The following is a 55699-nucleotide window of genomic DNA, read 5'->3' as shown; positions in this document are numbered from 1 at the left end:
GCAGCACGGCCGCAAGGAGATGGGCTCCGAGCGGGCGGAGCGCCGCGAGGGCGACATCGGGAAGGCCATGGCCTCCGAAGCCCGGCAAGCCGTCCGCGCGGCTCCCGAGCAGCCGCTGATCGTGATGGACCCTCAGATCACAGAGGCTTTCATGCGCGCCATGGACGGGAGCAGCGTGAAAGGGGTCAAGCTCACGCAGATTCCCTCCGGCGTGCGGGTGACGGCCACCACCGAGACCGAGCAGCAGGTGTTCCTCGCGCTCGTGGCGTGCGCGCGCGGCCTCAAGGAGTCGCGCGCCGCGGGCAAACCGCTCGACAAGGCCGAGGTCGCGTTCACGACGTCCACCGGCGAGACAGCGGCCCGCTTCGACCTCAGCCCGAACGACGCGGACAACCTCCTGACCGGCCGCGTGACGCCCTCCCGCTTCTTCGTCTCGAACGTCATCTTCTAGGGCGGGCGCGTGGAAGCCGGGACGCTCGTCCTCGTCCATCTCGTCGCGCCCAAGGAGAAGTACTGGGGACTCCTCGAAGCGCTCTCGCCTGCGGGGCTGACGCTCCGCGGCCTCGAGCTCGACCTCTTCGAGGAATGGGCCCGCCAGCAGCGGCCGGGCGCCGACGCCGAGCTGGGCGTCACGACGCTCTTCGTGCCGCTCCACCGCGTCGAGAAGATCTTCGAGGACACGCGCGTCGGGAGCGTCGCGAGCTACACCGAGCGGTTCTTCGTGATCGTCGGCCGCGACGTACGCGACGTCCTCCGGCCGGCGCCGCCGGTCCCGGACACGTCGAGCCCGAACTAGCCCTTCTTCCCGCGCGCCGTGAACGAGGGCGAGGCGGGCCAGATCTCGAACCCGGCGTCTGCGAAATGACGGTCGAACGTGAAGGCCTTCTTCAGCCGGTGCCGGCGCATGAGGGCGAACGACACGCAGTCCGTGAAGCTCACCCGCTGATCCGCGAACTTGCGGAACAGCTCCACGGCGGTGGCCTCGTCCGCGGCATCCGGGCGGAGGATCGACAGGATGCGCGAACCGTAGAGCGCGTCAGCCCGCGCGGCCGCAAACGCGTACGTCGCCCGCCTCGCGAGGAGGGTGAGCGTCTCGTCCACGACGAAGCTCGATGTGAAGAGGACGCCCGAGGATCGCTCCAGCCGCTTCCAGGCGCGCACCGCAGCATCGTGGTACTGGTCGCCCGCGACGTAGCGTGCGAGGAACGCGCCCGTGTCGACGAAGATCACGGCTCGGCGTCGTAGAGAAAGGCGTCGTGGTCGCGCGCGAGGGTGGCCGGGCCGCGGCCTCGCCACACGTCGCCGTCCGCGAACAACGAATCGTGGCCCCCGACCCCCTCGGTGGCCGGAAGCGCGGCGTCCAACGACTCGCGGACGACCACCCCGAAGGACACACCCTGTTCCTTCGCACGGCGGAACGCGCGGCGCCGGAGGTCGGCGGGAAGCATGACGGTCGTGCGCCGCATGGACGCGCCCTCTTTCATGACCGACATAATAGCACCGCCATAATGGGCATTCGTCAACCCGTGCCCTTCTTCTTCTCCGACAGCTCGAGGAGGATGCCGCCCGTGGCGGACGGGTGCACGAACGCGACGAGGCACTCGTGCGCGCCGTCGAACGGCTCCTCGTTGACGAGGCGGACGCCCGCGGCCTTCAGCCGGGCGAGCACCGCGCGGACGTCCACGACCTCGAGGCACAGGTGGTGGATCCCCGGCCCGCGCGTCGCGAGCGCCTTCCCGATCGGGCTGTCGGGCGACGTCGGCTCGAGGAGCTCGATGTGCGACTCCCCCACCGCGCGGAACGAGGTCAGCACCTTCTGCGATGCGACCTCCTCGCGATGCTCCTCGACCAGCCCGAGAAGGTCCCAGAACTTCCCACCCTGCTCGAGGGAGGGGACGGAGATCCCGAGATGAGAAATACGGGAGACAAGAGAAGAGGAAGACGAAGACTTCTTAGAAGGTGAAGAGGGGATGGGCGGCGTAGCAGCGCCGCCGTCGCCGTTGTCGATGCGGCTCACGAGGCCCCTGGCTGCCGCGATCGGATCTTCTGTGCGCGCTTCCACACGATTCGCCGCCTCGTCGAGCGCCCCGTGGTCGCCCCCGAGACTCTTCACCCTTCTAAGAAAATCTTCTCTGATCAGCCCTTCGATGCGGATCCTCGTCCGCTCGCGCTTCCTCCGGACGCCCTCGGGACCATCCAGGAAGGCCCGATGCTCCCCGAGCTTCGCCTCCAGCTCGTCGAGACCCGCCCCCGTCGTCGCGACGGTCTTCACGACCGGCGGGATCCAGGCGCCGTGCTCGCCCAGCTCGAGCATCTGCAGGATCTCCTGCACGACGCGGTCCGCGCCGTCGCGGTCGGCCTTGTTCACGACGAAGAGGTCCGCGACTTCCATCAGGCCGGCCTTGATCGCCTGGATGTCGTCGCCCATCCCCGGAGTCAGGACGACGACGCAGGACTCCGCGAGCCGGAAGACGTCGACCTCGTCCTGACCGACGCCGACCGTCTCGACGAGCACGTCGTCGAAGCCCGCCGCGTCGAGGACGTCGACGGCGTCGGCCGATGCGCGCGCGAGGCCGCCGAGGTGGCCGCGCGTCGCCATCGAACGGATCAGGACGCCCGGGTCCGTGTAGAGGTCCTGCATCCGGATGCGGTCGCCGAGGATCGCGCCGCCCGAGAACGGCGACGACGGGTCGACCGCCACGATCCCGACTTTCCTCCCGCGCGCGCGGGCGCGCCGCGCGAGAGCCGCCGTGAGCGTGGACTTGCCCGCCCCGGGCGAGCCCGTGAGGCCCGTGACGCGGGCGCGGCCCGTCTTCGGGAAAAGCAGCGCTAGGAGCTCGGGAAACCGGGCGTCGGCGCTCTCGGCCCACGAGATCGCGCGCGCGACGGCGGGCACGCGGCCGAGGAGCACCCCTTCGGCGAGGGCGGCGGCGCTGGCGGGGACCGGCATTCCTCCCGAGTGTAGACGAGGCGCGGGGCCTAGAATGACGCCGCAAATGACCGTGCCCCCGGCCCTTCCGTCCCTCGTGGCGGTCCTGTCCGAGATCGCCCGGGTCGCGGGCGAGACGCTGGACCTCAACGAGGTCTTTCACCGGATCGCGACGGCGGCCGGCCGGGTCCTCGCATTCGACGCGATGACCGTCACGCTGACGGACGAAGTCGACGGCTTCGTCCTCTACTCGATCGGGGGCGCCGAGATCACGGACGAGACTCGCCGCTCGTACGCGCGCATGGTGCCGCGCACCGAGTACTCGCCCGGCCTCTGGAACGCCCTCACGAGCAAGGGGGTCATCGACGACGTCGTCGCCGCGTGCGACCGCGCGTTCCCCCGCGACCGCGAGCTGTCGGATTCCGGCGTCCGCGCGATGCTCCGGGCCCCGCTTCGCACCGGCTCGCGGGAGATGGGCTACCTCTCGGTCCTGCGCCTCGCGCCGGGCGCTTTCCGCGCCTCCGACCTGGACCTCCTCGCCCCGATCGCGGACGTCGTCGCGATGGCCGTCGCCCACGCGCGCCTCGCGGCCGGCGAGCTGGACCGGCGCCGGCGGTACGAGGCGCTGCAGGCGCTCTCCCCCGTCCTCGCGCGGGCGCTCGACGTGCGGGAGGTCTTCGACGCGATCTCGGAGATCGTCCGGCCCGTCGTCCCGCACGACCGCATGGCGATCGGCCTCCTGAACGAGGACCGCACGGCCGTCAACGTCTACGCGGTCTCGGGAACGGGGTTTCCCGAAGTCCGCGAGCCCATCCGGCTCTCGCAGGAAGACCGGGATCGAGCGAACGTCTGGTCGACCGAGATCGTCCGGGACGTCGAGAAGGAAGTTCCGCCGGATTCCGACAAGTGCCGGCACCTGAGGGCCGACGGCGTGCGCTCGCTCCTCAGGGTCCCGATCTTCTTCGAGGGCCAGTGGCAGTTCGCGGGCGGCCTCCTCTTCCTCTCCCGGGCGCCCGGCACGTACGGCGAGAGCGACGTCCCTCTCGCCCAGCACGTCGCGGACCAGGTTGCGCTCGCCCTCTCGCACGAGCGTCTCGCCGGCGAGGCGCGCCGCGCGGCCGAGGCCGTGAGCGAGGCGAAGAAGCTCGAGCAGCGCGTCGCGTCCCTCACGGAGGAGCTGGCCTCGCGCGAAGGTTTCGGCCGGATCGTCGGCGTCGCGAAGAGCTGGAAGGGCATCCTCGTGCAGGTCTCGAAAGTCGCGCCGACGGAAACGACCGTTCTCCTCACGGGCGAATCCGGCACCGGCAAGGAGATCCTCGCGCGGGCGATCCATCGCGCGTCGTCACGGGCCTCCGGGCCGTTCGTCGCGATCAACGCGGCGGCGCTCCCGGACCAGCTCCTCGAGTCCGAGCTGTTCGGCTACGAGCGGGGCGCCTTCACGGGCGCGACGGCGGCCAAGCCCGGCCGCATCGAGCAGGCCACGGGCGGCACCCTCTTCCTCGACGAGGCGGGCGAGATGAGCCCCGCCGTGCAGGCCAAGCTCCTGCGCGTTCTGCAGGAGCGGGAGTTCCAGCGGCTCGGCGGGACGAAGGTGCTCCGGACGGACGCGCGCATCGTCGCCGCGACGAACCGCGACCTGAAGAAGGCGATCGCGCGCGGCGAATTCCGCGAGGACCTCTTCTACCGCCTCTCGGTTTTCGAGATCGCCCTGCCGCCTCTCCGCGAGCGCGTCGAGGACATCCTCCCGCTGACGGAGGTCTTCCTGGCCGAGCTCGGGCCGGCAATCGGCCGCCCCGTCGCGGGCGTCTCGAAGGAGGCGAAGGACCTCCTCCTCGCCTACCCGTGGCCGGGCAACGTCCGCGAGCTCAAGAACGCGCTCGAGCGCGCCGCGATTCTCTGCGACGGCAACCTCATCACCGCCGCCCACCTCCCCATTTCCGTCTCCGGGCACGAAGCCGCCCGTCCGATGGGGCCGGCGCCAGCCGGCGAACGCCGCGCCTTTCCGCCCGGCGGCGTAGACCTCGAGTCGCTGGAGAAGGAATACGTGAAAGAAGCGCTCGCCAAGGCACGCTTCAACAAGAGCAAGGCCGCCAAGCTCCTCGGCCTCACGCGCGCCCAGCTCTACTCGAGGATCGAGAAATACGGTCTGGGAGGAGAGGAAGATAAAGAATTCTCCTAGGGAATTCTCCCTATTCCTTCTCCGGACTTTTTCCTCTCTCCTCGACCCCTTTTCCGGAGTGTTTCCTTCCCTCCGAAGCCCCATCTTCTTCATGTAAGACGAAGGGGGACAACATGAAAAACAACAACAACCTCAACGGCGGCACCAAGGTTCCGGCCGGCTTCTACTTCAACAAGGCGAACTGGGAGATCGCGACGGTCAGCGGCAAGAAGGGCGGCCTGCTGCCCGGCGACGCGAAGGCCGATTACCTCAAGATCCCCGCCGTCGCGATGCTCGCGGCCGCCCCCGTGCTCGGCGCCGCGTTCGTGGTCTTCCTTCCCGTCATCGGCTTTGCGCTCCTCGCAACGGCCGCCTTCAACAAGGCCTTCCGTCCGGCCGCGGCGCCCAAGCCCGCCCACCAGGACTGAACCCGCGTCCCCACGCGCTCCGGCCGCGTTGATTCGCCGGAAAAACGAAACGAGCCGCCGACGGGCGGCTCGTTTGCCGTGGGGGGCGACCCTGACTTACTTTCCGGAGCGGTACGCCGTGAACTGCGAGTCCATCCGGGCATCCTGGCCGGTGGAGAACCGATCCATGCAGGAGTCGTCCGTGTAGTCCATGAAGTTCGTGATGGGGTCGACGCCCGCCTTGTTCTTGCAGGAGTCGCGCCCGGCAGGGCAGCCGAACGCCGCGGACTTCTCCGCCGGCGTGTCGCTCACGTAGTCCCCGTTGCCGTTACAGCCGCCCTGGAACGTGTGGTAGAGGCCCATCCAGTGGCCGATCTCGTGCGTCGCCGTGTCGCCGAGGTTGTACGGCGCCGCCGTACCGCCAGGCAGGGATGAGTAAAGGACGACGACGCCGTCCATTTTCGGCTTGCCCGCGTAGTCCGACGGGAACGTCGCCCAGCCGAGGAGGCCTCCGCCCATGTTGTTCGTGTAGATGTTCAGGTCGTCCGCCGTGCCCCTTCGGAGCGCGTTTTTCATCTGGGTCTCGGCCGTCGTGCCCGGCTGCGCCGTGTACCACGACGCGTTCGTCGTGCGATCTGTCGAGACAAGGTTGAACGACCACCCCGTGGACGCGTACGCGGCGTTCAGGACGCTGATCTGCTGGGCGATCTGGGAATCCGGGATGTTGCCGCTCGCGAGCGAGGTTCCGTTGTTGATGACGTGGACGTAAACCGGAATGGTTCCGCCCGTGGCCATCGGCCAGCGGCCGGGCCGCTCGGCGAGGAGCCGCTCGGTCTCCTGCTCGATGAAGTCCGCTTCCTCCTCGTCCACGGGCCGCGTGCTGCACCGGGCCCCGCTCTCGACGAACGCCTTCTGGCTCACCCAGCTCTGCCCCTGGAAGACGAAGGGCTCGGCGTTGGGCCCGTCGCGTTCGACGTCCCGCGCTGAGGCCGCAAGAGGGAGGAAGAAGAGGAACGCGGCAACGACCCGCACGAGGACACGCTTCATCGAGTACCTCCTGAGATTTGTTCTCAGGATCTTATTCCGGGGGCTCTTCACCTTCTAGGGAATTCTCCCTATCCCTTCTCCGGACTCTTTCCCTTCTCTTCGGCCCCTTTTCCGGAGTGTTTTCGTCGCCCCCAGGCCCCATCTTCTTCACGTAAGGCAAAGGGGGACGACATGAAAAACAACAACAACCTCAGCGGCGGTTCCAAGGTCCAGTCCGGCTTCTACTTCAACAAGGCCAACTGGGAGATCGTGACGGTCAGCGGCAAGAAGGGCGGCGTGCTGCCCGGCGACGCGAAGGCCGACTACCTGAGGGTCCCCGCCGTCGCGATGCTCGCCGGAGCTCCCGTGCTCGGCGCGGCCTTCGTCGTCTTCCTCCCCGTCATCGGCTTCGCGCTCCTGGCCTCGGCCGCCTTCAAGAAGGCGTTCCGTCACGCCGCGACGCCCGCGCACAAGGAAGCCCACGTCCGCCACGGCGACTGAGGGTTGAAGACGACGTCAGGTCCGGCCGGAAGCCGCGTCGCGCATCACGACGCCGATCCGGTCGAACGCGGCGCGCCACGCCGCTGCGTGCGCCTCGGTGAAGCCCGCGCCGATCTGGTCGCGCAGGGTCCTCACGAGCGCCTCGCGGAACGTCGCGAAGTTCGCCTCCGTGACGCCGTAGGCCGCGTGCCGCTGCCCGAGGTCGCGCAGCGGCCGCTCGCCCGAGTGAGCGTCGTCGAGGCCCGCCACGGCGAGGCCGAGGGCGCTCACGAACATCGCCCCCTGCGCATCGAGGTCGCCCTTGAAGAGCGCTCTCAGCGACGGGTCGAGTTCGAACAGCCTCTCGTAAAACGAGCGCCCGACGCCCCTCGGAATGGGGCGGAGGCTTTCGAAGCTCTCTCGCACGAGGGCCATCTCTTCGCGGGTCATCCTCAGGATCATGCCACGGCGCGGCGCGCCCGCGCGGCGGCCCGCGCTAGACTGAGAAACGGCGCGGAGCTCGCGCACACATGACACTGCCGCGACTCATTCTCACGGGAGCGTCCGGCTTCGTGGGACGCCATCTCCTCGAGGCGATCTGCGACGACTGGACCGTCTACGGGATCGCCCGCCGCTCGCAGGCGCGCTGCGGCGCGCCGGTGCACCCCAACCTCACGTGGTTCCAGGTGGACATCGGCGACCGCGGGGCGCTCGCGGAGGTTTTCGAAAAGATCAGGGCCGACGGCGGAGCGGACGTCGTCATCCACCTCGCCGCGCATTACGATTTCACGGGCGAGGAACACCCCGAGTACTTCCGGACGAACGTCGACGGGCTGAGAAACACTCTGGACCTCTCGGCGGAAATCGGCGTCAGGCAGTTCTTCTTCTCGAGCTCCGTCGCGGCCTGCGAGCTGCCGCCGCCCGGGAAGACGCTCGACGAAACGAGCCCGCCGGACGGACGCCACATATACGCCCAGACGAAGCGCATCGGCGAGACGATGGTGGGCGGCTACAAGGACCGCTTCACGCCCGTGATCGTGCGCTTCGCGGCGATGTTCTCCGACCACTGCGAGTACCCGCCGCTCTACATGTTCTTCGAGACGTGGCTTTCGGCCGCGTGGAACCGGCACGTCCTCGGCGGGAGGGGCGAGAGCGCGATCCCGTACCTCCACGTATCGGACGCGGTCGCGTTCCTCGTGCGGCTCCTCGAGCGGCGGCACGACTGGAAGCCCAGGGAAGTCCTCATCGCGAGCCCCGACGGCGCGACGAGCCACAACGAGCTCTTCGCAGCGACGATGGCCCACGAGAGCCCGGCCCCGGCCCCGCCGATCCGGATGCCGAAGATCCTGTGCGGGCCCGGAATGTGGGCGCGCGACATCGCGGGACGCCTTCTGGGCGCCCGCCCGTTCGAGCGCCCGTGGATGGCCGACTACATCGACACCGTCATGGCGATCGATGCCAGCAAGACGCGGGCGCGCACGGGCTGGGCGCCGCGGGACCGCCTCGAGGTGATCCGCCGCCTCCCGTTCCTCCTCGAGAACCGCCGGACGTACCCGCTCGACTGGCACCGGCTGAACCGCGCCGCGATGAAGACGGTTCACGTGCCGCAGAACCTGCGCCTCTACCAGCTCCTCGAGCGGCACCAGGCCGAGCTCGTCGAGGCGTACTCGCGGGCGCTCGACGACGCGCGCCTCCCCTCCTACGAGCACGTGAGCCCCGAGGACCACGAGTGGCACCACAAGATGATCCTCCGCCAGATGATGAACGCCGTGAGGACGCAGGACCGCCACGTCCTCGTGGCGTACTGCGGCGACCTCGCCGAGCGCCGCTACCGGAAGGGCTTCCGGGAAGAGGACCTCTGCCGGGCGATCGCGGCGCTGAACGGCGTCTGCACGAATGTCCTCGCGCGCGACCCCGACGCGACGGCGCTTGCCGCCGAGATCCACGACGATATCTCGACGCCGCTCAAGTGGGGCGTCGACCGCATCCAGGAGACGTACGAGACCCTCGCGGCGGCCGACGCGCGGCGCGCGCGCGCCGCCGCGGCTGGCGACGCTTCCTCAGCTTCGGGCCGCTGACGCGGCCGCCCCGGCCCGTTCGGCGACCGCCCGGCGGTGAAGGGCCCACACGACGGCGCCCATGAGGGCGTCGCCGGCCGCCGAGACCGGAACCATCCACGGCCCGCCGTCGACCGCCGTCATCGTCAGGAGGAAGACGACCGCGATCGACTTCGTCGTGAGGAGGAACGTCACGCCGCCCGTCCGGTGGTACTCGAGGAGGTAGCCCGCGACGACGACGAAGTGGAAGATCCCGGCCTGCCGTGCGAAGAAGAGCGGTGTCACGTCCGGCCAGCCGCCGAACGCGGCGCCCCAGCGCGTCAGGAAGATCAGGCCCAGCCCGACGGCGACGCTGTGCAGCGCCACGAGATGGACGACGAGACGCTCGAGGCGCGTCGCGCTCACACGAGCGCGGGCTCGGGTGCCGGAGCGGGCGCGGGGGCGGGAAGGGGCGCGATCACGGGCGTCTCCCACCACGGCAGCGGCACGGCCACGGCGTCCGGATTGCGGCGGTGAACGTCGAACCCGCGCGCGAGGAGCTCGACGACGATCTCGTCGGCCGCGCGCACGACGGCGTGCTGGAGAGCGGGCGTCAGGCCCACGCCCGCCTTGACGGATTCGGGCACGACGCCCACGAGCCTCACGAAGGCCGGCGCCTCTCCCGCCATCTCGACGGCGAGGATCGCCTCCGTGACGCCGGGGTCGTGCGGCGAGAGGCGAGGCTTGGGCCCGAACTTCACGAGCGCGTCGCGGTCGAAGATCCGGATCGTCCCGGGCTCAGCGCCCTTCGAATGCACGGTGTCGACGAGGATGATCCCGCACGGGCCCGCGACGTACGGGACGAGGTCGAGCCCCGGCGTCCCCACGTCGACGACCTCGACTTCGGGCGGGAACACGTACGTCGCCTCGAGGCGGTGGATGACCCAGGGGCCGAGCGCGTCGTCGCCCATGAGGACGTTACCGAGGCCGAGGACCCGGACGAGCGGCGCGCCGGTTTCCAAGACGGTCTCCTAGAGGGCCTTCACGCGGGCGATCTCGTTGCCCTCGGGGTCGAGCGTGTGGATCGCGCACGCAATGCACGGGTCGAACGAGTGGATCGTGCGCAGGACCTCGAGCGGCTGCTCGGGGTTCGCGACGGGGTTGCCCATGAGCGCGGCCTCGTACGGGCCCATCTGGCCCTTCTCGTCGCGGGGCCCGGCGTTCCACGTCGAGGGGACGACGGCCTGGTAGTTGTCGATCTTGCCGTCCTTGATGACGATCCAGTGCGAGAGAACGCCGCGCGGCGCCTCGTGGAAGCCGAAGCCGCGCTGCTCGCCCTTCGGGAAGACGGGCTCGTTGAAGATCGTCGTGTCGCCCTTGCCGATGTTCTCGACGAGCATCTTCCAGTGCTTCTGTCCGAGCTCTGCGAGGACGTTCGCGCGGATCATGCGGGCCGCGTGGCGGCCGAGCGTGCCGTGCAGGATCGCCGGCGAGAGCTTCGTCTTCGCGATGGAGCCCGCCGTCTCGAGCGTCTTCGTCGCCCAGCGGACCGTCGGCTCGTGCTTCTGCGCGAACCCGACGAGGACCTGCGCGAGCGGCCCGACCTGCATGACCTTGCCGCCGAACCGCGGGGACTTGACCCAGGAGTACTTCCCGTTCTCGTCGAACTTCGTGTACTTCGGGTTCGTCTCGCCCTCGTACGGATGCCTCGAGGGAGCGCCTTCGTACCACGAGTGCGCGATCGACTCCGTCACGTTGTCGCGGAAGTACGTGTCGCCGAAGGTCTTGATCTCCTTCATGGTCCCGAGATCGCCGTCCATGATCGTGCCGCCCGGAAGGTCGAACTTCGTGCCCTTCGTGTCGAGCGGGAGGTCCGGCACGGCGAGGTAGTTCTTCACGCCGCCGCCGTAGGGCAGCCAGTCGGCGTAGAGGGCGCCGACCGCGCAGACGTCGGGGAAGTAGACCTGCTGGATGAAGGCCGTGATCTCGTCGAAGAGATCCTTGACCATGAACAGCTTGTTCATGTTCAGGGTGGCCTCGTTGTCGAGGTTGATCGCGTTCGCGACGCCGCCGACGGCGAGGTTCTGGATGTTCGGCGTCTTGCTGCCGAGGATCGCGACGACCTTGTTGATGCGCCGCTGGTAGTCGAGCGCCTGCAGGTAGTGCGAGACCGCGAGGAGGTTCACCTCGGGCGGCAGCTTCATCGCCGGATGGCCCCAGTAGCCGTTCTGGAAGATGCCGAGCTGCCCCGCCTCGACGAAGCCCTTGAGCTTCGCCTGGACGGCCGCGAGCTTCTTCGTGTTGTTGTTCGGCCACGAGGAGAGGCTCTCCGCGAGCGAGGAGGCCTTCGCGGGATCGGCCTTGAGCGCCGAGACGACGTCGACCCAGTCCAGCGCCGAGAGGTGGTAGAAGTGGACGATGTGGTCGTGCAGCGCGTGCGCGATCACGATCATGTTGCGGATGAGCTGGGCGTTCAGCGGGATCTCGAGGCCGAGCGCGTTCTCGACGGTGCGCACGGACGCGATCGCGTGGACCGTCGTGCAGACGCCGCAGAACCGCTGCGTGAAGAGCCAGGCCTCGCGCGGGTCGCGCCCCTTCAGGATCGTCTCGATCCCCCGGAACATCTGGCCCGAGGACCAGGCGTTCGTGACCTTGCCGCCGTTGACCTCCACGTCGATGCGGAGGTGGCCCTCGATGCGGGTGATCGGGTCGACGACGATTCGCGTCATGGGGTTACCTCACCTGGGACGCGGCGGCCGCGTGGGCCGGGACCGCTCCCGTCAGAATGGGAAATCGCTTGACGAAGTAGACGTAGACGAGGATCTCGATCGCGACGAGACCTGTCGTCGCGAGGATCTCGGCCAGGCTCGGGAAGTACGCGAACTGCGCTCCGGGACGGTACGCGACGATGAAGGTGTCGATCCGGTAGAGCGTCCCCGCGAGGATCATGAGGAGCGCGGCGCGGAAGAGGTTTCCCGCGTCCGCGCGCTTCTCCGGCGACGCGAGCATCACGGCGGGAACGACGATCAGCGCGATCTCGACGAGGAAGAGAAGGACGTACCCGTCCGGCTTCGCGAAGAATGCGAGCTTGCCGCGCAGCGCGACGTCGACCAGCCGGATGCCGGCCCACGCCCACAGGAACGGGACGACGACCTTGCCGAGGGCCGCGAGCATCTTCCCCTCGCGAGGACGCTTGAAGGCGACGCTCGAGAGCGTGGACTCGAAGATGACGACCGCGTAGCCCATCGCGAGACACGAGATCAGGAAGAGAAGCGGGAGGAGCGGCGTCGACCAGAGCCCGTGGAGCTTCTTGCCCGAGAGGAGCATGAGCGTCCCGAGGGACGACTGGTGCATCGTTGGGAGAAGCAGCCCGAGCGCGATCACGAACGGCAGCGCCTTCTCGACGATCGGAAGGAAGTTGTCTCCGAGGGATTTCTTCAGACCCGCCGGGCCCTTCTTCCACGCCTCGAGGAACGACGGCGAGACCTCGACCCAGAGGACCGCGACGTACGTCATGACGCAGAGCGCGACCTCGAAGAGGGCCGAGCTCGTGTTCCAGTGGCTCACGTAGAGCGGCACGCGGTGGAGAAGCCACGGCCGGCCGACGTCGAGGAGGATCGAGACGGCCGCGAGCGAGTAGCCGAGAGCGCCCGTGAGGAGCGCGGGCCGCACGGCCGGGTGGAACTCGCCCTTGTTCAGGACGTAGACGAGAAGCGCGACCGCGTAGCCGCCGCAGCCGAGCGCGGTGCCCGTCACGACGTCGAAGGCGATCCAGAGGCCCCACGGGTAGCCGTCGTTCAGGGCGGTCGCGCCGCCGAGGCCGGCCGCAAAGCGATAGATCATCGCGGCAACGCCGATTGCGGCGAGGACGACGAGGGCGCGCGTGCCCTTCGTCAGGACGGGGCCGCCGAGCGGAACGGGGCGGTGGAGGACGGCGCTCATTCGGCGCCTCCGTCCTTGTCCTGGGCGCGCTTGTTGCGGAAGACCACGGCGCCGAGAACCGCGTAGAGAGCGAGCGGCGCGATCATCCCCTGGTAGACGCCGTGCTGGATCGAGCGCGGCACGCTCGCCTGCGAAGTCTCTTCGAGGGCGGGGAGGCCGAGCTTCTCGTACGGCACGTGCGAGAGGACGAGGCACTGCGTGCCGCCTCCGTCCGTCTCGCCGAAGACGCGCGGCGGATCGCCGTCCCTGTAGCCGCGGTAGCGGTCCGGGTGGTCCGCGATCCGTTTCTTCGCCTCGGCGAGAAGCGCCTCGCGCGTGCCGTAGATCACGGCGTGGCGCGGGCAGACTTCGACGCAGCCGGGGAGCTTGCCCTCGGCGAGCCGGTGGTTGCAGAGCTCGCACTTGACCATGAGCGGGGCCTTGGACTCCCACTCGAACTTCGGGATCTCGAACGGGCACGCGACCTGGCAGTAGCGGCAGCCGGAGCAGTACTCCTGCTTGTAGGTCACGATCCCCTTCTCGCGCTTCTGAAGGGCGCCGATCATGCAGGCGCCCACGCACGCGGGGTCGACGCAGTGCATGCACTGCGCCTTGAAGTACGACCGCTGCGGCGAGTCGGGGTCCTTGTACAGCTTGATGATGTTCTTCGTCTGACCGTTCAGGTCGAGCGGCGCGTCCCAGAGGCCGTTCGAGTTGGACGTGTCGGGCTTCTTGTTGTTCGCCTCGCGGCACGCGACGACGCACGTCTTGCACCCGATGCAGAGCGTCGTGTCGTACAGGAGGCCCACGGCGTCGGCGGGTGCCGTCTTCACGGCCGCTTCGGCCCCGCCCGTCTTCACGGCGACGGCCGCCGCCGCGGTCGCGGCGGCGCCGGTCAGGAGGCTGCGTCGGTCGAGGGTCATCTCAGGCCTCCTTCCGGGGTTCCTTCGAGGCCTCTTCCGTCGTTCCGAGCTTCTTCGAGGCGGCCCAGCCCGCGCCGAGCAGCGCGCCGCCGATCAGGCCGGCGACGCCCGTCGCGACCGGGGCGACCTTGCCCATCGGCGCGTGGAGCGGGGCGTACGTGTCGGGCGGCGTCGGCCGCTCGACGTCGACGGTGTCGTGGAGCGGCTTGCGGAACGCAAGCGCCTGCTCCGTGCAGCCGAAGCACGGGTGTCCGATGCCGATCGGCCACGCGTCCGGAACCTCCGCGAACGGGAGGACCGAGCAGTTCGCGTGCGTCGCGGGGCCCTTGCAGCCCGTCTTGTAGAGGCACCAGCCCTGCCGGTGGCCCTCGTCACCGAACTTCTGGACGAAGCGGCCAGCGTCGAAGTGCGCACGGCGCGGGCAGTGCTCGTGGATCGTGCGGCCGTACGCGAACTTCGGGCGGCCCTTCTCGTCCAGCGCCGGGAGCGTCCCCAGCGTCGCGAACTGCAGGACCGTGCCGAGCAGGTTGTACGGGTTCGCCGGGCAGCCGGGGATCGTGACGACCGTCTTGCCTTTGAGGATCATCGGGGCGCCGGTCGCGCCGGTCGGGTTCGGCTCGGCGGACGGAATGCCGCCCCACGAGGCGCACGAGCCGATCGCGATGATCGCGCCGGCCTTGCCCGCGACCTCGTTCAGGATGTCGACGGCCGTGCGGCCGCCGATCTGGCAGTAGATGCCGTTCTCCTTCGTCGGGATCGCGCCCTCGACGACGAGGACGTACTTGCCCTCGTGGTCCTTCATCGTCTTCTTCAGCGCGGCCTCGGCCTGGTGGCCCGCGGCGGCGAAGAGGGTCTCGTGGTAGTCGAGGGAGATGAGGTCGAGGATCAGCTCCGCGACGTCCGGGTGCGAGGTGCGGAGCAGCGACTCCGTGCACCCCGTGCACTCCTGGAAGTGGAGCCAGATCACCGACGGCTTGACGCCCTTGACGGCGGCCTCGGCGATCTGCTCGGAGAGCGCCACCGGAAGGCCGACCGCCGCGCCCGCCATGAGCGCGACCTTCACGAAATCGCGCCGGTTCTGACCTTCATCGTCGACGTGGAGCGGCTCGAGTCCGCTTGTTCCGTCAAGGTACATGTGACCTCCGCGCTGTATCGCGTAATCAAGCCTCGATCCGCGGCCGGTTGGCATCGTGCAGATGAATCATTCGGAATTCCCTCGAAGGCATACAGTCGGCGGTATGCGTCGGGTGAGGCTCGAGGTGAAAGGCGCGGTCCAGGGCGTCGGATTTCGCCCGTGGGTCTTCCGGATCGCCGAATCGCTGCGCCTCTCCGGCTGGGTGCGCAACGACATTTCGGGGGTTTTCATCGAGTTGGAGGGCGAGGAGGACGCGCTCCGAGGCTTTCGTCGCGAGCTCGACGCGGCGCCGCCTCCGCTCGCGCGCATCCGCGAGATCCTCGAAACTTCGACACCCCCGACAAAAGAGACGGGCTTCCGCATCCTGCCGAGCGAAGGCGGCGGCGCGCGCACCACGCTCGTCCTCCCGGACGTTGCCACTTGCCCCGCGTGCCTCGCCGAGGTCCTCGACCCGAGGGACCGCCGCCACCTCTATCCCTTCGCGAACTGCACGGACTGCGGTCCGCGCTTCACGATCGTGACGGACCTTCCGTACGACCGGCCAAATACGACGATGGCCGCGTTCACGCTCTGCGGCGCGTGCCGGGAGGAATACGAGAACCCGCGCGACCGGCGCTTCCACGCGCAGCCCATCGCGTGCCCCGCGTGCGGGCCCTCGCTCGAGGCCTGGTCGCCGGACGGCGAGGTCCTGGCGCGCCGGCACGAGGCCCTCCTCGCCGCCGCCGACGTGCTTCGGCGCGGCGACGCCGTGGCCGTGAAGGGGCTCGGCGGGTTCCACCTGATGTGCGACGCGCGAAACGCGGACGCGGTGGCCGCCCTTCGGCGGCGGAAACAGAGAGAGGAAAAGCCGCTCGCGCTCATGGTGCGCGACGTGGTGATGGCCCGCGCGCTCGCGGAGGTGTCCGTCGAAGCCGCGGCGCTGCTCTCGGGGCCCGAGGCTCCGATCGTCCTCCTCCCGCGCCGCGCGGACGCGGCCGTCGCGCCGGGCGTCGCGCCGGGCCGCCCCGAGCTGGGGCTCATGCTCCCGGCGACGCCGCTCCACCACCTCCTCCTCCGCGAAACGGGCTTCCCCGTCGTCGCGACGAGCGGCAACCGCAGCGACGAGCCCATCGCGACCGACGAGCGCGAGGCCCTCGTCCGCCTCGCCGGGATGGCGGACCTCTTCCTCGTCCACGACCGGCCCATCGCGCGGCACGTCGACGACAGCGTCGCGCGCGTCTTCGCGGGCGCGCCGCGGCTCCTCCGCCGCGCGCGCGGCTGGGCCCCGCTGCCGGTGCCCGTCGCCGCGGACCTTCCCGCGATCCTCGGCGTCGGCGCGCACATGAAGACGGCCGTCGCGCTCTCCGTGGGGCGGCAGGTCTTCCTCTCGCAGCACGTCGGCGACCTCGAGACGCCCGAGGCGCTCGAGGCCTTCGAACGGGTGATCGCGGATTTCGAACGCCTCTGGGGCGTCTCCCCGATCGCCGTCGCGCACGACCTCCACCCCGGCTACGCGTCTACGACGTTCGCGAAACGCCTGGCCGAGGAACGCGGCATCCCCGCGTTCTCCGTCCAGCACCACCACGCGCACCTCGCCGCGTGCCTGGCCGAGAACGAGGTCGACGGGCCCGCCCTCGGCGTCACGTGGGACGGCACGGGCCTCGGCACGGACGGGACGATCTGGGGCGGAGAGTTCCTCCTCGGCGATGCGGCGGGCTTCACGCGCGTCGCGCACCTCAGGCCGTTCCGGCTGCCTGGCGGCGACGCGGCGGTCAAGGAGCCGCGCCGGACGGCCTTCGCGATTCTCTTCGAGATGCTCGGAGAGAGAGCGCTCGAGCGCGAGGACCTCGAATGTGTCCGTTCGTTCCCGCCGCGCGAGCGGGAGGTCCTCGCGAGGATGATCGAGAAAGGCGTGAATGCGCCCGTGACGACGAGCGCCGGCCGCCTCTTCGATGCGGTCGCATCTCTTCTGGGAATCGCTCAGAAGACTTCTTTTGAAGGTCAAGCAGCGATGGCCCTCGAAGCGGCGGCCCTCGAAGCGCGGGGCGAGGCCGAAAAAAGCGGGCAACCTCCGTGTTCCCTCCCGCTCGTCGTCGCCTCGGAGGGACCTGCCGTTCTCGACTGGGAGCCGCTCGTCTCTTACCTTCTAAGAAGTCTCTCTTCCGGCTCTTCTCCGTCTCTTCTGGCCGCGCATTTCCACGCGGCGCTCGCGGACGGGATCCTCGCCGTGGCCCTGCACGCCGGGGCCCGCCGCGTCGCGCTGACCGGCGGCTGCTTCCAGAACCGGCTCCTGACCGAGCTCGCCGTGGAGCGCCTCGAGACCGGCGGCTTCGAAGTGCTTCTCCACGGCGCCGTCCCGCCCAACGACGGCGGGATCGGCGTCGGCCAGGTCCTCGTCGCCGCGGAGCGCCTGAAGCATCTGCATCGGAAGGACTGAGACGCGGTCCGCACTAACCTCGCGCCCGTGGGGTGCACGATGTGCCTTGGCGTCCCCGGTAAGGTCGTGAGCATCGAGCCGAGCGCGGTCGACATGCCGATGGGCATCGTCTCGTTCGCCGGGATCACGAAAGAGGTCTGCTTCGCGTACACGCCGGACATCAAGGTCGGCGAGTACGTCCTCGTGCACGTCGGGTTCGCGATCTCGAAGCTCGACGAGGACCATGCCCTCGAAGTCTTCCGCACGCTCAAGGAGATGGGCGAGCTCGGCGACCTCGAGATTCCGCAGCCGTCCGGAGGCGGCACGCCTTGAAGTTCGTGGACGAGTACCGCCGCGAGGAGGACGCGCAGGCTTTCGTCCGCGCGATCCGCGCGAAGGTGACCCGTCCGTGGACCCTCATGGAGATCTGCGGGGGCCAGACGCACACGCTGATGCGTTCGGGTATCGACCGCATGCTCCCGGCCGAGGTCACGCTCGTGCACGGCCCGGGCTGCCCGGTGTGCGTCACGCCGCTCACGCAGATCGACCGCGCGCTCGCGATCGCCCAGCGCCCGAACGTCATCTTCACGTCTTTCGGCGACATGCTCCGCGTGCCCGGCTCGACGACGGACCTCCTGACGGTGAAGGCGAAGGGCGGCGACGTGCGGATGGTCTACTCGCCGCTCGACGCCGTGACGCTCGCCCGGCAGAACCCGGAGAAGGAAGTCGTCTTCTTCGCGGTGGGCTTCGAGACGACGGCGCCCGCGAACGCCATGGCCGTCAAGCACGCCAAGGCGCTCGGCCTCACGAACTTCTCCGTCCTCGCGTCGCACGTCCTCGTCCCGCCGGCGATGGAGGCGATCCTCTCGTCGCCGCAGAACCGTGTGCAGGGCTTTCTCCTCGCCGGTCACGTCTGCGCGGTCATGGGCTGGACGGAGTACGAGCCGCTGGGCGCGCGCTTCCGGATCCCGATGATCGTCACCGGCTTCGAGCCGCTCGACCTCCTGCAGGGCATCTTCATGGCCGTCGACGCGCTCGAGAACGGCCGCTGCGGCGTCGAGAACCAGTACGTGCGCACGGTTTCGCGCGAGGGCAACGCCGCAGCCCGCGCCGTCGTGAACGAGGTCTTCGAGACGTGCGACCGCGCGTGGCGCGGCATCGGCGTCATCCCGAAGAGCGGCTACCGCCTCCGGCCCGAGCTCGCGGCGTACGACGCGACGCTGAAGTTCGAGGTGGCCGCGATCACGACCGAGGAGCCGAAGGAGTGCATCGCGGGCGAGATCATGCAGGGCCTCAAGCGCCCGAGCGCGTGCTCCGCGTTCGGGACGCGCTGCACGCCCGAGCACCCGCTCGGCGCGCCGATGGTGTCGTCCGAGGGAGCCTGCGCGGCGTACTGGCTGTACGCGAGGGCGTGATGGCCGGAGCGAAGCCGCCTTCCCCCGCCCCCGCCCCCGACCTCGGCGCTGCGCTCACGGCGGCGTCGTGTCCCGTGCCCGCGCCGACCGCTGGCGAGACGATCCTCATGGCGCACGGCGGCGGCGGACGCCTCACACAGCGCCTCATCGAGACCCTGTTCCTCAAGAGCTTCGACAACCCGGCGCTCCGCGAGCTGCACGACGGCGCGATCCTCGAAGCGGGCGGCATGCGCCTCGCTTTTTCGACCGACTCGTTCGTGATCCACCCGTTGTTCTTCCCCGGCGGCGACATCGGCTCTCTCGCCGTCAACGGCACCGTGAACGACCTCGCGATGTGCGGGGCGCAGCCGCTCGCGCTCTCGGCGGGCCTCATCCTCGAGGAGGGCCTCCCGATCGCGGACCTCGAGCGGATCGTCGCCTCCATGCAGCGCGCGGCCTCTGGCGCGCGCGTCTCGATCGTCACGGGCGACACAAAGGTCGTGGACCGCGGCAAGGGCGACGGCGTCTTCGTGAACGTGACGGGCGTCGGAATCGTCCCACCCGGCGTCGTGATCTCGCCGCGGCGCGCGCGTGCGGGCGACGTCGTCCTCGTGAGCGGCGAGATCGCCGTCCACGGGATCGCGATCATGTCGCTCCGCGAGGGCCTGCGCTTCGAGACGACGCTCGAGAGCGACACGGCCGCGCTGAACGGCCTCGTCGCGGACCTCCTCGCGGCCGCCGGCGACGCCGTGCACGTCCTGCGCGACCCGACGCGCGGCGGCGTGGCCTCGACGCTGAACGAGATCGCGGGCCAGGCCGCCGTCGGCATCCGCCTCGAGGAGACGAAACTCCCGATCGCCGAGGAGGTGCGCGGGGCCTGCGAGATCCTCGGCCTCGACCCGCTCTACGTCGCGAACGAGGGCAAGCTCCTCGCGATCGTCGCGCCGGAGGCCGCCGACGCGGCGCTCGCGGCGCTGCGGGCCCACCCCCTCGGCGCGAAGGCCGCCGCGATCGGCACGGTCGTCTCCGAGGGCCCGGGCCGCGTGACGCTGAAGAGCCGCATCGGGGGAACGCGCATCGTCGACCTCCTGACGGGCGAGCAGCTCCCGAGGATCTGCTGACGTGCACGAGATGGGCGTCGCCGCCGAGGTGCGCCGGATCGCGCGCCAGTCCGTCGCGGATCGCGGCCCCGGGCGCATCACGTGCGTACGCCTCGCGGTCGGCGACCTCGCGGCCATCGAACCCGAGCTCCTGAAGTACGCGTGGGAGGCGCTCGTCGAGGGCACGCCCGAGGCAGGGGCGACCCTGGAAGTCGACTGGCGGCCCGCGACGCAGACGTGCCGCATCTGCGGCGACCTGCCCGGGCGCGCGCCCGGAACGTGGCTGCGGCTCTGCCCGCGCTGCGACGGCGTCCTCAGCGTGACGGGCGGAGACGACCTCGACGTCCTGCAGGTGGTCTTCGAGGAGGAAGATCCCGTGGAACGCGAAGCGCAGGGAGGGGAGCGATGACCGAAATCGACGTGAAACAGAAGGTGCTGGCGGCAAACGCCGCGGCGGCGGCCGGGCTGCGCGAGACCTTCGCACGCACGGGGACGCTCGTCGTGAACCTCATCTCCTCGCCGGGCTCCGGCAAGACGACGCTCCTCGAGAAGACGGTCGCCGCGCTGAAGGGCTCGCTCTCCCTCGGCGGCCTCGAAGGCGACATCGCGACCGAGCGCGACGCCGAGCGCCTCAGGAAGATGGGCATCCCGGCGCGGCAGATCCTCACGGGCGGCTCCTGCCACCTCGACGCCCGCCAGGTCGAGCGCGCGCTCGCCGACGAGGGTGGCCGCCTCTCGAACCTCGACATCCTCTTCATCGAGAACGTCGGGAACCTCATCTGCCCCACCGGCTACGACCTCGGCGAGGACTTCAAGATCGTCCTCCTGTCCGTGACGGAGGGCGAGGACAAGCCGTTCAAGTACCCCGCGATCTTCTCGAAGGCGGCCGTCACGGTCGTCACGAAGATCGACCTCCTCCCGTACGTCCCGTTCGACCTCGTGGCCGTTCGCGAGCAGGTCGCGACGCTCGCGCCCGACGGCCGTCTCGTCGAGGTGTCGGCCACGAGCGGCGCGGGGATGGACGCATGGCTGTCGCTCCTGACGGATGCGCTCGCGAAGAAGCGCGCGGAGATTCCTGCGGCCGGGGTCGCCTCGTGAGCGGCGGCGTCGACCGACGCGCCCTCCTCCTCTCGCTCGGCGGCGGCGCGCTGACGGCCGCTCTCGCCGGCTGCTCGAAAAAGCCGGCGCTCAAGCCGACGCAGGCGCTGATCCCGCTTTCCGAGATCCCGAAGACGGGCCGCCACAAGGTCCTCGTCGCCGGCAAGCCCGTCGAGCTCCAGCGCACCGCGCAGGGCGTCGTCGCACGCTCTCTCATGTGCTCGCACTTCGGCTGCATCGTCGCCTGGCACGAGGAGCAGCAGGCCTATCTGTGTCCCTGCCACGACGGCGTCTACGACGCGAACGGCGCCGTCGTCGCGGGCCCGCCGCCGACGGGTCTCGCGAACGTCCCCGTCGTCGTCCACGGAAACGACCTCATCGTGGGGGCGTGAGATGACCGATGGGCTCTTCCTGACTCTCGCGGGCGCTGCCGCCGGCGTCGGTGCGCTCCACACGCTCGCGCCCGACCACTGGGTCCCGTTCGCGGCGCTCGCGCGCGCGCAGAAGTGGTCCGCCGCGAAGACGGCGCGCATCACGATCCTCTGCGGCTTCGGCCACGTGACCGTCTCGGCGCTGCTCGGTCTCCTCGGCCTCGTCTTCGGGCGGGCGATTTTCGAACGGGCCGGCGAGCATCTCGAGGCCGTCGCGGGGATCCTCCTCGTGGGCTTCGGGCTTGCCTACGGCATCTGGGGAATGCGCCGCGCCGCGGGACGGCACGTCCACGGGCACGCGCACACCCACTACGACCACGTGCACGACGCCTCGAAGACGACGGCGTGGTCGCTCTTCCTTCTCTTTTCCGCGGACCCCTGCGTCGCCGTGATCCCGCTCCTCTTCGCGGCGGCGCCGCTCGGGACCGTGCCGACCGCGGGAATCGTCCTCCTCTACGAGGCGGCGACGATCGGAACGATGGTCGCCCTGGTTCTGCCCGCCCGGGCGGGGTTCCAGCGACTCCGTTTCCCGTGGCTCGACCACTGGGGCGATGCGGTCGCGGGCGGCGTGATCGCGGCGACGGGCCTCGTCGTGATGGCCCTCGGGATCTGACGCCTCTTCCGCCACGGGACGGACTCTCCGAATCGGAGAAGGAGGGGCGCCCCGCGCCCTTACCGTCCGGACCGGCACGGCGGCTTCGGCTTTGCGACACGGAGCTCACATGAGAGATTCGTGGCTCGGCCGCGCCGTCGTCGTCGTCCTCCTCCTCGCCTTCCTCCTCGTCCCGCTGCACATGATCGAGAGCCTCGTCGCCGAGCGCGAGGCGCGCCGCCGTGCCGCCGTCGCGGAGATCGGGTCGACGTGGGGAGGCCCCCAGACGCTCCTCGGCCCGGTTCTCGTGCTTCCCCATAGAGTGGTCCGCAAGGAGAGCGTCGCGACCGCCCATGCCGCGTTCCTGCCGGAGCGCCTGAAGATCGACGGGGCGCTCGTGCCCGAGCGTCGCCGCCGCGGGATCTTCGAGGCCGTCGTCTTCACCGGGACGCTTGAAGTCAGCGGCACGCTCCCGGTGTCCGACGTGCGCGCGCTCGGCCTCGACCCGGACAACGTGGCGTTCACCGAGGCGTTCCTGTCCGTCGCGGTCTCGGATACGCGCGGCATCCGCGAGGAGCCCGTCCTGCTGTTCGACGGCGCGCGTGTCGCGTTCCGGCCCGGCCCCGGCGCCGCCGGCCTCGGACCGGCCGGCCTCCACGCGCCGCTTCCGGCCTTCGACCCGGGCAAGCCGCACACGTTCTCGTTCACGCTCCGCCTGCAGGGCACGGAATCCCTTTCCGTCGCGCCCCTCGGCGCTTCGACCGAAGCGTCGCTCGCGTCGCCGTGGCCGTCGCCGAGCTTCACGGGCTCGTTCCTCCCCGAAACCCGCCGCACCGGCCCGGACGGATTCACCGCGACCTGGCGCGTCTCGTCGTTCGGCCGGGCCTACCCGCAGAGCTGGAAGGCCTGCCCGCCTTCCGACGCGATCGCGCGCTCCCTCTTCGGCGCGCGGCTCTTCCTCCCGGCCGACGCGTACCAGCAGACGACGCGCGCGCTGAAGTACGCCGTCCTCTTCGTCGGCCTCACGTTCCTCGCGTTCGCGCTGTTCGAGGTCCTCGGAGGCGTGCGCCTGCACCCGCTGCAGTACCTCCTCGCCGGATTCGCGCTCGCGCTCTTCTACCTGCTGCTCCTCTCGCTCGCCGAGCACGCGGGCTTCGGCCCTGCGTACCTCGCCGCGGCCGCGGCGACGACGCTCCTGATCGCGGGTTGGGGCGCGTTCGTCCTCGCGGCCGCGGCGCGCGCGGCTCTCCTCGGCGCGGGGCTCGCGACGCTCTACGGATACCTCTACGTCCTGCTCCGCCTGGAGGACTGGGCGCTCGTACTCGGCGCGGCCGCCCTCTTCGCAATCCTCGCGGGCGTCATGTTCGGCACGCGGCGGGTGGACTGGTGGACTCTGGGCTCGGCGCCGCCCCGCCGCTTCTCCCCGCCTCCGGCCCCTCCGGCGCGCGCGTGAGGCGCTTCTCCGAGCCCGCCGCCTTCTCCAAAACCGCTATTCTTGAGACGGTGTCTTCCGCCCTCCCCCACTTCGACGCGGTGCCCCTCCTCCAGTGCCTCAAGCCGGAGGAGCGGCGGCTGCTCGCGCCCGTCTGCCGCGCGGTCGCCTACGAGAAGGGCGAGGAGGTCTTCCGCGAGGGCGCGCCCGCCGAGGACCTCTGCTTCGTCGTCCTCGGCCGCGTGAAGGTCGTCAAGGCCGGGCCCGACCGCGACGTCATCCTCGGCCTCTTCGGCCCGGGCGAGCCGGTCGGCGCCGTCGCGGTCTTCGAGGGCAAGCGCTTCCCCGCATCGGCCGTCGCGCTCGAGCCGTCCACCGTCCTGCGCGTCCCCGAGCGGGCCTTCTTTGCGGCGATCGACGAGCATCCCGAGATGACGCGCAGCCTCCTGCAGGGGCTCATGGTGCGGCAGTTCGAGATCACGCGCCGCCTCGCGGACGCCTCGGCTCCGGTCGAGCGCCGCATCGCGCGCCTCCTCCTGACGCTCGGGGGACGCATGGGCCGCGCCGAAGGAGGGCAGATCTCGATTCCGCTCGCGCTCTCGCGCCTGGAGATCGCCGAGCTGACCGGGACGACCGTCGAGACGGCGATCCGCGTCATGAGCCGCTGGGGCAAGGAGAACCTCGTCGCGACGACGCCCGACGGCTTCGTCGTGCACGACGAGCCGGCGCTCCGGCAGATCGCGTACGCCGAGGCGGGCTGACGGGGCTCAGGCTCCGGCGGAGAGGCCGCCCTTCGGGCGCCGCTTCCACGCGACGTAAGGCTTCGCGAGCGTGCGCAGCGCCGCGAGCTTCGTCTCGTAGAGGCGCGAGCCGAGCGTCGGCGGGACGAGCTCGGCAGCCTCCTCGGGCTGGACGACGAGGGACACCTGGATGCCCGGCAAGATCCCGACCGGCAGGCCGACGCGCGTGACGGCCTGCCAGAGGTACGCGAAGACCTCCTTCATTTCGTCCGGCTTCGGCGGGTCGACGTGCTCCATCGCGCTGCCGAGCGTGGGCCGGAAGATGCACACGGTCGGGAACGCGCCCGCGTTCACGATGCGGTCGATCGCGCGCTTCGTCGCGCCGATCGGCTCGGGGCCCGCGATGATCTCGCCCGAGACCTTGCCGGGCCCCAGCTTCTTCGCCGTGTACTCCATCGCGTCGAAGAAAGCCTGCTGGCCGACCGTCTGCGCCTTGCCCGGGCACAGCCGCGCGAACGTCTCGGCGTCCTCGAACTCGTAGCAGAACGAGAAGTGATCGGTCCCGGCCGCGATGAGGTCGTCGTACTCCGCGAACTTCCGCTTCGGGACGGGCACGGCCTGCACGCCGATGAACCCGCCGACCTCGGCGCGGATCGCCTTCACGAACGGCTCGCACTGCCTCAGGCCGTGAAGCGACTCGTGCTTGTCGATGTCCTCGAAGTGATAGCCCGTGTTCAGGTGCGTGAAGATCGAGCCCGAGCGGTCGCGCGCGGCCTTCGCGACCTCCACCACGTCCGCGACCTTCTTGCGCGACTCCTCGGCCTCGCCCACGTTGCGACCCGTCGTGCAGAACGCGCACGCGGGCGAGGCGGGCAGGTTCCAGTAGAGGCACGAGTTCGAGACGTAGATCCCGAGGTACGTGCCCTGCAGGACGCCGATCCGGCTCATCTCCGCGCCCGTCTTCGTCTTCCACGAGTACCACTCGGGCTCCGGCGGCACCTCGACTGGGTAGCGATCGCCCGTCCGCGTGTCCGTGACCGCGTACGCGCCTCCGCTCTTGACGAGGAGGAGAGGCGACTTCGCGGCGAACGGCTCGACGACCGGAACGTTGATCCAGATCTTCTTGCGGGGTGACGGCAGCAACAGCTCGAGGCCCGAGCCGAGGCCGGCGCGCGTGCGCGAGATGCGGCGGCCGTCCTCGTCCACGTGGCAGGACTCGTCGATGCGCATTCCGAGGCAGAACAGCTCGATCTCGAGCTCGACGGGCTTCAGCATGGAGTTTCTATCCCTTCAGTCTCTTGCGGCGCGGGAGAAGGTCGTTCACCTCGCGCAGGGCGAGTTCGAGGCCCTTCTCGATGCCCGCGGGATCTTCGCCCCGCTGGGCCGACATCGCGTACTCGTCCCTCAGGCGCTGGAGCTTGTGGCCCAGGGCCCACAGGATCGTCTCGACGGCCTTCTGCTCGTCCTCGGATCGTCCCTTCGACATGGGCCGGATTCTGACCCAAGATCGCCCCCGATGCCCGTTCTCGCCGTTCTGGTCCGGACGCACAACCCCGGCAACCTCGGGGCCGCCGCGCGCGCGGCGAAGAATTTCGGGGCGGAGCTGCTGGTCGTCGACCGCGCGTGGAGGTGCTGCACCCCGACGCAGTGGCATTCGCCTCCGGAGCAGAAGATTTTCTTAGAAGGGTGAAGACCCTCGGCGCGGTGGGGATCTCGGCGCGCGAGCCGACTTCGTGGTCGCCCTTTCGTCGCTGCGCGGGCGGGTTTCGCGAGGGCTGCCGCCTCCCACCACCTTCAAAGAAATCTCCTCTTCTCTCCGCGCCCGCCGCCGCGTCGCGCTCGTGTTCGGGCCGGAGCGCGGGGGGCTGACGTCGGAAGAGCTGAAGATGTGCGACGCGCGGCTCCGCATCGAGACTGCCGACGAGTTCCCGACGCTGAACCTGGCGCAGTCCGTCGCAATCGCGCTGGCGCTTCTCTCGCCCTTCAAAGAATCTTCGCGGCGAAGCCGCGCTCTTTCGTCTCCCGAAGAGACGACAGCGCCGTCGAAGGACGTCCGCCGCCTCCTCTCTTCACTCAAAGAAACTCTTTCTCTCTCGGGCTACCCGGGCCGCGGCCATTCCCGCGAGGTCATCGCCGAGATCGAGTCGTTCGTGAAGCGCGGGAAGCCCACGAAGCGCGAGGTCACGCTGCTCCTCGGGGCGCTGGCCGCGCTCCGGCGCAAGCCGGGCGTCAGCCCTTCTTAGCTTCGAGCCCGAAGTGCAGCGCGCCCGAGGGGCAGCGCTTCACCTGCTCGACGACCTGCTCCGCGGGCGCCCCGTCGAGGTTCACCCACGGCCGCTTGCTCACGTCGAAGACGTCGTAGAGGCCCTGGACGCAGACCCCCGAGTGCGTGCAGACACGGGGGTCGAACGTGACCGTGAGGCCGCCTTTTTCGTAATGCTGAACCGGATCCTTCATGAGTCTGATTCTCCCTCATGACGCCTCCAGACCTCACTTCGTCGCGCCGGGGCCACGCGTTCTCCTTGCCCCCGCCGGCGCCCGAAAGCATCGTGTCCTGCGAAAGGAGCCCTCGCCATGCGCCCGAAAAAAGGACTCACCCTTCTCCTGCCCTTCGCCCTCGCGCTCGCGGCCCGGCCCGGCGCAGCAGTCACCGTGACCGCATACGACGTCACGGTGACGCCGAGGAGCAGCACGGACCTGCCGTGCCCCGTGACGTTCACCTTCCACGGCAAGGTTGGCCTGAGCAAGGAAGGGCGGTTCACCTACCGCTGGGAGCGCAGCGACGGCGCCCGGGACACCGAACCCCATGCGCCGGTGGTCTACGACGGTTCCCACGCCGCCCTCCTGTCGAAGGAATGGAAGCTCGGCGAGAGGTCGCCCGCGTTCCACCCGTACCGGGGATGGATGAAGCTCCACATCCTGACGCCCGAGGACAAACTCTCGCGCCCCGCCGAATTCACGCTCGACTGCGGGGCCCCCTCCGACCCTGCCCCCCCCTCGACGCGCGCCGCACCTGAAGTGAGGCCCGCCGGATAGACCTCAGACGCGGGCCGGAGCGCGGGGGGCTACGACGGCGGCTCTACCGAGGAGTGATCTCGCCCTTTATTTCGACCGAGTTGCCGGCCGCCGCGGCTCCCCGGCACGGCTGCGAGTCGGGGCTCACGACGCATCTCTGCCCGCCGAGCATGAGATGGCAAATGTACCCTCGCGCGTTCGCGGGGTCCTTGCCGGCGCTCACGTCGACGGCGACCGCGACCGTCCCCGCGTAGCCGCCCTTTGCCAGAGTGAAGGGCGTGCTCCCCGCGCCCATGGAGGCCGACCCGGCCGGGATGTTGCCCAGCCCCGGCGGCGGCACCGTGCTGTAGACCTGGCAATAGATGTAGCCCGCGACGTCAGGAGGCGAGATCGACTTCAGGCTCACGGGCACGTTGAACGTGAAGTCGGCGGCGCTCGCGGCGGACGCACTCGCGAAGAGAGCGGCCGCGACCGTGAGCCGGAATTTCGTCGGAAGAAGATTATTCACGTCAGCCTCCTCGGCATTGCGTCAGGGTCTGGATGCCGGTCCGCTCAGCCGGATCGGCAACGTCGTCAGTGTGACCGGCTTGAACGCCCCCGGCCCCGTCAACCGGATCGGGGCCGTCGCGACCGTGACGGGCGGGAACGCGCCAGGCCCCGTCAGCCGGATCGCGGCCGTTGTGAGCGCGACGGAGTGAAAGGCGCCCGGTCCCGTCAGCCGGATCGGGTCCGTCGCGACCGTGAGCGGCTTGAACGCCCCGGGCCCCTGCAACCGGATCGGGGCCGTGTTCACGGTGCGGCCGCCGGCAGGCGGAGGCGCGAGGCCCTTCGCGATCGGCGGCGGCGTCTGCGCGGCCGCCGCGGATCCTGCGAGCAGGACCGCGAGCCACGCGGCGGCGCGCGCGCTCTCGTAGTGCGGGACCCGGCGCTTCATGAGTCTGATTCTCTCTCAAAGCGCCCGCGGACCGCCAAAGCCGCAAGCGCCGACCCGGCGGGCGCCTGTCAGACGTCGAGGTCGTCGGCTTCCCGCGCGCGCTCCATGATGAACTTGTAGCGCAGCGAGGCGTCTTTGCCCATGAGCTCGCCGAGCGCCTTCTCGGCCTCGAGGACGCTCGGCACGGTGACCTTGAGCGCGCGCCGCCGCTGCGGGTCGAGCGTCGTCGCCTTGAGCTGCTCGGGCATCATCTCGCCGAGGCCCTTGAAGCGCATGATCTCGGGTTTCACGTTCTTCGGGAGCTTTGCGAGGATCGCGTCGCGCTCGCGCTCGTCGAGCGCCCAGTGCGTCTCCCGCGCCGCGTCGATGCGGTAGAGCGGCGGTTGCGCGAGGTAGACGTGCCCGCGCTCGACGAGCTTCGGCAGGTGCCGCCAGAAAAACGTCAGGAGCAGCGTCGAGATGTGGTGGCCGTCCGCGTCGGCGTCCATGAGCAGGAAGATCTTTCCGTAGCGCAGCTTCTCGATGTCGAAGTCCGCGCCGACGCCGCAGCCGAGCGCCGAGACGATGTCCGACAGCTCGCGGTTGCCCGTCACCTTCGCGGCGTTCGCCTGCTCGGCGTTCAGGACCTTGCCGCGCAGCGGCAGGATCGCCTGCGTGCGCCGGTCGCGGCCCTGCTTGGCCGAGCCGCCGGCCGAGTCGCCCTCGACGATGAAGAGCTCGGACGATCCGGGATCCGTCGAGGAGCAGTCCGCGAGCTTTCCCGGCAGGTTGAGCCGGTGCGAGACGGCCGTCTTGCGCGCGACCTGTTGAGCGGCCCGGCTCGCCTCGCGCGCCCGCGCCGCGAGGACGATGCGTCCGACGATCTGCTCGGCGATCGTCGGGTTTTCGTTCAGCCACTTCTCGAGCGCGGGGCGCACGGCGCCGTCCACGGCCGCGGCCATCTCGGGGTTGTTGAGGCGGTCCTTCGTCTGGCCCTGGAACTGGGGCTCGAGAACGTAGGCCGAGAGCAGCACGACGATGCCTTCGCGGATGTCCTCGGCCGTCACGGTGACGCCCTTCGGCAGGAGCTCGTGCGTCTCGACGTAGTTGCGGACGGCCTTCGTGATGCCGGATCTGAGCCCGTTCTCGTGCGTGCCCCCGGACGGCGTCGAGACGCCGTTCACGAACGACCGGACGTGCTCGTCCGTCGCCTCGGTCCAGACGAGCGCGAGCTCGAGGCGCGGGTCTTCCGGCCGCTCGAGGAGGAACGCGCCCGCGTGCGTGGCGGCCTTGCCGCGCTGCGCCACGACGTGCGTCAGCCAGTCCGCGAGCCCGCCCTCGTGCGCGAGCTCTTCGCGCACCGGAGGCCTCTGCGTCTCGTCCGTGAAGACGACGCGGAGGCCGCGATGCAGGTACGTCTTGGCCTCGAGGCGCTCGCGGATCTCCGCCGCGTCGAACGCGAGCTTTCCGAAGATTTCGGTGTCAGGCCGGAAGCGCACCGTCGTGCCCGAACCGCGCACCTTCTCGCCGCCCGAGATCTTCGCGACCTTCGAGGTCGCCTTGCCCTTCGCGTACGTTTGCTGCCACGTGTGTCCGTCGCGCTTCACCGTGACGGTCATCTCCGACGAGAGCGCGCAGACGACCGACGAGCCGACGCCGTGCAGGCCGCCCGAGTGCAGGTAGTTCCCGTGCTCGAACTTGCCGCCCGCGTGGAGCGTCGTGAGGATCAGCTCGAGGGCGCTCTTCTTGTACTTCGGGTGGATGTCCACCGGGATGCCCCGCCCGTTGTCCGTGACCTCGATCTCCTTGCCGTCGGAAAAGAGCGTCACGTCGAGCCGGGTCGCGTAGCCGTTGATGACCTCGTCGATCGCGTTGTCGACGATCTCGTTGACGAGGTGGTGGAGGCCCCGCGTGTCGACGCCCCCGATGTACATGCCAGGGCGCTTGCGAACCGGGTCGAGGCCTTCGAGGACGGTGATGTCGCGGGCGGTGTATGTGGTGGCCATGAGGGGGAGACTCAGCCCGCCTTCTTCAGGACGGAAACTTCTCGCTTCAATCGATTCCCCAGGTGGTCTCGCTCCACCTCGAGGTCGTAGCGCACCTGCAGGTTCAGCCAGAAGCGTTCCGACGTTCCAAAGAAGCGGGCAAGCCGGAGGGCCGTATCCGCAGTGATTCCTCTCTTTCCAAGGACGATTTCGTTGATCCGGCGGGGCGGCACCCGTGTCTCCTTCGCGAGCCGGTATTGAGACAAGCCGAAGGGCTCCAGGAACTCCGCCAGCAGGACTTCTCCGGGATGAACGGCGGACAATCTGGATGAAGGCATGAGCTCTCTCCTAGTGATAGTCGACGATCTCGACGTCGAAGCAATCTCCGGTACGCCAGAGAAAGCAGATCCGCCACTGATCATTGATGCGGATGCTGTGCTGCCCGGAGCGTTTGCCCTTCAAGGACTCGAGACGGTTCCCGGGCGGAATTCTGAGGTCTTCAAGGGATTCGGCGGCGTCCAGCACGATGAGCTTTCTAAGAGCGGTTCTCTGGAGTTCCGGAGGAAGCCGCCGGGACCGGGTCCTCTGAAAGAGGCGTTCCGTCTCCCGGTCACGGAAACTCCGGATCACCGGGCGATAATAACGGAGCCCGTTAAGGTCGTCAAGACGAGGCCGCGCCGAAGGTGTGCCTTCGGGCGAGTGACCCGAGTCGCTTCCCGGTATCGTCGGATTCCTTGACGACCCTCTTCGCCCGCGCGTTCGACTTCTTCCTCCTCGTCCTCGACCGGACGGGTGCGGGAGTGAAGCTCGCAACGCTTCCGTTCTTCCCGGCCGCCATGCCATTCGCGCCCCGCGTCGCGTGGGCGCTGGCGCTCCTCGGCGCCGCGGTGCTCCTCTTCTATTCGTCGCTCGCGGCCGGGTCCGACCGGCGCGTGGCCGCGTTCCGCGTCGTGACGCTCCTCGCGGCGTGCCTGCTCCCGCTCCTCGCTGCGCGGCTCGTCCCGGCCGGGCACGCGCGCCCGTTCGGCGGCGCGGTCCTCGCGGGGACGTTCGCCGCCGGGCTCGTCCACCGCGCCCTTGCGCGATGGAGACGGGAAAGCGCGGCCTCGCGCTTTCTCGAAGCGACGCGCTGGCTCCTCGAGGTCGCCGGCATCGCGCTCCTCGCCGCGGCAGCCGTCGCTTACGCCCGCGACGGCCGCGTCCTCGGGCCCGCGGCGCTGTGGGGCTTGCTGTGCCTGCGCCTCTCCATCGCCGACCTCCTCGACCCGTCGCGCCTCGCGCAGCAGACCGGCCTCACCGCGAGCGCCGCGAAGGATCTCAAGGCCGCCCGCCGCGGAAGAACGCCCGCCGTTCGCCGCGGGACGCGGCTGCTCTCGGGCCTCGCAAAGAGCATGCTCGCCGTCCTCTGGGTCTTCCTGCCTCTTCTCGCGGCCGTCGCGCCCGGCGAGGTCGCGCGCGGCGAATGGCCAAAGCCCGCGCTCATCCTCGCGCTCTACCCCGCCGGCGCCCTCTTTCTCACCGGCATCCTGCTCCTCGTGGGCGCTGCAACGCGCCTCGCGTCGAACCCGTTCGAGGCCGCGCGCGGCGCGATCGTCGGCGCCGGGACGCTGCTCTGGCTCTGGCTCGTGTTCAACCGGACCTCCGTGGGCGAAGCCGTGCAGGTCCTTCCGGGCCTCTATGCGGCCGAGACGCTCGCGGGCTTCCTCTTCGGCGCGGCTGCGCGCGGGCGCTGATCGTTCCGACGTAACATCTCCGGATGCCCGACATTCCCGGCCGCCCCGTCCAGGCTCTGGAGCGCCGCATCGGACTCTGGAGCGCCGTCGCCGTCGTGATCGGCTCGACGATCGGCTCCGGGATCTTCCGCTCGCCCGCGGGCATCGCGGACAAGCTGCCCGGCCCGCTCCCGATGCTCGCCGTGTGGGCCGCCGGCGGTGTCTTCGCGCTCTGCGGCGCGCTCACGCTGGCGGAAGTCGCGAGCGCGCTTCCCCAGACGGGCGGCATGTACGTCTTCTGCCGCGACGGCTGGGGCCGCCTCGCCGGCTTCCTGTTCGGGTGGGGCCAGTTCTCGATGATCCGCGCGGCGTCCCTCGGCGCCATCGCGATCACGTTCTCCGAGTACTTCTTCCGCGTCACGGGCCAGAACCCGCAGGCGCCGGACAAGGTCATGGCCGTGCGCTGGCTCGCCGCGTTCGCGATCGCGCTCACGGCGTGCTTCAACATCGTGGGCGTCCGCTTCGCGGCGAACGTGAGCAACGTGACGGTGATCGCGAAGTACGGCGGCCTCGTTTTCATCGTCCTCGTCGCGCTCTTCATCGGGCTCCCGAAGACGGGCGGCTACTTCACGCCCGCCGTGCCAGCCGGGAGCTTCCACGCCGCGGCGTTCGGCCTCGCGCTCGTCTCGACGCTCTGGGCGTTCGACGGCTGGGCCGACCTGGCCTACAACGCGGGCGAGGTGAAGGACCCGCAGCGGAACCTCCCGCGCGCGCTCATCGGCGGGACTCTCCTCGTCGTCGCGATCTACCTCGCGGCGAACGTCGCGTACCTCGCGGTCCTCCCGATCGAGAAGATCCGCGTCTCGAAGCTCGTCGCGGCCGACGTCGCGCAGATCGTCCTCGGGTCGGCGGGCGCCGCGTTCGTGTCCGTCACGGTCATGGTGTCCACGTTCGGGACGCTGAACACGGTCCTCTTCACGAGCCCGCGCGTCTTTTTCGCGATGGCGGCCGACCGCCTCTTCTTCGCACCGGTCGCGTCCATTCACCCGCGCTTCGGCACGCCGTGGATTTCGATCTCGATGACGGCGGGCCTCGGGATCGTCTTCGTTCTCCTCCGCAACTTCGAGCAGCTCGCGGACGCGTTCGTCACGGCGTTCCTGCCGTTCTACGCGCTCGCCGTCGCGTCGATCTTCCGGCTCCGAAAGAAGCCCGGCTACGCGCCCACCTTCCGCGTGCCGCTCTACCCCGTGCTGCCGCTCGTCTTCCTCGCGTCCGTCCTCTACCTCCTCGGCAACGCGATCGTCCAGCCCGAGAGCCGGTGGTCGACGCTCGCCGTCCTCGGCGTCGTCGCGGCGGGCATCCCGGTGTACTACCTGACAGTGGGGCGTAAGACCGCCTGAGTCGCTGATCCAATCGTTTGGACGCCGCGAAGTTTGACGCCGATCACGCGTTAGAATCGTGGTAAGAATCCATTTGCACGCTTACCTTTATTTGGAGGAGGTTCTTGAAATGCGGTTGATCTCGCGAATCTGTCTCGTGCTCCTCGTCACCGTCCTTGCGACGGCGGCGTGGGCCGGTGAGACCGGCTCCGTCTCTGGTTTCGTCAAGGACGGCAGCGGCCTTGCGGTCCCCGGCGCCACGGTGAAAATCACCGGCGCGCAGGCGCCCTACACGACCGTCTCGAATGCGAACGGCGCGTTCAAGTTCGGGGTCCTGCTGCCGGGCGACTACGTCGTTTCGGCCGACCTCAAGGGCCTCGGATCGGCGAAACAGTCGGTCAAGGTCTTCGTCGACAACGACGCGCAGGTCACGCTCACGCTCGTATCGGCCGCGAAGGCTGAGGTCGTCGTGACCGGCTCGATCGCCGAGATCGACAAGAAGTCGTCCGAGAGTCAACTTCAACTACACCGACAACACCCTCAAGGACCTCCCGCTCTCGCGGACCTACCAGGGCGTCATCAAGATCATCCCCGGCGCCGCCACCGACACGAGCGGAATCGGCTACGTCTCCATGTCCGGCGGCACGCGCCAGGACAACAAGTACCTCCTCGACGGCGTCAACGTGACGAACCCGGGCTACGGCGCCCTCGGCGTCGACACGAACCAGCTCGACATCGCGGACTTCAACGTCAAGAAGGCCGGCATCACGGCCGAGTTCGGCCGGACGTCGGGCGCGATGATCAACGTCGTCACGAAGTCGGGAACGAACCAGATCGCGGGCTCCGTCCAGGTGAACTACTCGCCGTCCGATTTCCAGGCGAGCCGGCAGTTCGACACCCAGTCCGACACGGACCTCATCAACGCCCAGGCGAACGTCGGGTTCCCGATCATCAAGGACACGCTGTTCGGCTACGTCTCCGGCGCCTACTACGACGCCAAGACCACCGGCCAGTCGGCCACGCTCGGCGGCGTCACGACGACGCAGCCCGACTCGAAGTCGCACAACGGCGACTACTTCGGGAAGCTGACCTACTTCGGCGGCCAGTCCCTTCTCGTCAACGCAGGCTTCCGCGCTCTCCCGGCGAAGTCCACCGACCAGTTCAACTCGATCTACGACCTGGCGACCGCCGCTCAGGGCGCCGACACGACGAACTACATCGGCAACCTCTCGGTCGACTGGTTCCTGTCGAAGAACACGATCGTCGAGGCGAAGGGCGTCTACCTCGAGGAGAACGACACCTCGGCGGCGCAGACGGTGCTCGCGCCGTTCCAGCCCGCCGTCATCAACCCCAAGAACCTCGGCGCGTACGGCGCGTACGGCGACCCGGCCCGCAACGGCGGCAACGTGGGCGTGCCCGAGTTCGCCGAGACCGGGGAGAAGTACAAGCGCACCGAACTCAAGGCCGCGCTCACGCAGTACTTCGACGCGGGCTCGAGCCAGCACGCGTTCAAGCTCGGCGGCGGTTACGAAGCGGCCGAGAACGACACCGTGCGCGCGACGAACGGATGGGGCATCTGGGCCACCGGCCAGACGTGCCCGGCGTCGGTGTGCGGCACGTCCGTGTCCGGCACGGTTCGCGCCCGGTACTACACGTCCCAGCCCGTCCAGTACTCGCGGGCGCGGACGTACTCGGCGTTCCTCCAGGACACGATCTCGATGAAGAACCTCACGATCTACCTCGGCGTTCTCGTCAACAAGGACGACTTCGCCCAGCTCTGCAAGGCCGGCAACGTGTGCGGACCGACCGGGACGCCCGCGCTCACGGAAGACACGCGGTTCAACTTCATGACGTTCGACTGGAGCCAGCAGATCCAGCCGCGCCTCGGCATCACCTGGAACCCGAACCTGCTTTCCAGCGACAAGTTCTACGCCACGTACGGCCAGTACGCGGGCCTCGATCTGAAGTCCACGGCTCGCTCGTTCGCTCCCTACCGCATCCGTCAGGACCAGGCCTACTTCAACGGGACGACGGGCGTCTTCCTCGGTTCGCAGTACCGCGGCTCGTCCGGCGGCAAGGTCATCCCGCCCGACCTCAAGCCCCCGTACAGCGAAGAGTTCTCGGTCGGCTACTCCGCGGCCGCGACGAAGGACCTCACCTTCGACGTCTACTACCAGTACCGCAACCTGAGGAACGCCTTCGAAGACGTGCCGATCGACGTGAACAACTACTTCGGCTCCTTCCAGGCGAAGAACTTCTTCAACGCGCGCCGTACGTACGACGCCCTCACCCTCGACATCCAGAAGCGGTACGCGAACTGCTGGTACGCGGACATGAACATCACGTTCAGCAGGCTCTACGGCAACTGGGACGAGGACTACACGACCGGCGTCTTCAACACGTCTTCGTTCATGGAGGACGAGCCGGGCTGGAACAGCGCCGACCCGAACCGGTACGGCCATCTCGGACAGGACCGCCCGATCATCTTCAAGCTGATGGGCTCGTACGACCTGCCGCTCGGCTTCGTCGTCGGCGGCTTCCTCCGCGTCCAGAGCGGAACCCCGTGGGAGGCCCGTGGAGGCACCCCGTCGACGACGTCCGGCCGCTACCTCGAGCAGGCCGGCACGAACCGCCTCCCGACGTGGACGACCGTCGACCTGCTCCTCGCCTACAACCTGAAGTTCGGGGGCAACATGGCCGCCCGCATCGAGGCGCGCGTCGCGAACGTCTTCGACACGCAGACGGTCATCAGCGTCAACTCGATCAAGTACAACGACGGGTACGTGGACGGCAACCCAGCCGGGAACCTCGGCTGGCAGCAGACCAACCAGCCGAACGCGAACTTCGGCAACGCGACCAGCTGGGCGTCGCCCCGCCGGTTCACGGTCACCGCGCGCCTCGACTTCTAGAACGCGCCTCTCAACCCGGTTTTCCCAGACGGCCCGGCGGAAACGCCGGGCCGTTTCATTTCATCCGGTCGAGCGCGGCGAGGAGAGCGCGGGCCTTCTCGTAGCCGGGGTCGAGGGCGAGCGCCTCCCGCACGAGAGAGCGGGCGCGGTCCATCTCCCCCGCCTGGGCGAGGACCACCGCGAGGTTCACCCGGGCGGCCGCGCTCGCCGCGTCCAGCCGGACGACCTCTTCGAGATCGGGGCGGGCGCCCGGCCCGTCTCCGGCCAGCGCGCGCGCGAGGCCGCGCTTCTCCAGCAGGGACGCTAGAATCCTGGCGGAGCCCGGGCCCGGGGCGATCTCGTGCGACTTCGAGACTGCCGCGATGGCCTCCTCTCTCTTCCCCGCGTCCTCGAACGACCGGCCCACACGAAGCCAGAAGCGCCCCGGTTCGGGGTGACTCGCCACGGCCGCCTCCGCGTGCCGCATGGCGCCCGCGTCGCCCCGTTCGATCTCCCAGAGGACGAGGTACATCTCCTCGTCCTGGGCGCCGTCCCAGAGGCCGGTCGGCCAGAGAGAGACGGCCGCAAGGGACGCGGCCACGGCTCCGGCGACCGCGAGGCGCGCGCCCTTCGCGTGCCACGCCGCGCCGAGCCGCGTCACGGCGGCGCCCGCGAGCGGGGCGATTGCAACGAGCAGAGGGAGACGGTACCGCGTCGCGACGAAGAACGCCGCGACGGCGAAGACGTACGCCGGAATGAACGCCGCCCACACGAGCAGAGCCGCTCGCCGCTCGCTCGCGGCGCCCGCGGCGCCGAGGAGGCCGAAGACGAGCCCCGCGCCCGCGAGCGGCACGAGGAGGCCGGGCCCGACGCACAGCAGCTTCAGCGCGAGGCTCTTCTCGCGGTACCACGGGAAGCTGAAGTTGAGCGGGGCTTCGTCGCCGGAGAGAAGAAGACGAATCTTTCTTAGAAAGAGAGAAGAAGCGGCCCCGGGGTTCTCCCGGATCCAGGTCCACGCCATCTTCGCGAAGTGCGCCGAGACCTCGCGCGTCGAGAGCGCCCGGCCCTCCTCTGCCTCCGCCACGCGCCTCGTGTCGGCCGCCTGCCCGCCGATGTCGGGCGTGATCCCGGGGATCTCGCGATAGACGCCCGTGGCTCCCGGCCCGTTCCCGACGAGGAAGTTCAGCCCGCCGTGCGACGAGATGAGGACGAATTCGTGCGAGACGAGAAGATTTCTGAGAGTGAAAGGCGCGATCGTCACGGCTGCGCCAGCGACGAATGCCGCAGCGATCCACACCCTTCGAAGAAGATTCTCTTTGAAGGTGAAGAGGAGAAGAGCCATGGCGATCGCAGCGACGCATACCAGGGCGTTCGGCCGGTTGAGCGCGAGGAGCCCGCCCGCTGCACCCGCAGCCGCGAACGCGAACGCTCCCCACCTTGCGGAGGCGCCTCCCCGCGCCTCTCCCCTCTTCACCTTCAAAGAAATCTTCTCTTCCTCTCCCTCTTCCGTGAGCGCACGAGCCAGCAGGTACAGGAACAGGGCCGTGAGGAACGGGTCGATCGCCGCCTGCAGGATCAGCACCTCGTGGAACGTCACGACGCCCGTGAGGGCGTAGAGGACCCCGGCGGCGAGCGCGGCGTTCTCGCCGAAGAGCCGGCGCGCCGTGAGGAAAACGAGGGCGACGGCCGCGGTGCCGAGGAGGATCTGGGCGACGCGGGCGAGCGGGAACGACGGCCCCGTCGCCGAGAGGACATACGCGTAAAGCGGGCTCACGAAGTAGGGCACGGCGCCCTCGCCGCGTAGGAGGACGTCGCCGCCCGCGATCCGCTTTGCGAGGCGCGCGTACACGCCGCTGTCGATGTCGCCGAGTGGCTGGAGGAGAGGGTGGCTCCCGATCTGCGCGAGCACGGCCGCCTTCGCGGCGAGCGTTGCGGCAAGCAGGAGAAACAGGCGCTTCATCAGGGAGGAGGTTACCTCCCCCGCCTTGCTAAGCTGGCGGCATGCCCGCGTTCTGGATCGGCGTCGACGGGGGCGGCACGCGTACCCGCGCGGTGGTGGCGGGCGAGGATCTCGTCCCGATGGGGCGAGGCGGATCGGGCCCCGCGAACGCGGCGACGCGGCCGCTTCCCCTCGTCGTCGAGACGATCCTCGAGGCCGCCGGCGACGCCGCGGTCTCGGCCGTCGTGTCGGTGGGACGCGCCGAGCGGGTCGGCGTCGGCCTCGCGGGCGTGGAGTCGGCGGGGCTCGTGAAACCGCTCACGTCCGCCCTCGAGGAGCACTTCGGGGCGGGCCGCGTCTTCGTGACGACGGACGCGCGCATCGCGCTCGCGGGCGCCGCCCCGGGCGACCCCGACGGGCCGGGCGTCGTCCTGATCGCGGGGACGGGCGCGATCGCTTTCGGCCGCGGCAAGGACGGCGCCGAGGCGCGCGCCGGCGGATGGGGGCCCCTCCTCGGCGACGAGGGCTCCGGCTACGCGATCGCGCGGCAGGGCCTCGCGGCGGTCGTCCGGGAGTTGGACGGCCGCGGCCCGAAGACGGAAATCCGAAGGCTGCTCTTCGAGTCCGAGCGCGGCATTCACACCCTCGAGGAGCTCCTCTCGAAGATCTACCGCTCCGAGGGCGGCGCCGGTGACGTCGCCGGGTACTTCCCGCTCGTCCTCTCGGCAGCGAAGGGAGGGGACGGCGAGGCGCGCCGCATCCTCGGCGAGGCCGGCAGGGAGCTCGCCCTCGCGGCGATCACCGTGATCCGAAAGCTCCACCTCGAGGCCGAGTCGTTCCCGGTGGCCACCGTCGGCGGCGTCTTCGCGGCGGGCGAGATTCTCGCCGGGCCGCTCGCGGCGGAGCTTCACGCCGTCGCGCCTGGCGCGCGCGTGGGCCCTCCGGCGTACCCGCCCGAGGTCGGCGCCATCCGCCTCGCCCGCGCCCGGGCGGGCGCCCGCGCATGAGCGAGACCGGCGCCCTCCTCGCCCGGATGCACGCGGCCGACGCGGGCGTGCAGGCGGCCGTCGGCGCGGCGCTCCCGGACCTCGCCCGTGCCGCCGACGCGATCGCGGCGCGGCTCGACGCGGGCGGCCGCTGGTTCTATACCGGCGCCGGCACCAGCGGAAGGCTCGGGGCCCTCGACGCCGCCGAGCTTCCGCCCACGTTCGGGACGGACCCCGCGCTCGTCGTCGCGCTGCTCGCCGGCGGAAGACGCGCGATGTTCGAGGCCGTCGAGGGCGCCGAGGACGACGCGGAGGCGGGCGCGCGCGACCTCATCGCCGCCGGGCTCGGCGCAGGGGACGCCGTCGTCGGGATCGCGGCGAGCGGAGGGACACCCTACGTGCGCGGTGCGCTGAAAGAGGCGAAGGCGCGTGGCGCGCTGACCATCTCCGTGGTCTGCCGGCCCGGAACGCCGCTCCTCGCAGAGGCGGAGATCGGCATCCTCCTCGACACGGGGAGAGAGGTCCTCGCCGAGTCGAGCCGTTTGAAGGCGGGAACGGCGCAGAAGATCGCGCTGAACATGCTCTCGACGGCCGTCATGGCGAAACGCGGCCTCGTGTACGAGGGCGAGATGGTTGCGATGCAGCCGACGAACGAGAAACTGAGAAAGAGGGCGATCCGGATCGTGGCGCAACTGGCCGCAACGTCCGAAGAGAACGCCGAGGGATTTCTTAGAAGGGTTAATTGGCATCTGCCTTCCGCACTCATTGTGGCGAAATGGGGCCTTTCGGCCGAGGCGGCCGCTGATTACCTTTCTAAGAAGAATTTGAACGTGGCCCTCGCGTTGAGCGAGCCTCCCGAGGAAGGCCGCGGATGAACTCGGGACCAAAGAGTTCTTCTTCGGCGCCCGTCTTCGTCGACCTCCACATCCACGGAGCGTTCGGCGTGGACGTGCTTACCGCGTCCGCCGCCGAAATGGATCGTCTCGCTGCGGGGCTCTGGGCCCGCGGCGTCTCCGGCTTCCTGCCGACGCTCGTCCCGCTGCCGCTGCCCGAGATGGCGGCCGCCGTCGCACGGCTGTCCGCCTGGATGAAGACGCGGTCTCTGGACGACGGGCGCGGGGCCCTTCCTCTGGGCCTCCACTTCGAGGGGCCGTTCGTCTCCGCCGCGCGCTGCGGCGCCCTTCACCGGAAAGACTTCCTCGACGGGACCGACGATCTCGCGCTCGGCGCCTTCTTCGAGATCGCGTCCTCGGCCCCGGGGCGCGGGATGACGACCCTCGCACCCGAGATCCCCGGCGGGATCGCGGTCGTGAAAGAGTTCGTCCGCCGCGGCTTCGTCGTCTCGATCGGCCACACGGAGGCCGACGTGGCGACGCTCGAGGCCGCGCGCGCCGCCGGCGCGCGCCACATGACGCACTTCGGCAACGCGATGAAGCCCCTCCACCACCGCGAGGCGGGCCCGATCGGCTGGGGCCTCGTCGCGGACGGCGTGAGCGTGGACGTCATCGCCGACGGCCACCACCTCTCCGCGGAGATGCTGAAGCTCGTCTTCCGCGCCAAGGGCGACGGGCGCGTCGCCCTGATCAGCGACGCGATGCCGGCCGCGGGCCTCGCGGACGGGAGCTACTCCGTCTGGGGCGAGACGCTGGCCGTGGTGGACGGCGCGGCGCGTAACGCCGCGGGCGCGCTCGCGGGCTCGACGGCGCTCCTCGACGACTGCGTGCGGCACCTCGCGGCGACGGGGCTTCCGGAAGAGGTCGCGGTCCGCGCGGCGTCGGACGTCCCGCGCCGCATCCTCGCGTCCGGCTAGCTTTAGCCCGGCGTTTCTGAGATCCTTTCTCCACAAACCCCCATGGATCTCGACATTCGCGACGATGGACGCGTGACGATTCTCACGTTGAAGGGCGACCTCGGCATCGGCGATTCCGAGACGCTCTTCAAGAGGACCGTGTCGCGCCTGCTCGAGGAAGGGAAAGTCCATCTCCTCATCGACTGCACGGGCCTGCGCTTCGTCGACTCGACGGGACTCGGCGCCCTCGTCCGGGCCCTGACGACGTCGCAGCACGAGGGCGGGCAGACGAAGCTGCTCGGGGTCGGGCCGCACATGCGCAAGCTCCTCGAAATGACGAAGCTGGATTCCGTCTTCGAAACGTTCACGGATCCCGAGAAAGCGGTCTCCAGCTTCTAGCGTTTCATGTCAAGCGGATGGGAGAGTCCAGGTCCGGGCGGAGCCGCCGACGCTTCGGCGCTGGCGGAGCTGGCGGTCTGCGAAGGATTCACCCAGATTGCCGCGTACGCGGCGCGGCGCGCGGCTGCCGCCGCGGGGGCCGACGCGGCGCTGCTCTTTTCTCCCGACGCCGCGCAGGCGGGATTCGTCTGCGCGGGAGCCTGGGGAGAGGGAACGCCGAAGGCCCTGCGGCGCGCGGCCCCCCGGGACCGGGGGCTCCTGCACGAGCTCCTGCGCGACCGTTCGGCCGTGCTTCTCGGAAAGGAACGATTCGCCCGCTCCGACGACGCTCTCCTGATGACGGCGCCGTCGGGGGCCGAGGCCTGCCTCCTTCTCCCCGTCGTGCAGGACCGCGCCGTGGCCGCCGTCGTCGCCCTCTTCTTCCGCCGGGCTCCAGACCCGGCGCCCGTGCTCGCGAAGACGCTCCCGTTCCTCGAAGCCGTCGTCCCGGCGCTCGCGAAGGCCCGCGCCGCCGAGCGCAAGGCGTCGGGGATGCTGCAGGCCATCGAGCGCCTCACGAGCCTCTTCGACCTGTCCAAGGCGTTCGGTTCGACGATCGACCTCGCCGAGCTGGACCGCCTGATCGTCCAGAAGGCGGCGGACTTCTGCGCCTGCGAGGCGGCTTCCCTCTGGTTCCTCGAGGGCGACGGCGGCGAGGTCGTCCTCGCCGCGACCGCCGTCAACCCGAACTACGACATCGCCGCCCCGCCGGCGTCGGTGGGCGCCTCCGTCGTCGCGGACGTCCTCGTGAACGCCGAAGTCCTGCGCCGGAATTCCCTTCCGGAGGACGACCCCGTTCGTACCGCGGATTCCGCGTATCCCGTCAGCTCCCTCCTTGCCGTGCCCCTCGTCGAGGACGACGCGCCCGTCGGCGTCCTCGTCCTCGCGAACAAGCGCGGCCGAAACCCGGAATTCAGCGACGGCGACGAGGAGCTGCTCGTCGACCTCGCCCGTCAGGCCGTCCGCGCGCTCCACAACGCCCGCCAGTACGAGGCCGAGAAGAAGGTCGAGGAGCTCGACGCCCTCCTGACCGTGAGCCGCGAGATCACGTCCACGCTGGACCTCGACAAGGTCATGCACGCGATCGTGAACTCCACCGCGGCGCTCATCCGCTACGACCGGTGCGCGATCGGCATCCAGGACCGGGGCCGCCTGCGGCTCGGCGCGGTCTCGGGGATCCTCGAGCTGGACCGCGGCCGGCCCGATCTGAAACGGACCACCGAGATCCTCGAGTGGGTCTACGGCGGCGGCGCCGACGTCTCGGTCGTCGAGAGCGAGGACGGGACGCTCGAGACCCCCCGGCCCGAGACGACCGAGAAGTTCCGCGCGTTCTTCGCGGAGAGCGGGCTGAAGTCGTTCTATGGAATCCTCCTCAAGGACGAGGAGGGGCCGCTCGGCGTCCTCGGGTTCGAGAGCTCCGAGAGGCTCGAGTTCGACGCGGAGACGCGCAGCCTCCTCCAGATCCTCATCAATCAGGCCACCGTGGCCGTGCGCAACGCCCAGCTCTACCGGCAGGTGCCCCTCGTCGGCTTCCTGCAGCCCTTCCTCGAAAGAAAGAAGAGGCTTCTCGGCGTCTCGCGCTCCCGCCGTGTCACGTGGGGCCTCGGAGCGATCGGTCTTCTGGTCGTGCTCTTTCTCGTGCCGTGGCGGTTCCGCCTCTCGGGGAACGCGCGCGTGCTTCCCGCGCGGCGCGCCTCGGTCACGGCGGGCGTGGACGGCACCGTGGCCCGGGTCCTGAAGCTCGAGGGCGACTCCGTGAAGGCGGGCGAGGTCGTCGCCGTGCTCGAGAACGAGTCGTACGCCGCCGCCGCCGCCGCCGCGCGCGCCGCGTACGACATCGCGGAGGCGGACGTGTCGCGCTTCCGCGCGGCCGGCGACGCGGCGGCCGCGTTCGAGGCCGAGTCGCACCGCAAGGAGCTCGCGGCCCGCATCGCCATGGAGGACGAGCGCTTCGCACGGACGCGCCTCGTGGCGCCCGTTGCGGGCGTCATCGTGACGCCACGGGTCCAGGAGCGCGTCGGCCAGAGCCTCGCGCGCGGCGCGGAACTCTGCGTCGTGGCCGACACGACGACGATGGTCGCCGAGGTCGCGATCACCGAGGAGGACGCCGCGCGGCTCCACCCCGGCCAGCCGGCAGAGGTCAAGCTCAACACGTATCCCGGCCGCACGTTCGCCGGCGCCGTGACGCGCGTGGGCGCGCTCGTGCGCGAGGAAGGCAAGGAGCGGTTCGTCGTGGCCGAGGTTGCGGTCGAGAACCCCGACGGTCTCCTCAAGACGGGCATGCAGGGCCGGGGCAAGGTCCGCGTCGGGCGGAGCACCATCGCGACGCTCGTCCTGAGGCGCCCCGCCCGCTGGTTCTACGGCAAGCTCTGGCCGGTCCTGCCGTGAGCGCCACGCCCGCTTCGCGGCCCGCGCTGGCCGCAGAGAGGGGCGCCGCGCTCCTCGCCGAGAGGCTCGGCACGCGCGGGGACCGGCCCGCGCTCAAGAAGAACCTCATCGCAAGGCCCCAGGTCCAGATGGGCGAGACCCGGATCATGGTCAAGGATCCGGACCGGTCGAAGTACTACGTCTTCGCCGACAACGAATGGCGGCTCATCGAGCTGTTCGACGGCACGCGCACGCGGCCCGAAATCGCCGGGGACTACAACGCTCTTTACCCGTTCGACCCGATCGACGTCGCGCTCGTCCTCGAGTACGAGGAAATGCTGCGCAAGATCGAGCTCGTCGAGCAGTCCGTGGCCGAGAGAAACCTCCAGCTCCTCGCTCACTCCAAGGAGGCGCGGCAGCGGGCGGCCGAGGAGAAGGCCGAGGGCTTCAACCCGTTCTTCCTGCTCTTCCACGTACTGGACCCCGAGGAATTCCTCAAGCGGACCGTGAAATACGTCCGGTGGATCTGGACGCCGCCCGTCGTGGTCGCCTGGTCGATCGCCGTCCTCTGGACGATCGGCATCTTCGTCCTTCACTGGGAGCCCATCTTCGCGGGGACGTACGAGCTCTACGCGTTCCTGCACAAACCGTTCCTCGACGCGGTCCACTTCTTCTTCATCCTCTCGTTCCTCGGCTTTTTCCACGAGTACGGGCACGCCTACGCCGTGAAGATCTACGGCGGCGAGGTCCACGACATCGGGATCGCGCTCCTGTACTTCACGCCCGCGTTCTACTGCGACACGACGGACGCCCTCCTGTTCCCGAACAAGTGGCACCGGCTCTGGGTCAATACCGCCGGGATCTACGTCGAGGGCTTCGTGTGCGCGGGGGCGACGGCTCTCTGGGTCGTGTCCTACCCCGACACGCTCCTGCACGAGATTGCGTACAAGACGATGCTCTTCACGGGCATCTCGACGATCTTCTTCAACGTGAACCCGCTCGTGAAGATCGACGGCTATCACGCGCTCACGAGCGTGCTCGAGATGCCCGACCTGCGCGAAGAGTCCTTCCGTTACATCGGCCTCGCCTTCCAGAAGCACGTCCTCAGGCTCGACGTCCAGCTCCCCGTCACGACGAAGCGGAGGCGCCGCATCTACTGGATCTACGGCCCGCTCGCCCTTGCGTACGTGGGCACGGTCATGTCCCTGATCGCGGGCATTCTGAACAACCTGTACCGCAAGGTCCTGCCCGACTTCGCGGTCGTGCTCCTCGTCGCCACCCTCGCGTTCATCTTCAAGAAGCGCGTCCGGCTCGTCTTCAAGACGGCGCGCCTCGTCTACCTCGACAAGAAGGAGTTCCTGATGTCCCGCGCCGCCCGGCCCCGGCTCGCCGCCCTCGCGGCCGCTCTCGCTCTCCTTCTCCTCGTGCCCTTCAGCCGGGAGACCCTCACGTCCGACGGCGTCCTCGCTCCCGCGGCACGGCTGCGCGTCGAGGCGCCCGAGGACGGGCGGGTCGAGGCGGTGCTCGCGAAGGAGAGCGACGCGGTACGCGAGGGCGACGTCCTCGTCCGGATGTCGAGCCGGGCCGCGGACGCGACGGCGGCCGAGTCCGCCGGGGACCACGAGCGTTCCGCGGGCGCGGCGCGCGCCGCGCGGGCCGAAGGCGAGGCCGGAGACGTCTTCCGGGACGAGCGCAAGGCGGTCTCGGCGGCGGTCGCGATGGACGGCGCGCGCGTCCGGCTCCAGAGGCTCTCCCTCCGCAGCCCGCTGTCCGGGCGCGTCCTCACGCCCCGCGTCGAGGACCTCGAGCACCGCTTCGTGTCGAAAGGGACGATGCTTCTCGAGGTCGGCGACTGCCGCGAGCTGGTGGCGGCTCTCCCGGTCTCCGAGCGGCTCCACGACGACCTCCGGGTCGGAGCCGACGTGACCGCCTACGTCCGGCAGCGGCCGCTCGAGGCGATCCACGGCACGGTGCGGCGCATCGCGCCGGCGACCGCCGGCCAGCCCGGAACGACGATCCCGGGCGTGGAGCCGCCGCTGCCCGCCGAAATGCCGGACCGCTTCGTGGCGCTCGCGTTCTTCCCGAACCCCGGAGAGACGCTGCGGCCGGGCTCTCCCGTGCGCGCCAAGATCGCCGGTCCACGCCGCTCCTGGGCCGCGCGCGGGCTTCGGGTCGTCGGCCGTTGGATGAGGACCGTCTTCTGGTAGCGGTCTGAGAATGAAACGAGGGGCGTCCCCTCGCGGGAGCGCCCCTCGCAGATCCGAAGGCGTGTCGTTCTACTGGTCGTTGTCCGAGGAGCGGGTCGCGCGGGCGTTCTCGACCGCGCGAGCCGACCGGGCGCTCTCGACGTTGCGGGCCGAGCGGGCGTTCTCGACCGCGCGGGCCGACCGGGCGTTCTCGACGTTGCGGGCCGAGCGGGCGTTCTCGACCGCGCGGGCCGAGCGGGCGTTCTCGACCGCGCGAGCCGAGCGGGCGTTCTCGACCGCGCGAGCCGAGCGGGCGTTCTCGACCGCGCGGGCCGAGCGGGCCGCGATGGCGCTCGGCGAGGACACGGCCGGGTTGCTGCCCAGGCTGCCCACGCGGATCTCGTTCATGACCTTGCCGGTCGCGGACTTGATCTTCGCCTTCTGTTCCGCCGTCAGCTTGATTCGTACTTCGTTTGCCATGATTTCCTCCCTTTCCGAATTTCCCGATTGGGTCGCTCCTGCCATCGCAAGAGCGCTGCCAGGCTCCTGCGAGCGCGGCGACGGCTGGAACGCGGGCTTTTGGCCGCGAACCGGTCTCAATCGCCCGGGAGGGGCGCGTCACGCGGATGACTTTTTCAACCCGGAGTTGACGGATTCAACCTAGAGCCCGTACTTCCGGCAGAGGTACTTCATCTGGTTCGGGTCGAGGCCGAGGGCGCCCGCCGCGCGCGCCTTGACTCCTCCGCCCCGGGCGATTGCCCGCACGAGCAGCTCCTTCTCGAAACCGGCGACCGCGGCGGCAAGTGGAAGCTCGATGCCTGGGGCGCCGCCGTCCGCCGGACCCGACGCCGGCAGGTGCCCCGGCAGTATCACGTCCTCCTCCGCCATGAGAGTCAGCATCTCGACGAGGTGCTCGAGCTCGCGGACATTCCCGGAGAACGGCCGGGCCTTCATCGCCTCGAGCGCCTCGGAGGTGAACGTCTTCGGCGGCCTGCCGTGGCGCCGCGCGGCGCGGACGGCGAAGAACTCCACGAGGAGCGGGATGTCGTCCCGCCGCTCGCGGAGCGGGGGCAGCTCGAGGACGACCGTGTTGATCCGGTAGAACAGGTCCTCGCGGAAGGCGCCTTTCGCGACGAGGCCCGAGAGGCTCTCGTTGGCTGCCGCGATGAGCCGGATGTCGACCGAGATCGTCTTCGTGCCGCCAACTCGCTCGAAGGCGCGGCCTTCGAGGACCCGGAGAAGCTTCGACTGGATCGAGGGCGGGAGAGTCGCGACCTCGTCGAGGAAGAGCGTTCCGCCGTGCGCCAGCTCGAACTTCCCGGGCCGCGCCGCGACGGCTCCCGTGAAAGCCCCCTTCTCGTGCCCGAAGAGTTCCGACTCGGCGAGCGATTCCGGAAGGGCCGACCCGTTCACGGCGATGAACGGACCGTCCTTCCGCGGGCTGCCCCTGTGGATCGCCTCCGCGACCAGCTCCTTGCCGGTCCCGCTCTCGCCCTGCAGGAGCACCGTCGCGTCGGAAGGGGCGACGCGCCCGATCTTCGCGAAGAGCGCCTGCATCGGCGCGCTGGCGCCGACCAGGCCGTCGAACGTGCGGCCGCGCAGCATTCCGTCCTTCAGGGCGCGGTTCTCGGCGAGCAGCCGGCTGCGCTCGAGCGCCCGGCCGAGGACGAAAAGGAGGTCGGCCTTCTCGACGGGCTTGCGGAAGAAGTCGAACGCGCCGAGCTCGACGGCCCGGAGAGCGTATCGCCGGTCCGTCTCGCCCGTCATGACGACGACCGCGGCCTCGGGGCGCTTCGACCGGATTGCCGCGAGAAGGCCGAGTCCCTCCTCCGCCTCGCGGGACGGCGGCAGGCGCAAGTCGATCAGGAAGAGGTCCGGATCGCGCGCGACGAGGGCGAGGCCCGCCACCGCGTCCGGCGCCGTCACGACCTCGAACGTCCCCTTGAGGGCGAAGACGAGCTGTTCGAGAAGGCCGCGGTCGTCCTCGACGATCGCGAGGCGGCCCTCCTTCCCGCTCACGAGGAGGCCTCGACCGGCAGGATTGCGCGGACGCGAGTCCCTTCCCCCGGGCGGCTGTCCACGACGAGGTCTCCCCGGTGGAAGAGCAGGATCTGGCTGCTCGTGTAGAGGCCGAGACCGACCCCTTCCGGCTTCGTCGTCTGGAAGGGCCGGAAAAGCCGGTCGCGCACGAACTCCTCGCTCATCCCCGGGCCGTCGTCCTCGATCTCGACGACAACCGAGCGCTTTCGACCCCGGCGCTCCTCGCGCGTGCGCACGGTCACGCGCCCTCCCGCGGGCGCGACGGCCTCGAGGGCGTTCTGGACCACAGAGAGCAGAGCGTCCCTGAGGTAATGAGGGTCGCCCCACACACGCGGAAGCGGCGCGAGCTCGGCCGCCACGTTCCGCGGGCCGGCTCCGCCGGCGCCCCGCACGTGGGCCACCCGCAGGACTTCGCGGACGAGGTCGTTCACGTCGACCTCGACCTTGATGAGGATCGAGTCCGCGTGCGCCGTCCAGCGGTCCACCATCGTGTCGAGCCTGTCGCGCGTTCCCTGCAGGAGCTCCACGACGCTGCGCTTGAAGTCGGGGTCCCCGAAGTGCTCCTCGAGATTCTCGAGGACGAGACCCAGGCGAAAGCCCATGTTCCGCATGTCGTGCAGGAGGACCGAGTCCATCGTGGAGCGCAGGCGCCGCTTCGAGGGGCGGGGATGCGCCGGCATCGCGGGACCCTCAGCGCGACGAGGGCGCGAAGACCAGCTTCACGCCGAGACCGGGCCGCATCACCTTCTTCGCGTCGCGGGGGACCCGGACGAGGACCTGGATCGTGCCGCTCGCCGGGTCGACGACGGGGCTCACGAACGACACCCGCCCCGTCGTGCGGACGTCCGGGAATTCCGCGGACGAGACGGCCACCTCGTCGTTCACGCGGACCGACCCCAGCGCGGCGGTCGGAAGGTAGGCGCGCGCGAGGAGCGGCTCGAGCGCCATGACCTTGAAGAGCGGCTTGTGCTCGTCGAGGAGGACCTTCTCGCCGGCGCGGACCCACCGATCCGCGACGACGCCGTCGAAGGGGGCCCGGATCACGGAGCGATCGATCACGAGCTTCGCCCGCTCGAGCTCCACCGCGGCCAGCTCGAATCGCGATTTCTTCTGCTCGAGCTCGGCCTTGCTCGCGAGGCCCAGACGGGAGAGCTCCTCGAAACGGTCCAGATCCGCCCGGGACACGCGGAGCGTCTCCTCGGCCGCCTGCCGGTCCAGCACGAACTCCCGCTGGTCGAGGACCGCGAGAGCCTGGCCCTTCTTGACGGGCTCGCCACGGTCGGCACTGATGCTGTCGACGACGCCGCTCACACGCGTCGTCACCGAGACCTCCTGCTCGACCATGAGGTTGGACGTCGCGGTGAGGGGACCTTTCGGCGCGGGGGCAGAGCCCGGCGTCTCTGCGGACAGAGGCGCGGCCAGAAGGAGCGCGATCACGAGCCCGTTCGCGTTCGTCCAGAACCCCCTGAGTGAATCTCGGCGCATCATATCCGGATCGCCCTTCAGATCTTCCAGAACCAGCCCCGCTTCTCGAAGACGCGGAGTACGGCCCACCAGAAGAGGATCGTGACGAGCGCGAACGCGTGCGAGCGGAGCGTGGGGTCCGCGATCCACGAGAAGCCGGCGCGGTAGAGCCACGTGTGGAGGCTGATCGCCTTTCCCGCCGCGTCCGACACCTTGATCAGGCCCATCGTCTTGGCGAGGAGGCCCGAGAGGACGAAGACGAGAAGGGGGTTCGTGCCGAAGGTGAAAAACGGCGCGAACGGCTTCTTCCAGCCGAGGACGTCGATCACGGCGACACAGAGGCCGATGGCGAGAAGTGCCGCGCCCGACGTGAAGACGACGTACGACGCCGTCCAGAGGTTCTTGTTGATCGGGAGGACCCGGCTCCAGAGGAGGCCCGCGGCCGTCGCGACGGCCCCCCAGGCGAGGAGGCGCGCGACCTTCGTCTTCACGCTCGCCTCGCTCCGGAGGAGGAACCCGGTCAGCGTCCCCGTGAGCATCGTCGCGACGGCGGTCAGCGTCGAGACGAGCCCTTCGGGATCCCAGCCCTGCGCGTTCTTCCAGAGGTGGCCCTTCAGGACGGCGAGGTCGACGGCGCGCTGGACGTTGCCTGCGGGCGTCAGGTCGTAGCCCGTCCCGAGGAGGATCCAGGTGTGAAGCGCGAGGAGGACGCTCACGGCGGCCGCGACGCCGAACGCCCGCCGCTTCCAGACGGCGAGCAGGATCCACGTGCCGAGGACGTACGTGAGCCCGATGCGCGGGAGGACGCCCGGGATGCGCAGCCGCGCGAGGCGCTCGAAGAACGGCACGAACGGGTAGAACGCCATGAGCCAGCCGACGAGGACGATCGTCATCCCGCGCCGGAACGCGTGCCGCGCGAGATCGCCGCGGTCGGCGCCCTGCGCCATGCGCTTTTCGAGCGAGAACACGCCCGCGACGCCGACGATGAACAGAAACCACGGAAAGATGAGGTCCGTCGGCGTCCACCCGTGCCACTCGGCGTGGCCGAACGGCGCATACAGGTGGCCCCAGTCGCCCGGGTTGTTCACGAACACCATCCCGACGACCGTCAGGCCGCGGAACATGTCGAGGGCGGCGAGGCGCTGCTCCTTCTCGATGCGGTGCATGTTAGAACGGGGGACAGGGAGAAGAGGGGAATGAGGATTTTCTTAGAAGGTGAATGCGCCAGCGCAGCGCAACCGCACGGCCATGGCGGCATGCACCGCCGCCCCTCCCCTCTTCCCTTTCTAAGAGAATCTTCTTCTTCTTTTCCTCTTCTCTTCCTCTTCCTAAGCAGCATTCTCTTTTCTCTTTCTTCCTGCACGACCATCCCCGCGTCGTTGCACGTGACGCCCGAGGACCAGGGGCTCGCCCGCCGCGTCGCGAAGCTCGCGGCGGGCAGCGGCGCGCACATGGGGTTCGTCGCCCTGCACGTCGAGAGCGGGCGCCGCTTCGAGCTGAACGCGGCCGAGCAATTCGAGGCCGCGAGCGTCATCAAGATCGCCCTTCTCGCCGAGGCCGCCGCGCGCGACGCCGAGGGCACGCTGGACCTGACGGACCGCTGGAGGCTCACGGCGAAGAGCCTCGCCGCGGGGTCCGGGATGCTCGACGAGTTCGACCCCGGCCTCACGCCCACGAACCGCGACCTCCTTTCGCTCATGATCGCGATCTCGGACAACACGTCCGCGAACCATTTCATCGACCTTTTCGGCGCGGACGCCGTGAACGCGCGCATGGCAAGGCTCGGCCTCCCGGACATCCGCCTCGTCGGCCGCATCCCGGACATCGGGAAGGGCGAAGGCAAGTGGGCGCCCCTCGGCGTCATGACGCCGAACGCGACCGCCGAGTACTACCGCCGTGTCGCGACGCGCACGCTCCTCGACCCGGCTTCCGACCGCGTCGTCGCGAAGCTCCTCGCCGTCCAGCACACGAAGGACCGGCTGCCCCGCCTGCTCCTCGAGGAGAAGGGCTCGGCCTGGGCCGGCAAGACCGGGAGCTACGGCGGCGTGCGAAACGACTCGGGCATCCTGACGACGAAGAAGGGCCGATTCGTCCTCGTCGCGTTCGCGGACCGAATCCCGGACCAGAAGGGCGCGACGGTCCAGGCCACGCGCGCGATGGGAGAGATCGCGGCCGCGATCGTGAACGCGTGGGCGGAGACGCTCCCGGACGTCGCGCCCCCGCCGGAGCCTCCCGCCGCTCCCGCGCTGCGTCCGGCGGTCCCGCGCATGGAGACGACGCTCGCCGAAGCCCGTGCGGCGACGCAGCCGTCGAACCTCGTCCGCGTCTACCGCGACACGGACCGGCGCTTCTGGGACGCGTGGGCGCTCGCGGGTGGCGAGACGCGCGACGCGTGCCTGATCCCGATGCCGAACACGTGGTGGGAGGGGTTCCGGCCGTCGAAGATCGAGCCGGTCTCGGCGCTCATCCTCCACCACACGTCGCAGGCCACGGACGAGGAGTGCATCGCGCTCTTCCAGAAGCCCGAGAGCCGCGTGTCGTCCCATTTTCTCGTCGGGCGCGACGGCCGCCTCTACCAGTTCGTGTCGCTCGAGCACCGCGCCTGGCACGCGGGGCCCTCGACTCTCCACGGCCGCCTCGCGCTCAACCGGACCTCCGTCGGCGTCGAGGTCACGGGCGACGGAAACCTGTATCCGTTCACGCCAGCGCAGATCGAGACGGTCGTCCGCCTCGTCGGCGTCCTGACCGCGATGTTCGACATCCCGGCGCCGTGGATCGCGGGCCACCAGCACATCGCCCCCGACCGCAAGGACGACCCGGGCGCCCTGTTCCCGTGGAACGACGTCGTCCGCCGCGGACTCGAAATGTCCGAGTCCCTCAGGAAAATGGGCCTTTCGAAGGGGGATTGATTTCCCCGGGGCGGTTTCTTATAGGATGCGCCCGCTCATCATGCCCAGCAGGCTCTCCCGGCTCGACGACGCCGAGACTCTGCGCGGCCTCGTCCGGGATCTCCGCGAGGGGATCTACGTCACGGACCGCGACGGCCGGGTTCTCGACGCGAACCGCGCGTTTCTCGCGATGTTCGGCGTGTCCTCGCTCGACGAGCTCCGGGCCTCGAGGGCGGCGGACCTCGTCGTCGACGTCGCGCGGCGCGAGGCCGAGCTCGCGCTCCTCCACCGCGACGGCGCGGTCCGGGACTTCGAGATGGAGATCCGCCGCGCCGGGGGCGAGGTCCGCACGGTCATCGACTCGGCCACGTGCGTGAAGGACCCGGAGTCCGGCGAGGTCTTCTACCACGGCATCCTGATCGACATCACCGACCGCAAGCTGCTCGAGCAGCGCCTCCTCGACCAGAGCCTGCGCGACCCGCTCACGGGCTGCTTCAACCGGCGGTACCTGAACGAGTTCGAGCGCCGCCACGCGAGCGAGTCCCATCCGTCCTTCTCGGGCGCGTGGGGCTGCATCATGGTCGACCTCGACTACTTCAAGCAGTACAACGACGAGTTCGGCCACGAGGCCGGCGACGCCGTCCTGAACCGCGTCGCGCGGTTCCTCATGCGCCAGACGCGCGCCGAAGAGGCGGCTGTCCGCATGGGCGGCGACGAGTTCCTTCTCCTCCTCGACGGCGGGGACGCGGCCGCGACCGAGTTCGCGGCCCGGCGGCTGCAGTCCACCGCGGACCGGGAGCTGCTCATCCCGTTCTCCATGGGCTGGGCGGCGCGGGAGGACGGCGAGACGCTCGAGAAGACGATCGCGCGCGCGGACCAGGCCCTCCTCAAATCGCGCGGCCGCACGCGCTCGGGCGAACGGCCGCGCCTCGTTCTCCCCGCCTAAACCTGGACCGGCGTCACGCCGAGGCCCGGGCCTTCCGGCATCGCCCAGACGCCCTTGTCGATCCGGAGCCCCGTGAACGGGTCCTTCGCAAGCAGGAGGTTCCCGTCGAGGTCCAGCCAGTCGAAGAGCGGCCCCAGCGCGAGGCCCGCGGCGATCCCGACGGAGGACTCGATCATGCAGCCGCACATCGTCTTCAGGCCCACGGCGCGCGCGACGACGACCTGTTCCCACGAACGCGTGATGCCGCCCGCCTTCGCGAGCTTCACGACGACGCCGTCGAAGAGCCCCGCCTTCTTCGCGACGTCCGCCGCCGTGAGGACTCCCTCGTCCGCGAGGACAGGGTACGTCGCGAGTCCCTTGAGCTTCACCATCTCGGCGTCCAGCGCGGCCGGCATCGGCTGTTCGAGATAGAGCGGCTTGATCCCGTTCAGCCAGAGGATCTTCTTCCGCGCCTCGTCTACCGTCGCCCAGCCCTCGTTCGCGTCCACCGTGAGCGCCTGGCTCGACACGGAACGGATCGCCGCGATGTTCTCCTCGTCGTTCGCGAGGCCGATCTTGATCTTCAGCTTCGGGTAGGCGGCCGCTTCCTTCGTTTTCTGCTTCATGACCTCGGCCGTGTCGATGCCGATCGAGAAGGTCGTGACCGGCATCCCGTGCGCCGGCACGCCGAGGAGCTGGTGCACCGGGCGCCCGAGCCGCTTGCCCTTCCAGTCCCACAGGGCGATGTCCAGCGCTGCGACGACCTCGTGGTCGTTCCCGGCGGCGGCCTCGGCCTTCTCGAGCCACGTCAGGTGATCCCACGGCGACAGGCCCGCCACGGCCTTCTCGACCTTTGCGTACGCGGCCTCGGACGTCTCCCAGCTCTGGCCCCAACGCTTGTTCGCGGCGGCCTCCCCGTAGCCCGTCACGCCCTCGGCCGTGATCGTGAGAAGGCCGTTTTTCTTCTCGTCGGACGAACCGCGCGCGATCGTCCACGTGTGCGCGAGCTTGAGGACGAGGGGGCGGTAGGACAGGGAGACCGGGGCCGCAGACGGACGGGAGGGGGATTCCGCGAAGAGGGCCTCCGGGAGGGCGGAAGAGGCGGCGGCGGCGGCGGAAGAGAGAATGAGTCCGCGGCGGGAAATGGGCTGCGTCATGGGTCGATTATGGTGGAATCCACGGATGCGCGTCGCACTCGCCCTTCTCGTTCTCGAGGCAAATCTCCTCTTCGCGGCGGGCCCCGCTGCCTCGCCCCCGAAGCAGACGACGGCCGTGGTCGTGTCCGCGGTCCAGGACCTCTACGTGCGGCCGGACGAGACGTCGAGCGTGGACGACCAGGCGATCCTCGGCGACCGCTTGACGATCCTCGAGGACGCCGCGGGATTCGCGAAGGTGCGGACGGCCGCGGGCGAGATCGCCTGGATCCCCGAGCGGGCGCTGCGCCGCGGCGCCGGCGCGGAGGCGCCGGCACAAGGGACGAGGCTCGCGCGCGTGACGTCGAACTTCGCGCACGTTTACAACTCCCCGTCCTTCACCTCCGCTCGTCCTCTCCTCACCGCTCCGGTCGGGGCAACGATGGCTTTTTCGGATTTCTTAGAAGGTAAGACGAAAGAGGGCGGCGGGTTCGAATGGGTGCGGGTCGCGCTGCCGGACGGGCGCATCGGCTTCGTCGCGCGCCCGGGCGCGGCCCTCTTCACCTTCAAAGAAGATCTTCCTCTTCGTTCTCCCTCCGACTGGATCGCGTTCGGCAAGCGCTTCCTCGGCGCACCGTACACGTGGGGCGGAACGACGCCTCTCGGATTCGACTGCTCGGGGCTGATGACGCGGATCTTCTCGGAGCACGGAGCCATTCTGAAGAGGAACAGCTACGAGCAGGCGTTCCAGGATCCGCAGCTCGTGCCCGTCGCGTTCGAGAAACTCCGGCCGGGCGACCTCCTCTTCTTCGGGACGCCCGACAAGATCGACCACGAAGCCATGTGGATCGGCGACGGCACCGTCCTGCAGTCCACGCGGCACAACGTGCCGGGCGTGCAGATCACGCCTTACGACAGCCCGTTCCTGAAGCCCCTCTTCCGGTATGCGAGGAGATTGAAGACGGAAAAAGAGAAGAATTTCTTAGAAGGTGAAGAGGGCGTCGGGGCGCGCCTCAGCGCCGCGAAGGTGCACCGACTCGAATCCACACTCGAAGAAATCTCTCGCGCCAGCGGAGCGCGCTTCGGCATCTGGTTCAAGGATCTTTCCAGCGGTCTTTCCCTTTCAAAGAATCCCTCTTTGGTCATGCACGCTGCGTCCACGATGAAGACTCCCGTTCTCCTCGAGCTCCTCCGCCGCGTGGACGAGGGGTCTCTTCGGCTCTCGGACGAGCTGCCCGTGAAGAACGAGTTCAGGAGCCTCGTCGACGGCTCGCCGTTCTCGATCGGCCTCGAGGACAACGACGGCCCCACGGTCGCATACGCAGGGAAGACGGCCACGATCGAGTTTCTCGCGCGCGAAATGATCGTCCGCTCGTCGAATCTCGCGACGAACATTCTCCTGACGCTTCTCGGCCCCGCCGAGGTCCAGAAGTTCACGGATGCGCTCGGAGCTCC

The 55699-nt window shown here is 69.6% G+C and carries 57 protein-coding genes (2 of these 57 only partly in view); 31 read left to right on the top strand and 26 right to left on the bottom strand.

Features of this window, described 5'->3' with window-relative positions:
• Together IPL89_05385 and IPL89_05380 are read left to right on the top strand one after the other, a co-directional pair.
• A protein-coding gene (locus IPL89_05385; protein ID MBK9062613.1) for a hypothetical protein crosses the window boundary here: on the top strand, positions 1–451 show its 3' portion. 335 nt of this gene lie to the left of the window's left edge; only the last 451 of its 786 coding nucleotides appear in the window; the start codon falls outside the window, past its left edge; its stop codon occupies positions 449–451.
• A 9-nt stretch (positions 452–460) separates the two neighbouring features.
• The gene (locus IPL89_05380) at positions 461–796 is read left to right on the top strand and encodes a hypothetical protein (protein ID MBK9062612.1); all 336 of its coding nucleotides are present in this window, start codon (positions 461–463) and stop codon (positions 794–796) included.
• Here IPL89_05380 and IPL89_05375 read toward each other — a convergent pair.
• From IPL89_05375 to meaB, 3 genes are read right to left on the bottom strand one after another with little or no spacing between them, the layout of a single operon-like run.
• Positions 793–1230 (bottom strand): type II toxin-antitoxin system VapC family toxin, encoded by a 438-nt coding sequence (locus IPL89_05375; protein MBK9062611.1) that lies wholly within the window; start codon positions 1228–1230, stop codon positions 793–795. The genes IPL89_05380 and IPL89_05375 overlap by 4 nt on opposite strands.
• Positions 1227–1493: a hypothetical protein gene (locus IPL89_05370; GenBank protein MBK9062610.1), complete on the bottom strand. Its 267-nt coding sequence runs from the start codon at positions 1491–1493 to the stop codon at positions 1227–1229. Before IPL89_05370 ends, IPL89_05375 begins: the two co-directional genes overlap by 4 nt.
• A 26-nt stretch (positions 1494–1519) precedes the next feature.
• Complete coding sequence (gene meaB, locus IPL89_05365; GenBank protein MBK9062609.1) at positions 1520–2950, bottom strand: methylmalonyl Co-A mutase-associated GTPase MeaB; 1431 nt, start codon at positions 2948–2950, stop codon at positions 1520–1522.
• A 46-nt stretch (positions 2951–2996) separates the two neighbouring features.
• Between meaB and IPL89_05360 the strand changes: the two genes are divergently transcribed.
• A complete protein-coding gene (locus IPL89_05360; GenBank protein ID MBK9062608.1) occupies positions 2997–5108 on the top strand; it encodes a sigma 54-interacting transcriptional regulator in 2112 nt (703 codons plus the stop codon).
• 113 nt (positions 5109–5221) lie between these two features.
• Positions 5222–5515 carry a hypothetical protein gene (locus IPL89_05355; protein ID MBK9062607.1) on the top strand — a complete coding sequence of 98 codons (294 nt, stop codon included), beginning with the start codon at positions 5222–5224 and terminating at the stop codon, positions 5513–5515.
• A gap of 96 nt (positions 5516–5611) precedes the next feature.
• Here IPL89_05355 and IPL89_05350 read toward each other — a convergent pair whose 3' ends face one another.
• Positions 5612–6541 (bottom strand): zinc metalloprotease, encoded by a 930-nt coding sequence (locus IPL89_05350; GenBank protein MBK9062606.1) that lies wholly within the window; start codon positions 6539–6541, stop codon positions 5612–5614.
• A gap of 171 nt (positions 6542–6712) precedes the next feature.
• On the opposite strand from IPL89_05350, the gene IPL89_05345 reads away from it, so the two are divergent.
• A complete protein-coding gene (locus IPL89_05345; protein ID MBK9062605.1) occupies positions 6713–7021 on the top strand; it encodes a hypothetical protein in 309 nt (102 codons plus the stop codon).
• Between the two features lie 15 nt (positions 7022–7036).
• Here the strand turns inward: IPL89_05345 and IPL89_05340 are convergent, their stop codons facing one another.
• Positions 7037–7450 carry a hemin receptor gene (locus IPL89_05340; protein ID MBK9062604.1) on the bottom strand — a complete coding sequence of 138 codons (414 nt, stop codon included), beginning with the start codon at positions 7448–7450 and terminating at the stop codon, positions 7037–7039.
• Positions 7451–7530: 80 nt separating this feature from the next.
• On the opposite strand from IPL89_05340, the gene IPL89_05335 reads away from it, so the two are divergent.
• Positions 7531–9078, top strand: coding sequence for an NAD(P)-dependent oxidoreductase (locus IPL89_05335; protein MBK9062603.1), 1548 nt, complete (start codon positions 7531–7533; stop codon positions 9076–9078).
• Here IPL89_05335 and IPL89_05330 read toward each other — a convergent pair.
• From IPL89_05330 to IPL89_05305, 6 genes are read right to left on the bottom strand one after another with little or no spacing between them, the layout of a single operon-like run.
• The gene (locus tag IPL89_05330) at positions 9061–9462 is read right to left on the bottom strand and encodes a hypothetical protein (protein MBK9062602.1); all 402 of its coding nucleotides are present in this window, start codon (positions 9460–9462) and stop codon (positions 9061–9063) included. The genes IPL89_05335 and IPL89_05330 overlap by 18 nt on opposite strands.
• Entirely contained in the window at positions 9459–10058 is a 600-nt protein-coding gene (locus IPL89_05325) for a hydrogenase maturation protease (GenBank protein MBK9062601.1), read from the bottom strand. Before IPL89_05325 ends, IPL89_05330 begins: the two co-directional genes overlap by 4 nt.
• A 9-nt stretch (positions 10059–10067) precedes the next feature.
• Complete coding sequence (locus IPL89_05320; GenBank protein ID MBK9062600.1) at positions 10068–11765, bottom strand: nickel-dependent hydrogenase large subunit; 1698 nt, start codon at positions 11763–11765, stop codon at positions 10068–10070.
• Positions 11766–11769: 4 nt separating this feature from the next.
• Entirely contained in the window at positions 11770–12978 is a 1209-nt protein-coding gene (gene hybB / locus IPL89_05315) for a Ni/Fe-hydrogenase cytochrome b subunit (protein ID MBK9062599.1), read from the bottom strand.
• Positions 12975–13880 carry a hydrogenase 2 operon protein HybA gene (hybA, locus tag IPL89_05310; protein MBK9062598.1) on the bottom strand — a complete coding sequence of 302 codons (906 nt, stop codon included), beginning with the start codon at positions 13878–13880 and terminating at the stop codon, positions 12975–12977. The genes hybB and hybA overlap by 4 nt, the downstream gene beginning before the upstream one ends.
• A gap of 1 nt (position 13881) precedes the next feature.
• Positions 13882–15015, bottom strand: coding sequence for a hydrogenase small subunit (locus IPL89_05305; GenBank protein ID MBK9062597.1), 1134 nt, complete (start codon positions 15013–15015; stop codon positions 13882–13884).
• Between the two features lie 103 nt (positions 15016–15118).
• Here IPL89_05305 and hypF point away from each other — a divergent pair, with 103 nt between their 5' ends.
• The 10 genes from hypF to IPL89_05255 all read left to right on the top strand — a co-directional run bounded on the left by hypF (position 15119) and on the right by IPL89_05255 (position 24218).
• Positions 15119–17431 (top strand): carbamoyltransferase HypF, encoded by a 2313-nt coding sequence (hypF, locus tag IPL89_05300; GenBank protein ID MBK9062596.1) that lies wholly within the window; start codon positions 15119–15121, stop codon positions 17429–17431.
• Between the two features lie 39 nt (positions 17432–17470).
• The gene (locus IPL89_05295; protein MBK9062595.1) at positions 17471–17743 is read left to right on the top strand and encodes a HypC/HybG/HupF family hydrogenase formation chaperone; all 273 of its coding nucleotides are present in this window, start codon (positions 17471–17473) and stop codon (positions 17741–17743) included.
• Positions 17740–18825: a hydrogenase formation protein HypD gene (gene hypD, locus IPL89_05290; GenBank protein MBK9062594.1), complete on the top strand. Its 1086-nt coding sequence runs from the start codon at positions 17740–17742 to the stop codon at positions 18823–18825. Before IPL89_05295 ends, hypD begins: the two co-directional genes overlap by 4 nt.
• Positions 18825–19925 (top strand): hydrogenase expression/formation protein HypE, encoded by a 1101-nt coding sequence (gene hypE, locus IPL89_05285; protein ID MBK9062593.1) that lies wholly within the window; start codon positions 18825–18827, stop codon positions 19923–19925. Before hypD ends, hypE begins: the two co-directional genes overlap by 1 nt.
• Position 19926: 1 nt before the next feature.
• Entirely contained in the window at positions 19927–20313 is a 387-nt protein-coding gene (locus tag IPL89_05280; GenBank protein MBK9062592.1) for a hydrogenase maturation nickel metallochaperone HypA, read from the top strand.
• A complete protein-coding gene (hypB, locus tag IPL89_05275; protein MBK9062591.1) occupies positions 20310–21002 on the top strand; it encodes a hydrogenase nickel incorporation protein HypB in 693 nt (230 codons plus the stop codon). The genes IPL89_05280 and hypB overlap by 4 nt, the downstream gene beginning before the upstream one ends.
• The gene (locus IPL89_05270) at positions 20999–21394 is read left to right on the top strand and encodes a Rieske 2Fe-2S domain-containing protein (protein ID MBK9062590.1); all 396 of its coding nucleotides are present in this window, start codon (positions 20999–21001) and stop codon (positions 21392–21394) included. The genes hypB and IPL89_05270 overlap by 4 nt, the downstream gene beginning before the upstream one ends.
• 1 nt (position 21395) lies before the next feature.
• On the top strand, positions 21396–22046 hold the full coding sequence (locus tag IPL89_05265) for a hypothetical protein (GenBank protein ID MBK9062589.1): 651 nt from the start codon (positions 21396–21398) through the stop codon (positions 22044–22046).
• A 109-nt stretch (positions 22047–22155) separates the two neighbouring features.
• Positions 22156–23478 carry a cell envelope integrity protein CreD gene (creD, locus tag IPL89_05260; protein MBK9062588.1) on the top strand — a complete coding sequence of 441 codons (1323 nt, stop codon included), beginning with the start codon at positions 22156–22158 and terminating at the stop codon, positions 23476–23478.
• Between the two features lie 50 nt (positions 23479–23528).
• A complete protein-coding gene (locus IPL89_05255) occupies positions 23529–24218 on the top strand; it encodes a Crp/Fnr family transcriptional regulator (GenBank protein MBK9062587.1) in 690 nt (229 codons plus the stop codon).
• Positions 24219–24224: 6 nt separating this feature from the next.
• Here the strand turns inward: IPL89_05255 and IPL89_05250 are convergent, their stop codons facing one another.
• Positions 24225–25472: a hypothetical protein gene (locus IPL89_05250; protein ID MBK9062586.1), complete on the bottom strand. Its 1248-nt coding sequence runs from the start codon at positions 25470–25472 to the stop codon at positions 24225–24227.
• A gap of 7 nt (positions 25473–25479) precedes the next feature.
• Positions 25480–25683 (bottom strand): hypothetical protein, encoded by a 204-nt coding sequence (locus tag IPL89_05245; GenBank protein ID MBK9062585.1) that lies wholly within the window; start codon positions 25681–25683, stop codon positions 25480–25482.
• 30 nt (positions 25684–25713) lie between these two features.
• Here IPL89_05245 and IPL89_05240 point away from each other — a divergent pair, with 30 nt between their 5' ends.
• Positions 25714–25887, top strand: coding sequence for a hypothetical protein (locus tag IPL89_05240; GenBank protein ID MBK9062584.1), 174 nt, complete (start codon positions 25714–25716; stop codon positions 25885–25887).
• 43 nt (positions 25888–25930) lie between these two features.
• On the top strand, positions 25931–26440 hold the full coding sequence (locus tag IPL89_05235) for a hypothetical protein (GenBank protein MBK9062583.1): 510 nt from the start codon (positions 25931–25933) through the stop codon (positions 26438–26440).
• On the opposite strand, the gene IPL89_05230 is transcribed toward IPL89_05235, so the two are convergent.
• Positions 26427–26654 carry a (4Fe-4S)-binding protein gene (locus IPL89_05230; protein MBK9062582.1) on the bottom strand — a complete coding sequence of 76 codons (228 nt, stop codon included), beginning with the start codon at positions 26652–26654 and terminating at the stop codon, positions 26427–26429. The genes IPL89_05235 and IPL89_05230 overlap by 14 nt on opposite strands.
• 117 nt (positions 26655–26771) lie before the next feature.
• On the opposite strand from IPL89_05230, the gene IPL89_05225 reads away from it, so the two are divergent.
• Complete coding sequence (locus tag IPL89_05225; GenBank protein MBK9062581.1) at positions 26772–27233, top strand: hypothetical protein; 462 nt, start codon at positions 26772–26774, stop codon at positions 27231–27233.
• Between the two features lie 43 nt (positions 27234–27276).
• Here the strand turns inward: IPL89_05225 and IPL89_05220 are convergent, their stop codons facing one another.
• The 5 genes from IPL89_05220 to IPL89_05200 form a co-directional block, all read right to left on the bottom strand.
• Positions 27277–27720, bottom strand: coding sequence for a hypothetical protein (locus tag IPL89_05220; protein ID MBK9062580.1), 444 nt, complete (start codon positions 27718–27720; stop codon positions 27277–27279).
• Positions 27721–27741: 21 nt separating this feature from the next.
• Positions 27742–28146 carry a hypothetical protein gene (locus IPL89_05215; GenBank protein MBK9062579.1) on the bottom strand — a complete coding sequence of 135 codons (405 nt, stop codon included), beginning with the start codon at positions 28144–28146 and terminating at the stop codon, positions 27742–27744.
• Positions 28147–28214: 68 nt separating this feature from the next.
• Positions 28215–30131 carry a type IIA DNA topoisomerase subunit B gene (locus tag IPL89_05210; GenBank protein ID MBK9062578.1) on the bottom strand — a complete coding sequence of 639 codons (1917 nt, stop codon included), beginning with the start codon at positions 30129–30131 and terminating at the stop codon, positions 28215–28217.
• Between the two features lie 11 nt (positions 30132–30142).
• Positions 30143–30448 carry a HigA family addiction module antidote protein gene (locus IPL89_05205; protein MBK9062577.1) on the bottom strand — a complete coding sequence of 102 codons (306 nt, stop codon included), beginning with the start codon at positions 30446–30448 and terminating at the stop codon, positions 30143–30145.
• A gap of 10 nt (positions 30449–30458) precedes the next feature.
• Entirely contained in the window at positions 30459–30740 is a 282-nt protein-coding gene (locus IPL89_05200; GenBank protein MBK9062576.1) for a type II toxin-antitoxin system RelE/ParE family toxin, read from the bottom strand.
• Between the two features lie 104 nt (positions 30741–30844).
• Here IPL89_05200 and IPL89_05195 point away from each other — a divergent pair, with 104 nt between their 5' ends.
• The 3 genes from IPL89_05195 (at position 30845) to IPL89_05185 (ending at position 36214) form a co-directional block, all read left to right on the top strand.
• The gene (locus IPL89_05195) at positions 30845–31843 is read left to right on the top strand and encodes a hypothetical protein (GenBank protein MBK9062575.1); all 999 of its coding nucleotides are present in this window, start codon (positions 30845–30847) and stop codon (positions 31841–31843) included.
• A gap of 23 nt (positions 31844–31866) precedes the next feature.
• Positions 31867–33222 (top strand): amino acid permease, encoded by a 1356-nt coding sequence (locus IPL89_05190; GenBank protein MBK9062574.1) that lies wholly within the window; start codon positions 31867–31869, stop codon positions 33220–33222.
• Positions 33223–33331: 109 nt separating this feature from the next.
• On the top strand, positions 33332–36214 hold the full coding sequence (locus IPL89_05185) for a carboxypeptidase regulatory-like domain-containing protein (GenBank protein MBK9062573.1): 2883 nt from the start codon (positions 33332–33334) through the stop codon (positions 36212–36214).
• On the opposite strand, the gene IPL89_05180 is transcribed toward IPL89_05185, so the two are convergent.
• Positions 36166–38049 (bottom strand): glycosyltransferase family 39 protein, encoded by a 1884-nt coding sequence (locus tag IPL89_05180; GenBank protein MBK9062572.1) that lies wholly within the window; start codon positions 38047–38049, stop codon positions 36166–36168. The genes IPL89_05185 and IPL89_05180 overlap by 49 nt on opposite strands.
• A 41-nt stretch (positions 38050–38090) precedes the next feature.
• On the opposite strand from IPL89_05180, the gene IPL89_05175 reads away from it, so the two are divergent.
• The 6 genes from IPL89_05175 (at position 38091) to IPL89_05150 (ending at position 45815) form a co-directional block, all read left to right on the top strand.
• Entirely contained in the window at positions 38091–39035 is a 945-nt protein-coding gene (locus IPL89_05175) for a hypothetical protein (protein MBK9062571.1), read from the top strand.
• Positions 39032–39889, top strand: coding sequence for an N-acetylmuramic acid 6-phosphate etherase (locus IPL89_05170; protein ID MBK9062570.1), 858 nt, complete (start codon positions 39032–39034; stop codon positions 39887–39889). Before IPL89_05175 ends, IPL89_05170 begins: the two co-directional genes overlap by 4 nt.
• Positions 39886–40824, top strand: a complete 939-nt coding sequence (locus IPL89_05165; protein ID MBK9062569.1) for an amidohydrolase family protein — start codon at positions 39886–39888, stop codon at positions 40822–40824. The genes IPL89_05170 and IPL89_05165 overlap by 4 nt, the downstream gene beginning before the upstream one ends.
• Positions 40825–40896: 72 nt before the next feature.
• Positions 40897–41202, top strand: a complete 306-nt coding sequence (locus IPL89_05160) for an STAS domain-containing protein (GenBank protein ID MBK9062568.1) — start codon at positions 40897–40899, stop codon at positions 41200–41202.
• A gap of 6 nt (positions 41203–41208) precedes the next feature.
• Positions 41209–43629 (top strand): GAF domain-containing protein, encoded by a 2421-nt coding sequence (locus tag IPL89_05155; GenBank protein MBK9062567.1) that lies wholly within the window; start codon positions 41209–41211, stop codon positions 43627–43629.
• Entirely contained in the window at positions 43626–45815 is a 2190-nt protein-coding gene (locus IPL89_05150; GenBank protein ID MBK9062566.1) for an HlyD family efflux transporter periplasmic adaptor subunit, read from the top strand. Before IPL89_05155 ends, IPL89_05150 begins: the two co-directional genes overlap by 4 nt.
• A gap of 69 nt (positions 45816–45884) precedes the next feature.
• Here IPL89_05150 and IPL89_05145 read toward each other — a convergent pair whose 3' ends face one another.
• The 5 genes from IPL89_05145 to IPL89_05125 form a co-directional block, all read right to left on the bottom strand.
• Positions 45885–46274 carry a hypothetical protein gene (locus IPL89_05145; protein MBK9062565.1) on the bottom strand — a complete coding sequence of 130 codons (390 nt, stop codon included), beginning with the start codon at positions 46272–46274 and terminating at the stop codon, positions 45885–45887.
• Between the two features lie 180 nt (positions 46275–46454).
• Positions 46455–47813 (bottom strand): sigma-54-dependent Fis family transcriptional regulator, encoded by a 1359-nt coding sequence (locus tag IPL89_05140; GenBank protein MBK9062564.1) that lies wholly within the window; start codon positions 47811–47813, stop codon positions 46455–46457.
• The gene (locus IPL89_05135) at positions 47810–48514 is read right to left on the bottom strand and encodes a hypothetical protein (GenBank protein MBK9062563.1); all 705 of its coding nucleotides are present in this window, start codon (positions 48512–48514) and stop codon (positions 47810–47812) included. Before IPL89_05135 ends, IPL89_05140 begins: the two co-directional genes overlap by 4 nt.
• A 10-nt stretch (positions 48515–48524) precedes the next feature.
• Entirely contained in the window at positions 48525–49319 is a 795-nt protein-coding gene (locus IPL89_05130) for an efflux RND transporter periplasmic adaptor subunit (protein ID MBK9062562.1), read from the bottom strand.
• A gap of 17 nt (positions 49320–49336) precedes the next feature.
• Positions 49337–50464, bottom strand: a complete 1128-nt coding sequence (locus IPL89_05125) for a DUF5009 domain-containing protein (protein MBK9062561.1) — start codon at positions 50462–50464, stop codon at positions 49337–49339.
• A 90-nt stretch (positions 50465–50554) separates the two neighbouring features.
• On the opposite strand from IPL89_05125, the gene IPL89_05120 reads away from it, so the two are divergent.
• Both IPL89_05120 and IPL89_05115 read left to right on the top strand, forming a co-directional pair.
• A complete protein-coding gene (locus IPL89_05120) occupies positions 50555–52207 on the top strand; it encodes a serine hydrolase (protein MBK9062560.1) in 1653 nt (550 codons plus the stop codon).
• Positions 52208–52247: 40 nt separating this feature from the next.
• On the top strand, positions 52248–53132 hold the full coding sequence (locus tag IPL89_05115; GenBank protein MBK9062559.1) for a sensor domain-containing diguanylate cyclase: 885 nt from the start codon (positions 52248–52250) through the stop codon (positions 53130–53132).
• On the opposite strand, the gene IPL89_05110 is transcribed toward IPL89_05115, so the two are convergent.
• Positions 53129–54268, bottom strand: a complete 1140-nt coding sequence (locus IPL89_05110) for a dipeptide epimerase (GenBank protein MBK9062558.1) — start codon at positions 54266–54268, stop codon at positions 53129–53131. The two genes, IPL89_05115 and IPL89_05110, sit on opposite strands and share 4 nt — an antisense overlap.
• 25 nt (positions 54269–54293) lie before the next feature.
• Between IPL89_05110 and IPL89_05105 the strand changes: the two genes are divergently transcribed.
• A protein-coding gene (locus IPL89_05105) for a serine hydrolase (protein ID MBK9062557.1) crosses the window boundary here: on the top strand, positions 54294–55699 show its 5' portion. The gene runs 409 nt beyond the window's last position; the window shows 1406 of its 1815 coding nt (coding positions 1–1406); the start codon lies at positions 54294–54296; its stop codon lies off the right edge, out of view.

This window comes from Acidobacteriota bacterium (genome assembly GCA_016716715.1).
Taxonomy (GTDB): domain Bacteria; phylum Acidobacteriota; class Thermoanaerobaculia; order UBA5066; family UBA5066; genus Fen-183.
Note: the sequence above shows the minus strand (reverse complement) of the source record. Positions and strands in the feature narration are given on the sequence as shown.

Coding starts and splice junctions, on each gene's coding strand:
- IPL89_05370 (MBK9062610.1), bottom strand. CDS start 1,493: ATGTCGGTCATGAAAGAGGGCGCGTCCATGCGGCGCACGACCGTCATG.
- meaB (MBK9062609.1), bottom strand. CDS start 2,950: ATGCCGGTCCCCGCCAGCGCCGCCGCCCTCGCCGAAGGGGTGCTCCTC.
- IPL89_05360 (MBK9062608.1), top strand. CDS start 2,997: ATGACCGTGCCCCCGGCCCTTCCGTCCCTCGTGGCGGTCCTGTCCGAG.
- IPL89_05355 (MBK9062607.1), top strand. CDS start 5,222: ATGAAAAACAACAACAACCTCAACGGCGGCACCAAGGTTCCGGCCGGC.
- IPL89_05350 (MBK9062606.1), bottom strand. CDS start 6,541: ATGAAGCGTGTCCTCGTGCGGGTCGTTGCCGCGTTCCTCTTCTTCCTC.
- IPL89_05345 (MBK9062605.1), top strand. CDS start 6,713: ATGAAAAACAACAACAACCTCAGCGGCGGTTCCAAGGTCCAGTCCGGC.
- IPL89_05340 (MBK9062604.1), bottom strand. CDS start 7,450: ATGACCCGCGAAGAGATGGCCCTCGTGCGAGAGAGCTTCGAAAGCCTC.
- IPL89_05335 (MBK9062603.1), top strand. CDS start 7,531: ATGACACTGCCGCGACTCATTCTCACGGGAGCGTCCGGCTTCGTGGGA.
- IPL89_05320 (MBK9062600.1), bottom strand. CDS start 11,765: ATGACGCGAATCGTCGTCGACCCGATCACCCGCATCGAGGGCCACCTC.
- hybB (MBK9062599.1), bottom strand. CDS start 12,978: ATGAGCGCCGTCCTCCACCGCCCCGTTCCGCTCGGCGGCCCCGTCCTG.
- hybA (MBK9062598.1), bottom strand. CDS start 13,880: ATGACCCTCGACCGACGCAGCCTCCTGACCGGCGCCGCCGCGACCGCG.
- IPL89_05305 (MBK9062597.1), bottom strand. CDS start 15,015: ATGTACCTTGACGGAACAAGCGGACTCGAGCCGCTCCACGTCGACGAT.
- hypF (MBK9062596.1), top strand. CDS start 15,119: ATGCGTCGGGTGAGGCTCGAGGTGAAAGGCGCGGTCCAGGGCGTCGGA.
- IPL89_05295 (MBK9062595.1), top strand. CDS start 17,471: ATGTGCCTTGGCGTCCCCGGTAAGGTCGTGAGCATCGAGCCGAGCGCG.
- hypE (MBK9062593.1), top strand. CDS start 18,825: ATGGCCGGAGCGAAGCCGCCTTCCCCCGCCCCCGCCCCCGACCTCGGC.
- hypB (MBK9062591.1), top strand. CDS start 20,310: ATGACCGAAATCGACGTGAAACAGAAGGTGCTGGCGGCAAACGCCGCG.
- IPL89_05265 (MBK9062589.1), top strand. CDS start 21,396: ATGACCGATGGGCTCTTCCTGACTCTCGCGGGCGCTGCCGCCGGCGTC.
- creD (MBK9062588.1), top strand. CDS start 22,156: ATGAGAGATTCGTGGCTCGGCCGCGCCGTCGTCGTCGTCCTCCTCCTC.
- IPL89_05250 (MBK9062586.1), bottom strand. CDS start 25,472: ATGCTGAAGCCCGTCGAGCTCGAGATCGAGCTGTTCTGCCTCGGAATG.
- IPL89_05245 (MBK9062585.1), bottom strand. CDS start 25,683: ATGTCGAAGGGACGATCCGAGGACGAGCAGAAGGCCGTCGAGACGATC.
- IPL89_05240 (MBK9062584.1), top strand. CDS start 25,714: ATGCCCGTTCTCGCCGTTCTGGTCCGGACGCACAACCCCGGCAACCTC.
- IPL89_05230 (MBK9062582.1), bottom strand. CDS start 26,654: ATGAAGGATCCGGTTCAGCATTACGAAAAAGGCGGCCTCACGGTCACG.
- IPL89_05225 (MBK9062581.1), top strand. CDS start 26,772: ATGCGCCCGAAAAAAGGACTCACCCTTCTCCTGCCCTTCGCCCTCGCG.
- IPL89_05215 (MBK9062579.1), bottom strand. CDS start 28,146: ATGAAGCGCCGGGTCCCGCACTACGAGAGCGCGCGCGCCGCCGCGTGG.
- IPL89_05210 (MBK9062578.1), bottom strand. CDS start 30,131: ATGGCCACCACATACACCGCCCGCGACATCACCGTCCTCGAAGGCCTC.
- IPL89_05205 (MBK9062577.1), bottom strand. CDS start 30,448: ATGCCTTCATCCAGATTGTCCGCCGTTCATCCCGGAGAAGTCCTGCTG.
- IPL89_05190 (MBK9062574.1), top strand. CDS start 31,867: ATGCCCGACATTCCCGGCCGCCCCGTCCAGGCTCTGGAGCGCCGCATC.
- IPL89_05185 (MBK9062573.1), top strand. CDS start 33,332: ATGCGGTTGATCTCGCGAATCTGTCTCGTGCTCCTCGTCACCGTCCTT.
- IPL89_05180 (MBK9062572.1), bottom strand. CDS start 38,049: ATGAAGCGCCTGTTTCTCCTGCTTGCCGCAACGCTCGCCGCGAAGGCG.
- IPL89_05175 (MBK9062571.1), top strand. CDS start 38,091: ATGCCCGCGTTCTGGATCGGCGTCGACGGGGGCGGCACGCGTACCCGC.
- IPL89_05170 (MBK9062570.1), top strand. CDS start 39,032: ATGAGCGAGACCGGCGCCCTCCTCGCCCGGATGCACGCGGCCGACGCG.
- IPL89_05165 (MBK9062569.1), top strand. CDS start 39,886: ATGAACTCGGGACCAAAGAGTTCTTCTTCGGCGCCCGTCTTCGTCGAC.
- IPL89_05155 (MBK9062567.1), top strand. CDS start 41,209: ATGTCAAGCGGATGGGAGAGTCCAGGTCCGGGCGGAGCCGCCGACGCT.
- IPL89_05145 (MBK9062565.1), bottom strand. CDS start 46,274: ATGGCAAACGAAGTACGAATCAAGCTGACGGCGGAACAGAAGGCGAAG.
- IPL89_05135 (MBK9062563.1), bottom strand. CDS start 48,514: ATGCCGGCGCATCCCCGCCCCTCGAAGCGGCGCCTGCGCTCCACGATG.
- IPL89_05130 (MBK9062562.1), bottom strand. CDS start 49,319: ATGCGCCGAGATTCACTCAGGGGGTTCTGGACGAACGCGAACGGGCTC.
- IPL89_05125 (MBK9062561.1), bottom strand. CDS start 50,464: ATGCACCGCATCGAGAAGGAGCAGCGCCTCGCCGCCCTCGACATGTTC.
- IPL89_05120 (MBK9062560.1), top strand. CDS start 50,555: ATGCACCGCCGCCCCTCCCCTCTTCCCTTTCTAAGAGAATCTTCTTCT.
- IPL89_05115 (MBK9062559.1), top strand. CDS start 52,248: ATGCCCAGCAGGCTCTCCCGGCTCGACGACGCCGAGACTCTGCGCGGC.
- IPL89_05110 (MBK9062558.1), bottom strand. CDS start 54,268: ATGACGCAGCCCATTTCCCGCCGCGGACTCATTCTCTCTTCCGCCGCC.